General features: G+C 33.4%; 48 protein-coding genes, 1 tRNA gene, 2 pseudogenes and 2 other annotated features. Of the genes and pseudogenes, 42 read left to right on the top strand and 9 right to left on the bottom strand.

All coding sequences use genetic code 11. From position 1 onward, the window contains the following. Positions 1 to 406: 406 nt before the first annotated feature. Positions 407 to 1549: a non-hydrolyzing UDP-N-acetylglucosamine 2-epimerase gene (wecB, locus tag Q9R40_RS06815; protein ID WP_304676979.1), complete on the top strand. Its 1143-nt coding sequence runs from the start codon at positions 407 to 409 to the stop codon at positions 1547 to 1549. A 35-nt stretch (positions 1550 to 1584) separates the two neighbouring features. On the opposite strand, the gene Q9R40_RS06810 is transcribed toward wecB, so the two are convergent. Both Q9R40_RS06810 and Q9R40_RS06805 read right to left on the bottom strand, forming a co-directional pair. Then, a complete protein-coding gene (locus tag Q9R40_RS06810; protein ID WP_300594822.1) occupies positions 1585 to 2094 on the bottom strand; it encodes a GtrA family protein in 510 nt (169 codons plus the stop codon). Further along, entirely contained in the window at positions 2087 to 2533 is a 447-nt protein-coding gene (locus Q9R40_RS06805; RefSeq protein ID WP_297939363.1) for a flavodoxin, read from the bottom strand. Before Q9R40_RS06805 ends, Q9R40_RS06810 begins: the two co-directional genes overlap by 8 nt. A 184-nt stretch (positions 2534 to 2717) precedes the next feature. Here Q9R40_RS06805 and map point away from each other — a divergent pair, with 184 nt between their 5' ends. The 11 genes from map (at position 2718) to Q9R40_RS06750 (ending at position 13999) form a co-directional block, all read left to right on the top strand. After that, on the top strand, positions 2718 to 3542 hold the full coding sequence (gene map / locus Q9R40_RS06800; protein ID WP_297939366.1) for a type I methionyl aminopeptidase: 825 nt from the start codon (positions 2718 to 2720) through the stop codon (positions 3540 to 3542). A gap of 18 nt (positions 3543 to 3560) precedes the next feature. Beyond that, entirely contained in the window at positions 3561 to 4484 is a 924-nt protein-coding gene (locus Q9R40_RS06795) for a YihY/virulence factor BrkB family protein (RefSeq protein WP_297939370.1), read from the top strand. A gap of 57 nt (positions 4485 to 4541) precedes the next feature. Further along, positions 4542 to 5447, top strand: coding sequence for a UTP--glucose-1-phosphate uridylyltransferase GalU (gene galU / locus Q9R40_RS06790; protein ID WP_304676978.1), 906 nt, complete (start codon positions 4542 to 4544; stop codon positions 5445 to 5447). Positions 5448 to 5580: 133 nt separating this feature from the next. Continuing rightward, positions 5581 to 6540: an ABC transporter ATP-binding protein gene (locus Q9R40_RS06785; protein ID WP_297939375.1), complete on the top strand. Its 960-nt coding sequence runs from the start codon at positions 5581 to 5583 to the stop codon at positions 6538 to 6540. Beyond that, positions 6533 to 8080 carry an ABC transporter permease/substrate-binding protein gene (locus Q9R40_RS06780; protein ID WP_304676977.1) on the top strand — a complete coding sequence of 516 codons (1548 nt, stop codon included), beginning with the start codon at positions 6533 to 6535 and terminating at the stop codon, positions 8078 to 8080. The genes Q9R40_RS06785 and Q9R40_RS06780 overlap by 8 nt, the downstream gene beginning before the upstream one ends. 12 nt (positions 8081 to 8092) lie before the next feature. Further along, on the top strand, positions 8093 to 8503 hold the full coding sequence (locus Q9R40_RS06775) for an OsmC family protein (RefSeq protein WP_172475628.1): 411 nt from the start codon (positions 8093 to 8095) through the stop codon (positions 8501 to 8503). Between the two features lie 336 nt (positions 8504 to 8839). Beyond that, positions 8840 to 9451 (top strand): GTP pyrophosphokinase family protein, encoded by a 612-nt coding sequence (locus tag Q9R40_RS06770; RefSeq protein WP_304676976.1) that lies wholly within the window; start codon positions 8840 to 8842, stop codon positions 9449 to 9451. A 4-nt stretch (positions 9452 to 9455) separates the two neighbouring features. Then, complete coding sequence (locus tag Q9R40_RS06765) at positions 9456 to 10121, top strand: response regulator transcription factor (RefSeq protein ID WP_300593864.1); 666 nt, start codon at positions 9456 to 9458, stop codon at positions 10119 to 10121. Between the two features lie 10 nt (positions 10122 to 10131). Further along, complete coding sequence (locus tag Q9R40_RS06760) at positions 10132 to 11406, top strand: cell wall metabolism sensor histidine kinase WalK (RefSeq protein ID WP_304676975.1); 1275 nt, start codon at positions 10132 to 10134, stop codon at positions 11404 to 11406. 201 nt (positions 11407 to 11607) lie between these two features. Continuing rightward, positions 11608 to 13038: a zinc-ribbon domain-containing protein gene (locus tag Q9R40_RS06755; protein WP_304676974.1), complete on the top strand. Its 1431-nt coding sequence runs from the start codon at positions 11608 to 11610 to the stop codon at positions 13036 to 13038. 73 nt (positions 13039 to 13111) lie between these two features. Further along, entirely contained in the window at positions 13112 to 13999 is an 888-nt protein-coding gene (locus tag Q9R40_RS06750) for a zinc ribbon domain-containing protein (RefSeq protein WP_304676973.1), read from the top strand. A 207-nt stretch (positions 14000 to 14206) separates the two neighbouring features. Here Q9R40_RS06750 and Q9R40_RS06745 read toward each other — a convergent pair whose 3' ends face one another. From Q9R40_RS06745 to Q9R40_RS06735, 3 genes are all read right to left on the bottom strand, one after another. Continuing rightward, positions 14207 to 16591, bottom strand: coding sequence for a Xaa-Pro dipeptidyl-peptidase (locus Q9R40_RS06745; RefSeq protein WP_304676972.1), 2385 nt, complete (start codon positions 16589 to 16591; stop codon positions 14207 to 14209). Positions 16592 to 16695: 104 nt separating this feature from the next. Continuing rightward, the gene (locus tag Q9R40_RS06740; RefSeq protein WP_297584354.1) at positions 16696 to 17652 is read right to left on the bottom strand and encodes a hypothetical protein; all 957 of its coding nucleotides are present in this window, start codon (positions 17650 to 17652) and stop codon (positions 16696 to 16698) included. A 32-nt stretch (positions 17653 to 17684) separates the two neighbouring features. Continuing rightward, a complete protein-coding gene (locus Q9R40_RS06735) occupies positions 17685 to 18656 on the bottom strand; it encodes a hypothetical protein (protein WP_304676971.1) in 972 nt (323 codons plus the stop codon). Positions 18657 to 18805: 149 nt separating this feature from the next. On the opposite strand from Q9R40_RS06735, the gene Q9R40_RS06730 reads away from it, so the two are divergent. The 7 genes from Q9R40_RS06730 (at position 18806) to Q9R40_RS06700 (ending at position 26595) form a co-directional block, all read left to right on the top strand. Then, complete coding sequence (locus Q9R40_RS06730) at positions 18806 to 21340, top strand: M1 family metallopeptidase (protein WP_300593849.1); 2535 nt, start codon at positions 18806 to 18808, stop codon at positions 21338 to 21340. 86 nt (positions 21341 to 21426) lie between these two features. Further along, a complete protein-coding gene (locus Q9R40_RS06725) occupies positions 21427 to 22197 on the top strand; it encodes a Cof-type HAD-IIB family hydrolase (protein WP_304676970.1) in 771 nt (256 codons plus the stop codon). A gap of 155 nt (positions 22198 to 22352) precedes the next feature. Beyond that, positions 22353 to 22426, top strand: a tRNA-Arg gene (locus Q9R40_RS06720). Between the two features lie 179 nt (positions 22427 to 22605). After that, complete coding sequence (gene glmS / locus Q9R40_RS06715; protein WP_304676969.1) at positions 22606 to 24417, top strand: glutamine--fructose-6-phosphate transaminase (isomerizing); 1812 nt, start codon at positions 22606 to 22608, stop codon at positions 24415 to 24417. Between the two features lie 142 nt (positions 24418 to 24559). Next, positions 24560 to 24979, top strand: a complete 420-nt coding sequence (locus Q9R40_RS06710) for a helix-turn-helix domain-containing protein (protein ID WP_297939230.1) — start codon at positions 24560 to 24562, stop codon at positions 24977 to 24979. Continuing rightward, on the top strand, positions 24972 to 25559 hold the full coding sequence (locus Q9R40_RS06705) for a Fic family protein (protein WP_300593836.1): 588 nt from the start codon (positions 24972 to 24974) through the stop codon (positions 25557 to 25559). Before Q9R40_RS06710 ends, Q9R40_RS06705 begins: the two co-directional genes overlap by 8 nt. Positions 25560 to 25815: 256 nt before the next feature. Then, on the top strand, positions 25816 to 26595 hold the full coding sequence (locus Q9R40_RS06700; RefSeq protein ID WP_304676968.1) for a glycosyltransferase: 780 nt from the start codon (positions 25816 to 25818) through the stop codon (positions 26593 to 26595). A 47-nt stretch (positions 26596 to 26642) separates the two neighbouring features. On the opposite strand, the gene Q9R40_RS06695 is transcribed toward Q9R40_RS06700, so the two are convergent. Continuing rightward, entirely contained in the window at positions 26643 to 27203 is a 561-nt protein-coding gene (locus tag Q9R40_RS06695; RefSeq protein WP_300593830.1) for a DUF4811 domain-containing protein, read from the bottom strand. After that, positions 27200 to 28675 (bottom strand): MDR family MFS transporter, encoded by a 1476-nt coding sequence (locus Q9R40_RS06690; protein WP_304676967.1) that lies wholly within the window; start codon positions 28673 to 28675, stop codon positions 27200 to 27202. The genes Q9R40_RS06695 and Q9R40_RS06690 overlap by 4 nt, the downstream gene beginning before the upstream one ends. Before the next feature lie 176 nt (positions 28676 to 28851). Between Q9R40_RS06690 and Q9R40_RS06685 the strand changes: the two genes are divergently transcribed. Further along, positions 28852 to 29289: a MerR family transcriptional regulator gene (locus Q9R40_RS06685; RefSeq protein WP_300593824.1), complete on the top strand. Its 438-nt coding sequence runs from the start codon at positions 28852 to 28854 to the stop codon at positions 29287 to 29289. 87 nt (positions 29290 to 29376) lie between these two features. Here the strand turns inward: Q9R40_RS06685 and Q9R40_RS06680 are convergent, their stop codons facing one another. Continuing rightward, positions 29377 to 31131 carry an oligopeptide ABC transporter substrate-binding protein gene (locus Q9R40_RS06680; RefSeq protein ID WP_304676966.1) on the bottom strand — a complete coding sequence of 585 codons (1755 nt, stop codon included), beginning with the start codon at positions 31129 to 31131 and terminating at the stop codon, positions 29377 to 29379. A 79-nt stretch (positions 31132 to 31210) separates the two neighbouring features. Then, positions 31211 to 31450, bottom strand: a binding site (T-box leader). Positions 31451 to 31807: 357 nt separating this feature from the next. On the opposite strand from Q9R40_RS06680, the gene Q9R40_RS06675 reads away from it, so the two are divergent. From Q9R40_RS06675 to Q9R40_RS06585, 19 genes and pseudogenes are all read left to right on the top strand, one after another. Next, on the top strand, positions 31808 to 32173 hold the full coding sequence (locus tag Q9R40_RS06675; protein ID WP_004895383.1) for a pyridoxamine 5'-phosphate oxidase family protein: 366 nt from the start codon (positions 31808 to 31810) through the stop codon (positions 32171 to 32173). Between the two features lie 312 nt (positions 32174 to 32485). Next, positions 32486 to 34375: a 1,4-alpha-glucan branching protein GlgB gene (glgB, locus tag Q9R40_RS06670; protein WP_300593819.1), complete on the top strand. Its 1890-nt coding sequence runs from the start codon at positions 32486 to 32488 to the stop codon at positions 34373 to 34375. Positions 34376 to 34389: 14 nt separating this feature from the next. After that, a pseudogene (locus tag Q9R40_RS06665) lies at positions 34390 to 35503 on the top strand (glucose-1-phosphate adenylyltransferase). Next, positions 35493 to 36641: a glucose-1-phosphate adenylyltransferase subunit GlgD gene (glgD, locus tag Q9R40_RS06660; RefSeq protein WP_304676965.1), complete on the top strand. Its 1149-nt coding sequence runs from the start codon at positions 35493 to 35495 to the stop codon at positions 36639 to 36641. The pseudogene Q9R40_RS06665 and the gene glgD overlap by 11 nt, the downstream one beginning before the upstream one ends. A 2-nt stretch (positions 36642 to 36643) precedes the next feature. Then, positions 36644 to 38077, top strand: a complete 1434-nt coding sequence (gene glgA, locus Q9R40_RS06655; RefSeq protein WP_300593922.1) for a glycogen synthase GlgA — start codon at positions 36644 to 36646, stop codon at positions 38075 to 38077. Positions 38078 to 38093: 16 nt separating this feature from the next. Continuing rightward, complete coding sequence (locus tag Q9R40_RS06650; protein ID WP_300593919.1) at positions 38094 to 40499, top strand: glycogen/starch/alpha-glucan phosphorylase; 2406 nt, start codon at positions 38094 to 38096, stop codon at positions 40497 to 40499. Further along, on the top strand, positions 40499 to 42307 hold the full coding sequence (locus tag Q9R40_RS06645) for a glycoside hydrolase family 13 protein (protein ID WP_304676964.1): 1809 nt from the start codon (positions 40499 to 40501) through the stop codon (positions 42305 to 42307). Before Q9R40_RS06650 ends, Q9R40_RS06645 begins: the two co-directional genes overlap by 1 nt. Before the next feature lie 131 nt (positions 42308 to 42438). Further along, complete coding sequence (locus tag Q9R40_RS06640; RefSeq protein ID WP_304676963.1) at positions 42439 to 43755, top strand: C1 family peptidase; 1317 nt, start codon at positions 42439 to 42441, stop codon at positions 43753 to 43755. Between the two features lie 38 nt (positions 43756 to 43793). Then, complete coding sequence (locus Q9R40_RS06635) at positions 43794 to 43964, top strand: helix-turn-helix domain-containing protein (RefSeq protein ID WP_297939239.1); 171 nt, start codon at positions 43794 to 43796, stop codon at positions 43962 to 43964. Between the two features lie 94 nt (positions 43965 to 44058). Continuing rightward, a complete protein-coding gene (locus Q9R40_RS06630; protein WP_304676962.1) occupies positions 44059 to 44958 on the top strand; it encodes an alpha/beta hydrolase in 900 nt (299 codons plus the stop codon). Positions 44959 to 45155: 197 nt separating this feature from the next. Beyond that, the gene (locus tag Q9R40_RS06625) at positions 45156 to 46952 is read left to right on the top strand and encodes a DUF2207 domain-containing protein (RefSeq protein WP_304676961.1); all 1797 of its coding nucleotides are present in this window, start codon (positions 45156 to 45158) and stop codon (positions 46950 to 46952) included. Between the two features lie 22 nt (positions 46953 to 46974). After that, positions 46975 to 47628, top strand: a complete 654-nt coding sequence (locus Q9R40_RS06620) for a glucose-6-phosphate 1-dehydrogenase family protein (RefSeq protein ID WP_300593904.1) — start codon at positions 46975 to 46977, stop codon at positions 47626 to 47628. 20 nt (positions 47629 to 47648) lie between these two features. Further along, positions 47649 to 48110 carry a hypothetical protein gene (locus Q9R40_RS06615; RefSeq protein WP_192006484.1) on the top strand — a complete coding sequence of 154 codons (462 nt, stop codon included), beginning with the start codon at positions 47649 to 47651 and terminating at the stop codon, positions 48108 to 48110. Then, positions 48107 to 48937: pseudogene (locus tag Q9R40_RS06610) on the top strand (PfkB family carbohydrate kinase). Before Q9R40_RS06615 ends, Q9R40_RS06610 begins: the two are co-directional and overlap by 4 nt. Before the next feature lie 3 nt (positions 48938 to 48940). Next, entirely contained in the window at positions 48941 to 49498 is a 558-nt protein-coding gene (locus Q9R40_RS06605; RefSeq protein ID WP_304676960.1) for an ECF transporter S component, read from the top strand. Between the two features lie 52 nt (positions 49499 to 49550). Next, positions 49551 to 49730, top strand: a complete 180-nt coding sequence (locus Q9R40_RS06600; RefSeq protein ID WP_003647546.1) for a 2-hydroxymuconate tautomerase — start codon at positions 49551 to 49553, stop codon at positions 49728 to 49730. Between the two features lie 3 nt (positions 49731 to 49733). Continuing rightward, positions 49734 to 50135 (top strand): hypothetical protein, encoded by a 402-nt coding sequence (locus tag Q9R40_RS06595; protein ID WP_297939191.1) that lies wholly within the window; start codon positions 49734 to 49736, stop codon positions 50133 to 50135. 291 nt (positions 50136 to 50426) lie between these two features. Further along, positions 50427 to 51746 (top strand): DUF2325 domain-containing protein, encoded by a 1320-nt coding sequence (locus Q9R40_RS06590; RefSeq protein ID WP_304676959.1) that lies wholly within the window; start codon positions 50427 to 50429, stop codon positions 51744 to 51746. 77 nt (positions 51747 to 51823) lie between these two features. Further along, positions 51824 to 52663, top strand: a complete 840-nt coding sequence (locus tag Q9R40_RS06585; RefSeq protein WP_300593890.1) for a YitT family protein — start codon at positions 51824 to 51826, stop codon at positions 52661 to 52663. Here Q9R40_RS06585 and Q9R40_RS06580 read toward each other — a convergent pair. After that, the gene (locus Q9R40_RS06580; RefSeq protein ID WP_297939183.1) at positions 52658 to 53014 is read right to left on the bottom strand and encodes an arsenate reductase family protein; all 357 of its coding nucleotides are present in this window, start codon (positions 53012 to 53014) and stop codon (positions 52658 to 52660) included. The genes Q9R40_RS06585 and Q9R40_RS06580 overlap by 6 nt on opposite strands. A 119-nt stretch (positions 53015 to 53133) precedes the next feature. Further along, positions 53134 to 53214: a sequence feature (ribosomal protein L21 leader region), on the top strand. A gap of 14 nt (positions 53215 to 53228) precedes the next feature. On the opposite strand from Q9R40_RS06580, the gene rplU reads away from it, so the two are divergent. From rplU to Q9R40_RS06565, 3 genes are all read left to right on the top strand, one after another. Next, a complete protein-coding gene (gene rplU / locus Q9R40_RS06575) occupies positions 53229 to 53540 on the top strand; it encodes a 50S ribosomal protein L21 (protein WP_003647543.1) in 312 nt (103 codons plus the stop codon). A gap of 19 nt (positions 53541 to 53559) precedes the next feature. Beyond that, positions 53560 to 53859: a 50S ribosomal protein L27 gene (gene rpmA / locus Q9R40_RS06570; RefSeq protein WP_003647542.1), complete on the top strand. Its 300-nt coding sequence runs from the start codon at positions 53560 to 53562 to the stop codon at positions 53857 to 53859. Positions 53860 to 53929: 70 nt separating this feature from the next. Beyond that, positions 53930 to 55039: an aminopeptidase P family protein gene (locus Q9R40_RS06565; RefSeq protein WP_297939179.1), complete on the top strand. Its 1110-nt coding sequence runs from the start codon at positions 53930 to 53932 to the stop codon at positions 55037 to 55039. Positions 55040 to 55146: the final 107 nt, after the last annotated feature.

Here is a 55146-nt window from a genome sequence, read left to right as displayed (position 1 = left end):
TAGAACAATGGTCTCCTAAACCGTAGAGGTGAGTTCGAATCTCACCGGGGTCATACATGAAAAAAGCATTTCTTCAGTTAATGAGAAGAAATGCTTTTTTATTCATATTAAACATATTTTAATGGGTTAATAAAAATCTCTAAAACAATCCAGAGAAAAATAATTAGTAATATTGCAATAATTCCAATTAAAACATGCTTAGTTTTTTGTGGGTAAGAGTTTCCAAAGAGGAAAACTAAGCAAAAGACTATAATGGTAATTAAAATTGCAGCTAAAGATAAAAAACTAAACATAAATTGCTCACTTTCCTTATACTATATAAGTATAAAGTAGTTTAACAAATAGTACCAAAGAAAATTTAATTGGGGTATAGTATAAGATAAAAAATATAAGGTGGGGATGAGCTATGAATAAAATAAAAGTAATGACAGTTTTCGGTACTAGACCAGAAGCTATTAAAATGGCACCGTTAGTGTTGAAGTTAAAAAAAGATGATCGATTTGAAGAGGTAACAGTAGTAAGTGCTCAACACCGTGAAATGTTAGATCAAGTTTTAGATATTTTTAAAATTAAACCTGACTATGATTTTAATATCATGCATAAAAATCAAACATTAGAAGATATTACTTCAAAAGTAATGCTTGATATGGCTAAGGTAATAAAAAAAGAGCAGCCAGATATTGTTTTGGTTCATGGTGATACAACCACTAGCTTTGCAGCTGGCTTAGCAACTTTTTATGAACAAACAAAATTAGGCCATGTGGAGGCTGGCCTTAGAACCTGGAATAAGTATTCTCCGTTTCCAGAGGAGATGAACCGGCAAATGACAGATGATTTAACTGACATATATTTTGCACCAACTGAATTAAGTAAACAAAACTTAATTAAAGAAAATCATCCCGCTGATAATATCTATGTCACAGGTAATACTGCAATTGATGCTTTGGAGCAGACAGTTAAAGAAGAGTATCATCATGATGTTCTTGATGAAATTAACCCAAATAGTAAGATTATTTTAGTTACCATGCACCGCAGAGAGAACCAAGGCGAACCCATGCGACGTGTCTTTAAAGTTATGAAACAGGTAGTTGATAGTCATAAGGATGTTGAAATTATCTACCCCGTTCATCTGTCTCCACGTGTACAAAAGGTAGCTAAAGAAGTATTAAGTGACGATCCGCGAATTCACTTGATTAAACCACTAGATGTAGTTGATTTTCATAATTTAGCTAAAAAAAGCTACTTTATTATGACCGATTCAGGTGGAGTCCAAGAAGAAGCTCCTTCTCTAGGAAAACCAGTTTTAGTCTTACGTGATACAACTGAGCGTCCTGAAGGAGTGGCAGCTGGAACTTTAAAGCTTGTAGGAACCGAAGTAGATAAGGTTCGCATTGAAATGATACGTTTACTTGAGGATGAAACAGCATATACTGAAATGGCAAATGCTAAAAACCCATATGGGGATGGGAAAGCATCTGAACGGATTATGGATGCAATTGCTTATTATTTTGACAAGAAACATAATCAAAAACCAGCTGATTTTAACTAAAAAAGCTCCAGATTTTTTTCTGGAGCCTTTTTAGATCACTTTTTATTAAAGTAGTCTTTAAATTTTTTAGCGAATTTACCACTAGTATTAAGAAAAATTGATTTGGTAGTTAAATAGTTGAAAATACCTACTAAAATTTGATCGATTATTTTTACAAAAAATGCATTCCAATGAAGCCAAGAAATACCAACTAGCATAATTAAGTTATCCGGGACTAAACTAATGACTCGGTAAATAAAGAATAAACAAATTTGGTAAACTACTCCATGCTTTTTATCGACATTTTGAATGAATACACCATGTTTATTAAAAGAAAAAGAGGCTAAATTAGAAATAATAAATGCGATTGTGTTGGCATAAATCACAGGCATCTTCCAAATATTATGCAATAAAAGAAAGCAGGCAATATTGATAATGGCTGCTAGAAAACCGAAGATAACATAAACATAAAAATTTCGGTGTCTGGCAACGAGTTTACTCCCGAGTTTTCTTAACTGCTCTTGAGTAATCTTTTGTCCCTTTCTTTTATGATGACTTTTAGCCATTAAATGCCTCGACAATTTCTTCAGTAGCTTGGTCAATTAAGGCGATGTCATCATCATCGACAGCATTTTCTATCTTAACTGGCTTTGCTGCTTCAATAGCGCCACATTTAATAAATACTTTTTCAAAATCATCTACATTTTCACAATAGTGATCTTTATAGGTCTTGTCTCCTGAACCCATCACTGCAAATTTTTTGCCGGATAGGTCAAGTGTAACTAGTTGGTCATAAAAGTCTTTCAATTCATCAGTCATAACACCTTCGCCATATGTGTAGGTAACCATCACGCAAAGGTCAGCATCAAGATAAGAACTAGCATCTGCAAAACTGACATCAATATTTTCTACGTCGAAACCTGCATCTTGTAAGTTCTCTTCTAAAATTTCTGCCATATCTTCATCATTACCAGTCATGCTGGCAAAGACAATTTGTGCTTTCATGCAAAAAACTTCTTTCTATAACGTTTTCTCTTATTATACTAAAGAAGTATAGAAGTTTGTAAATCGTAAGAGAAATTATTTAAGAAAAGCTTTATAATGAATGGTTGAGACTTTCTTAATAACTACAAAATCATACCCATTTAAGGTATGCTAAGAGTATATAAATTAAAAGGGAGATTTTTTAATGATAACAATTAAATCAAAGCGCGAGTTACAAGGTATGCAAAAATCTGGTCGCGTTTTAGCAGCAATGTTTGAAGGTTTACGCGAAGTTATTAAACCTGGAATTTCCACTTGGGAAATTGAAGAATTTGCTCAAGATTTTATGAGAAAACATGGTGGACGTCTTTCAGAACAAGGTTTTGAAGGATATAAGTACGGCACTTGTATCAGTGTAAATGATGAAATTGCTCATGCGATTCCTAGAAAAGATAAGATCTTAAAAGAGGGCGACTTGGTCAGCGTTGACGTTACTTGCAATGTTGATGGCTATGAAACTGATTCATGTACTACTTATGGTGTTGGTAAAATTTCTGCCGAAGATCAAAAATTAATGGACGTTACTAAGAAAGCAATGTACATGGGAATTGATCAAGCCGTTGTTGGAAATCGTATTGGTGATATCGGTAGCGTTATTCAAAATTATGTTGAAGATGAAAATGGCTACGGTGATGTACGTGAACTTGTAGGTCATGGTATTCAACCATCTATTCACGAAGATCCAGAAGTTCCTCACTGGGGCAAAGCAGGTCATGGTTTACGTTTGCGTGAAGGAATGACTATTACAGTTGAACCAATGGTTGAAGCTGGTGGAGACTGGAGAATTGAACAAAAGACTGTATCAGATCCTAATGATGATTGGGTTTACTACGCAACTCCAGACGGTTCAAAGGCAGCTCAATTTGAACATACTTTTGCAATTACTCCAGATGGACCAAAGATTTTAACTTTACAAAAGCCATATGATGGCTACGAAAAATATCTTCCTCACTTTTTAGATGAAGATTAAAAGCAGATAGTAAAATTTATGAATTCTTTTCTCAATCAGACTAAAAGCCGTATAACAGAATTTTTTCAATTATTATCTAAATATATTAGCCAAGGCGAGATCAATCAGACTTCAATTATTATTGCGTATTATGTGCTATTAAGTATTTTTCCAATCATCATTATTATTGGAAATGTCTTACCTCTATTTAGTATTGATACAAAGCCAATTGCTCGCTATCTTGAATTAATTTTTCCATCTCAAGTTTCTAGTCTAATTATGCCAATTATTAATGCTTTATTGAAAAAGCATTCAAGTGGTTTTATTTCTCTTGGTATTGTAATTGCTATTTGGTCTTTAAGTTGTTTAGTTAATTCAATTCGCTTAGCAGCAAATAAGATTTATGGTGTTGATAAAAAAGAAAAAGGTAAGTCATGGTGGAACTATCTACTTGCCCGAACCTTTAGTTTTGCCCTTTCAGTAATTTTAGTAGTTGGCTTTTCAATAATGATTTTTGTTTTTACCTTTGGTAGACAAATCATGGAGTTTTTAGCTCCAATTTTTAATTTATCATTATGGTGGGTATATAAATTGGAAAATTATCGCTGGCCGATTATAATCTTAATGACGGTTATTATAAATTTATATATTAACTATGTCATTCCTAATATTACTGTCCAGAAACGAATTGTTTGGCCAGGAGTATGGTTTACTGTAGTAAGCTGGAGCGCCTTGTCTTATTTCTTTGGTTTATATTTAAGACAATTTGGTACGCGTTGGCAAAACTATGGAATTGTTGGTTCTTTCATAATCTTTATGTTATGGCTAAATGTTGGTTCATTCTTACTCTTATTAGGCATTTGTATTAATGCGACAGGGGATGAATTAAAAGGTAGAAAAATTGAATACAGTCGTAGCCCGATTTTGAGAATTTTTAGAAAAAATAGTAAATTGGCTAAATAAGTTTCTAGAAGTTTGGTAAAATACACTAAGGAAAGCTTATTTTGTGAGGAGAATAAAATGAAAGTAAGAAAAGCAGTTATTCCAGCAGCCGGATTAGGTACTAGATTTTTACCTGCCACTAAGGCTATGCCTAAGGAAATGGTGCCTATTGTTGATAAGCCAACAATTCAATTTATTGTAGAAGAAGCTAAAAAGTCTGGAATTGAGGATATCTTGATTGTTACTGGTAAAAACAAGCGTTCTATCGAAGATCACTTTGATGCTAATCCAGAACTAGAACAAGATTTGGAAGAAAAGGGTAAGACTGATCTTTTACACTTAACCCAATCAATTACTAACTTAGGTGTTAACCTTTACTACACTCGTCAACCACACCCAGCTGGTTTAGGGGATGCGATTTTAAGAGCTCGTAGCTTCGTTGGGGATGAACCATTTGCTGTTATGCTTGGTGACGACTTGATGGAAGATAATGTGCCACTAACTAAACAATTGATTGATCGTTATGATAAGACTCATGCATCAACTATTGCTGTTATGCCCGTACCACATGAAGAAGTTTCTAAGTATGGTGTTATTGATCCAGATAGTGAAATTGAACCTGATTTAATTAACGTTAAGGCCTTTGTTGAAAAGCCAGACGTTGAAAAGGCACCTAGTGACTACGCAATTATTGGTCGTTACTTGTTAACTCCAGAAATTTTTGATATTTTAGCACATCAAAAACCTGGTCGTGGTGGCGAAATTCAATTAACTGACGCAATTGATACTATGAACAAGACTCAACGAGTATTTGCTCATGTATTTAATGGTGAACGTCATGATGTTGGTAACAAGGAAGGTTACCTTGAAACATCAATTGAATACGGTTTATCTCACCCTCAAATTAAAGATGATTTACGTGAGTACATTATTAACATGGCTCAAAAGTTACAAAAAGAAGATAAAAACTCTAAGAAGAAATAATGAGACTTCTTTGAAACTATAAGACTGACTATTTTGTCAGTCTTATTTTTTTGCTTAAAAATATGTAATCTTTTTGCCAAGTTCTTATAAATAGTGAGAAAATATAAATAACTATTTTTATAAGGGTAAAATAATGATTGAATATAAAAATATTTCAAAAAAATACGATGGACAAGAAATTTTAAAAGATGTTTCTTTCACAGTGAAAAAAGGAGATATTTTTGTTTTAGTTGGACCAAGTGGAAGCGGGAAGACAACTTTGCTAAAGATGTTTAACCGGCTTATTGAACCAACTAAGGGACAAATTCTTCTAAATAATAAATCAATAAAAGAATATAATTTACGTAAACTAAGGGAAAAGACTGGTTATGTATTACAAACTGCTAGTTTGTTTCCAAATTTAACTGTTGGTGAAAATATTACAATTGTGTTAGAGCAAGAGGGTGTTGATCGCAAAGAACGGCGGAAAAAGCAGGAGGAACTGTTAAAATCAGTTGATTTAGATCCAAAATTATATTGTGATCGCATGCCAAGTGAATTATCAGGGGGAGAACAACAACGAGTAGGTATTATTCGAGCTTTGGCAGCTGATCCTGAGGTTGTTTTAATGGATGAACCTTTTTCTGCTCTTGATCCCGTCGTAAAAAAACAACTACAAGACTTACTTATTAATTTACATGAACAATTTAATAAGACAGTAATGTTTGTAACACATGACATGCAAGAAGCCATTCGTTTAGGAAACACAATTGGAGTTTTGCATAAGGGCGTTTTAGAGCAAGTTGGCAAACCTAGAGAAATTTTAAGACATCCTGCTACAAAATTTGTACAGCAATTTTTTGCAGGAAATCGAATTAATCAAAAGCTTGATCTTGAAACTTTATTGAAGAGCGAATTGGGCGTAGATCCACGATTCTATCCTAAAGTGGATACACTTGTTCGATATCATGTCGATAGCGTAGAGGATTTAATTAAAGATTGTTCTAACCATCCTGATACTCTGTTTGTTGCAGAGACCAGGTTTGGAGAATTTTTAATTGAGCCAAAAAGAGTTTGGAATTTCTTTTTAAAGTGGGTGGCTGGACATGATTAAATCACTATGGCAGATGTTATTAACTGAACATGAACAAATTTGGGCTACCACGCTTGTTCATATTAAGATTTCTCTGATTGCGTTGCTGATTGCAATGGCAATTGCAATTCCGCTGGCTTTTATTTTGAAAGGTCACAAAAAAGCTGCTGAATTTACACTTCAAATAGCGGGAATTATTCAAACAATTCCTAGTTTGGCAGTTTTAGGTTTACTGCTGCCATTTGTCGGAATAGGAACCGTGCCAGCAGTCATTGCATTAGTTTTATATGCAATTATGCCGATATTTCAAAATACTTATTCAGGATTAACGGAAATACCCGAAAATCTAGAAGAAGCCGCTACTGCTTTTGGGTTAACTAAATGGAAAAAATTGCAGCGACTAGAAATTCCAATGGCCATGCCGATGATAGTAGCCGGAATTCGGATCGCTCTAGTTATGATTATTGGTACAGCTACTTTAGCTGCTTTAATTGGTGGCGGAGGCTTAGGAACTTATATCTACGTTGGGATTAATTCAAACAATAATACTGAAGTCTTAATGGGAGCAATTTTATCTGCATTGCTTGCTCTAATATTTAGTGGCGTTTTAAAATTCATTTCAAAAAGTAATAAACGTCTAAAAGTAGGAAGTGCATTAATTGCCTTAGCCTTAGTAATTTGGGGTGGAAGTAGTCTGTATAACCATTATGCTAATACTTCTAAAAATGTTGCTGAACCGAAACAGACGATTACCATTGCTGGAAAAATGGGATCCGAACCGGCTATTTTGATTAATATGTATAAGGACCTAATCGAAAAGAATGATCCTAATACTAAGGTGGTTTTAAAACCTAACTTTGGTGGAACCACATTTTTATTCAAAGCTCTTCAAACGGATAAGATTGATATTTACCCTGAATTTACAGGTACAGTTTTACAAACTTTAGTCAAAACTGGTAAAAAGACCGGGAATGATCCAAATCAGGTCTATGTAGAAGCTAGAAGCGATTTAAAGAAACAATTTGATATGGAATATCTGAAGCCGATGGCTTACCAGAATGGTTATGCTTTAGCTACAACACAAAAATTTGCTAAAGACAATCACTTGACCAAGATGAGTGACTTAAATCGTGTAAATAAAAAAGTACATGCAGCCTTTGATCCGGACTTCACTTCATTAAAAGATGGTTATCCAGGTCTAAAGAAAATTTATAAATTAGATTTTGCTTCAATTAAGAGTACTGAATCGAGCATTCGCTATCATGCTATTGCTAATAATCAAGCTAATGTTGTTGATGGCTATACAACAGATGCAGAAATTAAGAAGTATAATTTAGTGATGCTAGATGATGATAAGAAATTCTTCCCACCATATCAGGGAGCTCCCTTAATGAGGGCAAAATTTGCAGAGAGAAATCCTCAAATTGTAAAGGCTTTAAATGAATTGGCCGGTAAAATTACTACTGAAGAGATGCAGCAAATGAATTATCAAGTTAATGTTAAGCATGAGAAACCTGCTAAAGTAGCTCATGATTATTTGGTAAAACATGGATTAGTTTAGAAAAGAGAAAAAATGACAAAATATACAGTAAAAAGTGAATTAACTGACACTCCTTGGCAAATTGAAAATCGAACAAAGAAAAATAAATTCATGGCTGATGAATCAGCAAGTGGTAAAAATGTTGCCCCGAATCCAGTAGAATATTTAGCTGGTGCTGTTAACTCTTGTATTTCAATTTCTGCAGGGATGATTGCAAATGTACATCATTTAGATGTAAAGAACTTTAAAGTGACAAATCAGGCAATTACTACTAAACTCGGTCATGGAAAGTCAGTTGTGAGTGAAATGTTAATTACGATTTCTTTTGAAAGTTCTATGTCTCAAGAAGAAAAACAAGACTTTTTAGCTCATACTCTACACGTTTCAACTGTTTATCAAACAGTATCACAGAGTGTGAAAACATACGTAGAATTAGAAAATTAAGTTATCAATTTGCTCTTAGTCGCATAACGACTAAGGGCATTTTTGATTTTTTTATGAATAAGGCAAGATAGAAACTAGTTAAGTTTGAGAGAGATTCAATTGAATAAAATAGTTCATATGAGTTAATTTTATTTACTATTGCACTTTATTATTGGATCTTTAATTTTATGGTTAGTTAAAAATTCTATTTTAGGAGTTATGATCTGCTTATTAATATGGAATCTTACTTTTTTAGTTTTTCTAATAAAAAGCAAAAATTCTTTAAATTAACAGTATTATAGTTATTAAAAAATCTCTCCTGCTATAATATTAGTAAATCAATAAAGAGGGATTAGTATGGATATTTATGGTGGTTATAGTCCAGTTTTAGATAGTTTACTTAACCAAATGTTGGAGTACTTTAGGAAAGAAAATCAACTTCATCAGGAAAAGACCGGCGATAGCCTATATGAACACTTGATTGGCCGAGTTAAGCGGCCAGAAAGTATGATTGAAAAATGTCAACGAAAAGAATTGCCAGTGACTCCAGAATCAGCTCTAAAAGAAAATCGAGATAGTGTAGGAATTCGTGTGGTTTGCAATTTTATTGATGACATTTATACCTGTATCGATTTAATTAAGGAATGGGACGACGTAGAAATCGTCAAGCAAAAAGATTACATTACAAATGCTAAACCAAATGGGTATCGTTCTTATCATATGATTTTAGATGTTAAAAGACCCGAAGAAGATATTGTAGGAAACACCCCGGGCCACTACTATGTTGAAGTACAACTTAGAACGATAGCGATGGATACTTGGGCTAGTTTAGAGCATGAAATGAAGTATAAGCATAAGATAAAGAATCCCGAAATGATTGGTAAAGAGTTGAAGCGAGTGGCTGATGAATTAGCTTCTTGTGATGTAAGTATGCAGACTTTGCGCCATTTAATTAGAGAGGAAGATTAACTTAATGAAAATTTTGCTTGCAGAAGATGAAGAACAACTGTCTCGTGTTTTAGTAGCAGCAATGCAGAGTGTCAATTATGAGGTCGACCCTGTTTTTAATGGTCGGGATGCAGTTGAACTTGCTAAAAAAAATTCATATGACGTTATCATATTAGATATTATGATGCCGGTCATGGATGGAATTACTGCCCTCAAAGAGATTCGCAAGAGTGGGGATAAGACTTATGTTTTAATGTTAACTGCAAAAGCAGAAGTTGATGATCGAGTAACTGGTTTAGATAGCGGAGCAGATGACTATTTAACTAAGCCATTCTCACTAAAAGAGCTGCTAGCACGTTTACGTTCAAAAGAGCGACGTGACGATCAATATACACCTAATGAGGTTGAAGTCGGAGATCTCGCTTTAAATGTTGCTGAACAAGAGTTAGTCAGTCATAATTCTATTCGTTTAGGAAGTAAAGAAACACAACTTTTGAATTACTTGATGCTTAATGAAGGAAAAGAATTTTCAACTTCAGATTTACTAGCACATGTTTGGAAAGAGGATGAGGAAGCTAGTGAGGATGTAGTCTGGATTTATATTTCTTACTTAAGACAAAAGTTGCAGTCGATTCAAAGCTCAGTTCAGATTGTCGGTGAAAAAGGTGGTAGTTTTTCCTTAATTAGGTAGGTGAGCTAAAATGATCCAAAACTTTCGGTGGAAATTTATTGGAATGTCGATTACGGCCTTGTTTATAGTACTCATAATTACCTTAGGTGCTTTATTAGGAGTTAGCTATACGCAAAGTCATAATGAAGTGGATCGAGTTTTAACAGCCTTGGTGAACAATCAAGGACAATTAACCCCGCGGAATGTTAAGCCAGTCTTTGGTAATCAAAAAGATCCAATTAATAAGAATTTTTTGGCAGGTGAATATAATCCAGAGGCAGTTTTTCAATATCGTTATTTCACTGTTGCCGAGACTCCGCAGAGTAATCCACGGATAGTCAATGATGATAATGTTTATGATGTTGGACCATCTGAAATTCTTAGTACAAGTAAGAGAATTTTTAAGGATAAGACAACAGATGGAGTAGTGACAATTGGGAATAATCAGTATGCTTACCGTGTTGGAAAAAATCAGACTGGTCGTAAGTTTATTGTTTATTTAAATGAATCGCTGATTTATCATCGTTTTTCTCTCCTAGTTAGGGTATCGATTGTTTTAGGAATTGGGGCTTTGATTGTTTTTGCCTTGGTATTAATTTTGGTTTCTAAAAAGGCGATCGGTCCAATTATTACAACATATCATAAACAACGTGAGTTTATTACCAATGCTGGCCATGAATTAAAAACTCCTTTGGCAATTATTTCTGCTAATACCGAAATGGAAGAAATGCTAGGTAATAATTCGGAATGGAATAAAAGTACCAAAGAACAAGTTGACCGACTAACAAGGTTAATTAATCGCTTAATTGCACTAGCTCGGACTGGCGAAACCGGTGAAGTAGTCCTAAATAAAGTGAATTTTTCTAAAATTGTTAAAAAGAATGTCAATAGCTTTAAGTCCGTAATGCAAAAAAATCATCTTAAATATAGCGGAATGATTATGCCAGATCTATATGTTAAAGCAGAGACAAATGTTTTAAGTGAATTAATTAATATCTTACTAGATAATGCACGTAAATATTGTGATAAAGATGGAAAAGTGCTCGTAACTTTAACTAAAGGGAAGTTAGGAACAAATGCTATCTTAAAGGTTGCTAATACTTATAAGGATGGAAAAGGAAAAGATTATTCGCATTTCTTTGAGCGATTCTATCGTGAAGATGAATCACATAATTCAAAGCAATCAGGATTTGGAATTGGATTAGCAATGGCACAAGAGATTGTTCACACATTTCATGGGAAAATTCATGTTAGTCATAAAGATGATATGATTATCTTTACAGTAATTTTTAAATTAGCAAAATAAGAAAAAGCAGTTAGTTTTCGTTTTTTGAAGACTAGCTGCTTTTTTGTAGTTTTTAATTTAGGAGTGGTAAATATGCAGATAAAGTATGTACATTTTTTTATTCTTATGTTTTATTAGAAGAGTATGTTTTAAATTTTAGTAAAAATACTATTGGGAATAATCAAGTTTACTTTGATTAAGTATTTTTAAGAGGGGGAAGACATGAAAAAATTTTGTCCAAATTGTGGTAAAGAAATAAAAAAAGATGTAGATTTTTGTCCAAATTGTGGCCATAAACTAAAAAAGTCAAGTAATGCATCATCCAATAATATTTCTTCATCATATGCTACATCGCAGCATGTTAAGGAAACACGTGCTCAAGTTCAAAAAAAGAAAAAAAAGCCAATAAGTAAAAAAAAGAAAATAATTTTTAGTTTTATAGGAATACTTGTAATCTTTTTTGGCGGCTTTTATATATGGGGCTCTAATTACTATGCTGAAAGTAATCAACTAAGGAGAATTGTATTAGCTATAAAGAATCCAGATAAAAATGCTGGAAAATATATTAGTTCTACGGATCCAGATATTAAGATAACCGATCAGAGTGTTAAACCACTTCAAAGCTACTACAATGAACATAAAACTGCTGCTAATAATTTAATATTACAATTTGAACATCAGACAGATATGTATGGAGTGAATTTTGTTCAATCAGGACGGTATTTCTTGATTTTCCCTAAGTATACTCTTAGAGTTCCATCCTTTACACCGACTGTGCGAACGAACCATTCAAATTCAGTAGTAAGGATGAATAACGAAAGTATAGGTAAACTTCATCGTAGTGGTAATGATTACGTGAAGAAATTACAGCCCATCTTACCTGGTAAGTATAATTTTTCTATAAATTCAACTGTTCAAGGAAGAAAATTATCTACTATATCACAGAATGATATTTGGTCTGACAGCAGCATTAATTTAAATATTAAAACAGCTACTTTAGAAATTCATAGTCTTCCAAATAGTGTTGTATATATTAATAATAAAAAAATTGGAACGTTGGATAATAAAGGGAGATTACAATTAAAAGAATACCCAATTACAGAGAGTATGAATCTTTTTGTTCGGAACGAAGTTAACGGTAAAACTATTCAATCAGAAAAAATAAAAGATTTATCTCAAGAGTTAGATTACGCTGGTAATAATACCGATATTGTCAGCTATAAAGACGGACAATATGTCATTGAACCAGAGTGGAAGGGATTAGTAAGTAAAGATGAGGCCGAGAGTATTTTAGACTCAGCTTTTGATAGTCCCGATGAAGATCAATTTGTTGATGGAGCTGGTAACGATAGTTATCAAGAAATGAAGAAAATGATTGATAGTTATAAAGACCAAGATGATATAACGAATATTGGATCGAAAGTAAACGTTCAGTCAATAGTTCCATATAGTAACAATTTGTCAAAAATTAGATATACAGTAACATGGACTTTTGAACATGACGATTATAAACGATTCCAAGTGATGCGATATACCGATGCTCTTTTGACTCAAGATGATTCAGCAACAAAGATTAAGTACATTGGAACAGGAAAATTAGTCAAAGATCGCAAAATTTCAACAACTGATAGTGAAAGTAGTGACGATGACTAAATAAGTAATATGCATAAAATATAATGTATTATTTTGGAAATCAGATTAAAAACTAAGAAAGTGTGGAGTTATTATGAAAAAATGTCCAAATTGCGGTTCTCAAATGGAAAATGATGTAAATTTTTGTACTGTTTGTGGAACTGATATCCGAAATGTTTCTCCAGAAAGTAATCAAGTTGATCTAGAAGCAAAAAATAAAAACGTTGGAGCTCAAAAAGTAGGAGAAAAAACTACAACAGAACCAAATACAAGACAGCAAAATCAAACAATATCCAAAGTTACAGAAGCTGTTAAAAATTTTGATAAAGATTCCTTATGGAATTGGTTCGTAAGTTCTTGGAAAACTCCAAGTAAAGGTCAAAAAGGTGAAAAATGGTATGGAGTTGTCACCTTATTATTAGAGATGATACTTTTTGCATGGGCAACTGGTTTTGGAATTAAGAAAATGATTGTTCAACTCTCAGGTATAAATCTTTCTTCAAACAACGAACAATTTTCAAATAATTTTAATAGCATTTTTCATGCTGTTACTATGGATTTATTTTTAGCTGTTTTAATTTTAGGAGCAGGAATAGTTATTGGTTCCTATTTTGCTCATAAGTTTATATACGAAAGTAATTACAATATTTCATTTTTTGAATATATAAATAAGATTGTTCAATTAAGCAATATTAATGCAATTATTGTGCTAGCTCTTTCCCTGCTTAGTTTTATTGATTATAAAGGTTTAATTTCTGTTATTAGTATTTTATGTACCTTTGTTGCAGTTGTATTTTTACTAGCGGGAGCAGCTGCTATTCATGAAAATGGAAAAAGTAATCGAGATTATTTTTGGGGCGAAATTATTTATGTAATTATTGTATTAGTTGCAGTTGGTCTAGCTTGGTTAATTGTTAAAAATCAAGTAATGAGTCAGTTTCAATCCATTGCAGGAAATATAGGAAAGCTGTTTTTTAACTAATTAATACTAGTTAGTAATTTGAGTTATTAAATTAGCTAATAATAAAAGCAGTTAGTTTTCTTTTTAGAAGACTAGCTGCTTTTTGCATACTGTAAATTTTAAAATATTATTATTTAAAATAATATCCAATACATTGTTGAGCTTGAAGTTTCCATATTGTCTCTCTCCTTTCTTTAAGTGGAGGCTCAGTATTAGTATCAATAGTCATTACATCTCATGAAAAATCAATTGTGTCTTATCTAAATCAATAGTATAAGTTTCTTCTTCTAGTGGACGCTTGGTCATTCCTTGATCAGTTGAGTAAATAATTAAACCTAATCGTGCACCCGCTGGCAAGCGATAGAAGGTAGGCTGCAATTCAAACTCCAAGTCATAGAATTTACCAGGTTCAACTTTTTCTGCATGTTTCATATCTGCATAGTTTTGAACATTCATATGACCTTTAGTAATTAATTTAGCCTTAGTTTCTTTATCAGGAACGAATTCCTTCATTACTTCAGTCCCGAAACGATAGCCCAATTCTTGAATTTGATCATTAAATGACTTAGGAATTGGAGTGAGACGTTTTCTAGTACCTAAATCAACTAGAGCTACAGAAATTTGTCCTTTAGGAAGAGATGTAGAGACACTCATTTTAATCTTAGGACGACCAACCACTGTAACGGTATGAATGAATTCGTCAGTTACAAAGCGCAATTGTTGATCAAGCCATTTTTCTTCTCCGGAAATGAAGTCGTACTGCCATTTTTCTTCAGAAATCTTAGCTTCTTTAAAGATCTTTCCGCCTTGGTCGGTAAATGAAACTTTATCATTGTCTTCTCCGCCATCTTTTAAGAGGCTGCCACTCTTATCTGGGAAGTAAATTTCTTTTTTACCTAATTCATTATTCCAAGTTGGTTCTTCATGCCAGATATCTGGTTGTAAATTATCTTGAATCATTACATCTTTCCATTGTTTGTAAGCATTATTTTTAATGCCTAACAATTCATGACAGAACCAGAGGTTCATTAAATCCGAAAAGTCAATGGAAAGAAGGTTATTCATGTTGTAGTGAGGACCTTGGTGTAAGAATAGTTTATGTGCGATTGGTAATTTAGAAACTTTTTGCCAAATTTTATAAACATTCTTAGGCTTAACATTCCAGTCATTAAGACCATGAACTGAAATCCAAGAACATTTAATATTATCAGTGTGGTGACGATAATTTCTAGCCTCCCAAAAGTCAGAATATTGGCCAGTTTCACGGTCTGATTTTTCTAAAAGACGCTTTTGCATTGCATCATATTTAGGTTTGATTTTTAGATAGTCACCTGCATCCCAAAGATTAGACTGGCAAGTTTCAGCCAGCATATCTAAGTCTTCCCCTTGGCAAGCTTCTGGAGCAATGACTAAGCCATGTTCGCGGTAGTAATCATACCAAGAAGAAATTGCAGCTTCAGAAACTACAGTTTTAAGTCCTTTTACCCCTGTAGTAGCAATTGCAATTTGAAGAGTGCCAAGGTATGAACGACCAGTCATTCCGATATTTCCATTACACCATGAAGCCTTTGTTTCATGTTTTCTAGTTCTGTCAGTATATGCAATTCGGTCACCATGAAGCCATTCAATGATTTCTTTAGCACTTTCAGTTTCTTCTGGTGCGCCAGTAATTCTTAAACCGTCGGAACCACGTGTCCCAATTGCACCAGCATAAACATTGGCAAATCCACGTGCTAATAAGTATTCATTTAGCGAATAGGCTGCTTTGTGTACTGCTCCTTCTGTAGCAGCTTGATCTTCACTAGCTGGCTTTTGAGCTTTAGCCTTAGGCATTGCCTCATACTTAGGGTAAGGGCTCTTAGTAGCATCTTCTAGATTGATATCTACATTGTGGTTTCGCTTTTCATTAGCAATAATTCCTCCGAAGTATGGATCTGCTGTATAGAGAGCAGGGAACTTAAAGTTGTTTGATTGATAAGGACGAAAGACAGTGACTTGAAGTAAATCAGGTTTGCCATCTTCATCAGTATCAAGATCACTTTCAACATAAACCACTTCACGAATAACCTTACTCATATCAAAAACTGGGAGTGACTTACCATTAAAGTACATAAATTTATTATTACCATAAAACTGGGTGAAGTAACCTTTACCAGCCATATTATCAATGAAAGTTTGGCCATTTTTAGCTCGAGTGTTAAGTAGGCGGTAGAAAACTTTAACTAATTCATTACGATCAATTTCTTCTTGATCAGTATAAGGAAGGGCATTAGACCTCATTCGTGCTAGTGGATCATTTAAGTCATAGTCATAGCCAACATGATAGCCGAGTAATTGCAAAGCAATATTATAAAATTGGTTACGTGAAATTGAATTAGGATTTTCAGCTAAAAAATCTTTTAAATTTTTATGATCACTAACTGCAAACTCTGCTAATTTAGCTTCTTTTGCACCATAAGTTTTGGCTTCGGCAACGGAGTTTTTAATTAGCGTTGCTAAAAGGCCAGAAAAACTATTTTCTTTCCAATCATTAGGTAAGAAGTTAATAGATTGTAGTTCTTTAACCATTTGGTCGAAATTTGTTTTTAGGTAACCATATTGATTATATTTCATTTAATAGAACACTCCTTTTTTACATTTTCTCTTAATTTTTATTTTACTAGTTTTAATTGAATAAAAGAAGAATTAAAAACGCTGCAAAAAATTGCAGCGCTTAATTAGATTTTCTTTTCTTTATAGGTATCTTTATTTAAGCCTTCTTGATGATTAAAGTCTGTTCCATTTAAGTGGAAATGTTCACCATAAACTAAGGCCAAAATTTTATATTGGTCATCAGTATTTTTACCAAAAATTACATAATCACTCCATTTATTACGAGAAAAACTATCTTCAAAGTCTTTGTTAAACTGAATTTCTTTATCTTGACCACGGACATCTAATTTAACAAGAATTAAGTTTTTATCTAGTTTTGCATATTTTGAAATTTTGGCTTCGTCAACAACGGTTTCATCAATTGTTCCTTGAGAAACTTTAAATTTAATTTCTCTAACCATAGTTTTATAGTAAGAATCATCTAAATACTGTTTCAAGCTATCTAATTTATAATTTTTATTAACATATTTTTCTCTTAGAAGTTGACTATAAAGATATTGAGCTCGAATATAAATATCAATGAAACTTTTATCCAGTGTATCTATGTTATCCGAAGATAGTTTTATCTGTAACCTATTTAACAAAGATTGAAATTCTTTAATTGTTAGGTTAGGACTAAATAGCTTTAATCCAACATCGGCCGGAGAATCATGATTGTAGCTAACAGAGCCTAGCTTTACTAAAAATAGTGAATCATAGTCTTTATAAAGATGTTTAGCGAGTTTATTATAATCTCTTTGATAGCTAAGTAAGTTTCCTAATGATACTAATAAATATATGCCACCAATGATAATAAAAACGTAGAGAGAAAGTGGACCAGGACTATCAGTATCCGGCCCACTAGAAGAAGACGAGCTGCTGCCGCCACCCGATGAAGATCCTCCACCGCCGGAAGATCCGCCTCCACCAGTAGAACCCATAGAAGCATATGTTACTTTAGGCAGATCAGTATGATTAGATATGAAATTAGTTCCAGAAAACAAAAGAAGAACTAGTATCCCAATTTTTATTATTTTTTTCACGTATATTTTTCCCCTTTTCAAATTAAAACTTTTTAAACTTTATTTTGAGTAAATTTCTTTCGAGAATTTTTATTTGAAGAAGAAGTCTGATCATAAACTAGGTTAATAATTTGATAATGACCAGATTTATTCTTTCCAAAAATTACATAATCAGTCCATTTATTACGAATAAAGCTATTTTGAAAATTTTCCTTAACCTGAACTTTTTTAACGTGACCAATGATATCTAGTTGGGCAAGAATCAACTCATTGTCAAATTTGACGTATTTTGATATTTTTACCTGTTCGATAATGGTTTCACCAATTGTGTTTTTAGAAACTTTAAGCTTTATTTTCTTTTTCAGGGCTTTATAGAATCGGTGATCCAAATACTTCTTTAGAGCTCTAAGAGAATAGTAATGGTTGACAGAGCGATTTCTTAAAATTTGATTGTAAAGATAATGGGTTTGGCGATAAACTTCGATCAAATTATCGTCTAATCCAGTAATTGTACTAGACGTGTAGTTGAGCTTAGGAAGACTTAAATGCCACCTAAATTTGCTTAATTTAATATTAGGATTGAATAGAGGAAAAATATGATCACTTATTGAAGTGCGATGCTTTGTTGTATGAAAACCTAGCTTAAATAGATATTTAGTATTGTATTGATACTTTAAATGACAAGCTAGAAAAAATCTACTTAAAAAGCAATCCACACGGTTATAGACAGTAGAGAGGAGAAACATAAACAAGACATATACTGGTACTAGAATAAATGCTATTAGTAGACTAGTAAAAGTAAAGGGAGAATAGGAACGGTGCCATCTGTGACCAGTACTTGAAGAAGAATGATGATTTCTTGATTCTTCGCCTCCCGAAAAAGAATGATGCCTTCTTCTTGATTCTCCGCCAGTAGAACCTATTGAAGCAAAAGTTGGCTGATCAAAATTAACTGTATGAGTATAAATGAAAACTGCGTTTATGGCTAATATAAGTGCAACTAGAAGCTTATAGACGTTTTTCACAACTTTTCTCCTGAAATGAATTATATGTGTTATTTATTATTTAGATTTTAATAAAGAGAACTAAATTGTTTTTAATTCAAAAACTGGTAAGTAGGATTTTAATTTCTTATAATAAATAGTTGAGAAGTTAAAATATTGGAGGTCCAAATATGGCAGAAGTTAAACGCTTTTATGAAACTTTCCATCCGGAACATTATGATATCTATTTAGATATTAGTCGTGAAAAGAAGAGATTTCATGGTAAGACTGTTGTAATCGGTGAAGCACAAGAAGAATTAGTTAAACTAAATCAAAAGTACTTAAAGATTACCTCTGTTAGAGTAGATCAAAAGAAGGCTGATTTTAATTACAACGATAAAGATGAAGTAATTAATATTGAAGCTGGAAAAGTAGGTAAGATGAAAATTGAAGTTGACTTCGAAGGTAAGTTGACTGATACAATGATGGGAATTTATCCTTCTTACTACGAAGTTGATGGTGAAAAGAAGCAATTAATTGGTACACAATTTGAAACCACCTTTGCTCGTCAAGCCTTCCCATGTGTTGATGAACCAGAAGCAAAAGCTACTTTTGCACTTGCAATTAAGTTTGATGAAAAACCCGGTGAAAGTATTATTTCTAACCAACCAGAAGAGAAGCTTAAAGATGGTGTTCACTACTTTAAACCAACTCTACGTATGTCTAGTTATTTGGTTGCTTTTGTCTTCGGTGATATGCAAAGAAAATTGACTAAGACAAAATCTGGCGTTGAAATTGGTGTTTTTGCTACAAGAGCTCACCAAGCAAAAGAATTAGATTTTGCCTTAGACATTGCAAAGCGTTCAATTGAATTCTTTGAAGATTTCTATGAAACTCCATATCCATTAGAGCATTCATATCAAGTAGCACTTCCCGACTTTTCAGCTGGTGCGATGGAAAACTGGGGTTGTGTAACTTATCGTGAAGCATACTTATTACTTGATCCTGACAATACTTCATTAGAAATGAAGCAATTAGTTGCTACAGTTATTGCCCATGAATTAGCTCACCAATGGTTTGGAGACTTAGTAACTATGAAGTGGTGGGATAATCTATGGCTTAACGAAAGTTTTGCTAATATGATGGAATATGTGGCTATTGATGCCTTAGAACCAAATTGGAAAATTTGGGAAATGTTCCAAACTTCAGAAGTTCCAGCAGCTCTCCAAAGGGATGCAACAGACGGTGTTCAATCTGTTCATGTTATGGTTAATGATCCAGCTGAAATTGATGCCTTATTTGACTCAGCTATTGTTTATGCAAAGGGATCAAGAATGTTAGTAATGGTTCGTGCCTTACTTGGAGATGAAGCTCTTCGTGAAGGCTTGAAGAACTACTTTGCTGCTCATAAATATGGCAATGCAACTGGGGATGACTTATGGAAGGCTCTTGGAGAAGCAAGTGGCTTAGACATTGGTGCGATTATGCATTCTTGGCTTGAACAACCAGGTTACCCAGTAGTAAACGCAAAAGTTGAAGATGGTAAGTTAGTTTTAACCCAAAAACAATTCTTTATCGGTGAAGGTAAGGAAGTAGGACGTAAGTGGCAAATTCCACTAAATTCAAACTATGCCGCTGTTCCAAAGATTATGAAGGATGAAAAATTAGTTGTTGGTGACTATGCTGATTTAATTGCTGACAACGGTGTTCCATTCCGTTTAAATGTAGGCAACAATTCAGACTTCATTGTTAAATATGATAAGACCTTACTTGATGATATTTTGAGCCACATTGATGAATTAGATGCGGTTGATAAATTACAATTATTACAAGACTTCAGATTATTAGCTGAAGGCGGTCAAATGTCTTATGCAGACATTGTTCCACTTCTTCCTAAGTTTGCAGATTCTACTTCACCAATTGTAAACAATGCTTTATACAGAATTATGACTACTTTACGTAATTTTGTAACTCCAGATTCTAAGGAAGAAAAAGACCTAAAGAAGCTTTATAATTTACTTTCTGAAAAACAAGTTAAGCGTCTAGGATTACTTCCAAAAGCTGGTGAATCTAATGACGATAACTTAACTAGACCATATGTTGTTGCAGCTTCCCTATATGCTGATAATGATGAGACAATTAATGGTCTACATACTATTTATTCAGAAAATTCTGATAATCTAGAAGGTATTTCAGCTGATATTAGAAGTGCTGTTTTGGTTAACGAAGTTAAGAACTTTGGTAACATGACTCTATTTGATAAACTTCTTAAGAAGTATCAAGAAACTTCTGACGCAAGTTTGAAGCAAGACTTATGTGCCGGTATCACTTCAACTAAAATGCCTGAAATCATTGATGCAATTGTTGATGACTTTGAAAATTCTGAAATTATTAAGCCACAAGACTTACGTGCATGGTACCGTAATGTTTTAGCTAATCCATTTGGTCAAGAACAAGCTTGGAACTGGATTAGATTAGAATGGCCATGGCTTGAAGCAACTGTAGGTGGAGATATGGAATTTGCAACCTTTATTACTGTAACTGCAAATATTTTCCATACTGAAGAAAGATTGAATCAATTCAAAGACTTCTTTGAACCAAAGATCAATACTCCAGGCTTAACTCGTGAAATTAAGATGGATACTAAGGTAATTGAAACTAAAGTTAACTTAGTTAAGAAAGAACAGGCTGCTGTTAATACTGCAATTGCTAAAGCTGTTGACTAAAATTTGAAAAATAAATAATTAAAAGATGCGCTTTCAGTTTTGAAAGCGCATTTTTGATATAATTTAAAGGATAGAGGTGACAAAATTTGGTAAAAACAATATTTTTTGATGTGGATGGGACATTAGTTTCTCATAAAACTGACAGCGTTCCAGAAAGTACTAGGAAGGCACTTAAACTTTTACATGAAAATGGCTATAAATTAGTACTAGCTACGGGTCGTGATATGAGTCAATTGAAAAAATTGCCAGTCAAAGATTTGAAATTTGACGGTTATTTAACGATGAATGGTCAACTTTGTTTAGATGAAAATGGAAAAGAAATTTTTGGTAATCCAATTGATGAGAAGAATACTGAAAAAATGGTCCACCTAATCAAGGAAAAAACTGTTCCAATTACTACGATCGGTAAAGAGGGCCCGTATATTAATTTTGTAACTGATGAGGTGGTAGCTGCTCAAAAAGCTGTTTCAAGTAAAGTTGCACCTATTGGTGAATATCACGGAGAAAAAGTCTATCAATTTATTGCATATGGAGATCGAGAAAAATTAAAGAATTTAGTGGATGATTTACCTAATTGTAAATTAAGTTGGTGGAATGAATATGCAGTAGATATCATTTCAAAAGATGGTGGTAAATTAGCTGGTATTGAAAAGTATCTAGAACTACAAGGTCAAACTTTAGCAGACTCAATGGCTTTTGGTGATGGGGAAAACGATCTAGAAATGTTAAAAGCTGTTAAAATTGGAGTTGCAATGGGAAACAGCGAAGAGCAAGTAAAGGCTATTGCTGACTATGTAACTACTGATATTGATGCAGAAGGCATCTTTAATGCCTGTAAGCACTATAAGTTGATTTAGAGGAATAGGAATGGCAAATATCACTCGCTATTCCTTATTTTTATATCCCCAAAGGAGGATAGATAAAAATTTAAATTAAAATCAAAAAAATTCAAAAAAGTAATTGACATATCAGTCCCTTTTCCCTATACTAGAATATGTTCTGTTAAGGAATTGGTTTGGTAGCTCAGCTGGATAGAGCAACGGTCTTCTAAACCGTGGGTCGTGAGTTCGAATCTCACCCAAATCACTGATATGACGCCCCGTATGGGGCGTCTTTTTTTGTGCAATTTTTTATTTTTTGATATAGACCAATTATAAACAAAATATCTTGACCAATTTATTTAATAGGGTTATTATTGCTAATATAACAGCAAAATAACTATAGTCCATTTTAATTAAAGGAACTATACCAAAAGGAGAAAACTTATGTGTGGAATTGTTGGTGTTGTTGGAAAACCTGCAAGAGATATTATTTTAAATGGCTTAACTAACTTAGAATATCGTGGTTACGATTCTGCAGGTATTTATTTAAATGACTTAAATGGAAACGAATACCTAACTAAAGCAGTAGGTAGAATTTCTAACCTAAAAGAAAAATTAACTCCTGATGAACAAGGATTAGTAGGAATTGGTCATACTCGTTGGGCTACACATGGTAAGCCAACAGTTGATAATGCTCACCCTCACTTTGACGAAACTAAGCGTTTTTACCTAGTTCATAATGGGGTTATTGAAAATTATGCCGAATTAAAAGAAAAATACTTACAAGGAGTAAAATTCCACTCTAATACTGATACTGAAGTGGTTGTCCAATTAATTAGTAAGATTGCTCGTGAGAAGAATTTAGATGGCTTTTCTGCATTTAAAGAAGCTTTGAAATTAGTTAAGGGTTCATATGCCTTCCTTTTAGTTGATAATACTGAACCAGAGCATGTTTTTATTGCTAAAAATAAGTCACCAATGATGTTAGGTCTTGGTGATGGTTTCAATATTATTGCTTCTGATGCAATTTCTGTTTTAGATCAAACCAAAACTTTTGTTGATTTACAAGATGGTGATGTTGGTGACATTACTAAAGATTCTTACATAATCGAAACTGTTGATGGTGAAAAAGTTGAACGTAAGTCCCATGTATTAGATATTGATCCTAATGCAGCTTCAAAGGGAACTTACGAATTTTACATGCTTAAAGAAATTGATGAACAACCAAGCGTAATGCGTAAAATTTCTCAAACTTATTTTGATGAAAGCGATGATGTTAAGGTTGATCCAAAAATTATTGATTCTATTTCAAAAGCAGATCGTATTTATATTTATGCTGCCGGAACAAGCTATCATGCTGGTTTAGTTGGTAAGACAATGTTAGAACACTATACTGGAATTCCAACTGAAGTTGGCTTGGCTTCAGAAGCCGGCTACCACTTCCCAATGATGAGTAAGAACCCATTCTTTATTTTCTTAACTCAATCAGGAGAAACAGCTGATTCTCGTGTTGTTTTGAAAGAAGTTAATAAGCGTAATATTCCAAGTTTAACAATTACTAATGTAGAAGGTTCAACCTTATCAAGAGAAGCAGACTACACTATGCTTTTAGAAGCTGGTCCTGAAATTGCAGTTGCATCTACTAAGGCATATACTGCCCAAATTGCTGTTCAAGCAGTCCTAGCTAAGGCATTGGGTGAAGCACTTAATAAAGCAGAAGCTAAAGATTGGAATTTAAAGCATGATTTAGCTATTGCAGCAGAAGGGATGCAGCAACTTGTTGATAGTAAAGAAAGTCTGAAAGACATTGCTGATAAATACTTAATTAAGTCTAGAAATGCTTTCTATATTGGACGTGGAATTGATTATGCAGTAGCTTTAGAAGGCGCATTAAAGCTTAAAGAAGTTTCATATATTCAAACTGAAGGCTTTGCAGCAGCGGAATTAAAACATGGTACTATTTCTCTTATCGAAAAAGATACCCCAGTAATTGCCTTAATTAATGATCCGGCAACGGCTGATTTAACTCGGGGAAATATTCAAGAAGTTGTCTCTAGAGGTGCTAACGTTGTTACTATTGCTGGTAAAGACTTTGCTAGAGAAGGCGACAATGTAGTTTTACCAGAAATTAATTACTATATGTCTGCCTTATTAACTGTTGTACCAGCTCAACTTCTTGCATATTATGCATCTAAAGATAAGGGTCTTGATGTAGATAAACCACGTAACTTGGCCAAGAGTGTTACAGTTGAATAATAGATTTTAGATTAATTATTAAAATAGAGAATTAGTGATTTTAAGGTGCTAATTCTCTATTTTTTATGTAATTCTTTAGTGAAAAGCCTAATTTTGATTTAAAATATATAGGTATAGTAAGGTGAAATGAGCGAGGGCAATTATGTTATCAAAAATATCAATTTTACTTACAAATCATCATTTAACCTTAAAGGATATTTCACAAAGTAATTCTTTAATGGAAAAAGATTTAGAAGATGCACTTAATGAGAATCCCGATAATTGGTCAAGTGCAATTTTATCGGCATTGTCATCCTCTTTAAATATGCGACCAGGGGATTTATTAGAATTACTTGATCCAGTTTATTCTTTGAAAATTAATGATACTAATCAAATGATTCAAGGTATTTATATTGAAGATCCAGAAATGTATGAACAAATTAGATTTGTTGTAGAAAGTGAAAACTTAGAGGGTTGGCAACCAGATGAAGAGGATATTTTAATGCTTCTTGATGAGGCAATTAATCCATCTAAGGAAATTAAAACTGAAATTGATCGAATTTGGGGTGAAGAAAATGAATGAGGCCGTAAAGGATTCGGAATGGTATCGTCAAAAATTTCTTTATCCAAATGGTACGCTTAAAAATAAGCTAAATATTACTGATGCGGCGGAATTAGCACAAAAAGAATACTTAGGCTCAGGAATTCGGGCAGTTGCTTTTTTGAGAAAGAATAAAAAAATTACTAGTGTTGAAGATTTGAAAAAAATTCATAAAATTATGTTTGGTTGGCTTTACGATTGGGCTGGTCAGATTAGAGATTATGAATTAATTAAAGGGGAGACGGAGTTTTTAGAGTATTCTCGGATTAATTTTGGAATCGAAGAAATAGACGAAAAGATACAACAATTATCATCTAAAAAAGAACTTGCAAATGTTGACTATGCCTTTTTACTTGATAGATTAAATTATCTTCATCCCTTTAGAGAAGGAAATGGACGAAGCAGTAAATTATTTTTACAAGCTTTTGCTGCAAATCATGGTCAAGTGATTGATTATCCACGTTCAAACAAAGAGCTAATTATTGCCCAAAATAATGCAGATATTGATCAAATTGCAAGCTTAATTAAAGTCAGTGCTAAAGCGAAGAATTCTACTAATTAAATGTTTTAATTTAACAATAGAAGAAAAATGAACTAAGATATAAATGACTGATCCGAAAACTTCTCCTTTAAGAAGTGTAACAATTTATTTTTCTTCATTAAGATCATGTTGAGCTACAATCAGAAATGATTGTAGCTTTTTTGTTTTGTTTATAAATTTGGTCTTAAAAATAGTAAATGATGAGCATATTAATTTATTATAAAGCGCTATCAAGAGATAATTATTAATAATATTAAACTGAAAAGGGATGACTATTATGAAAAATCCTAGGTTAATTGTTTCTTTGACAAGTTATGGTGATAGGTTAGGTACATTATCTATCTGTCTTAAAAGTTTACTCAATCAGACTAGAAAAGCTGATAAAATTTTGGTTTATCTAACGGATGATATTAAAGAACGTCATCTTCCAACATCTCTTCGTGAATTACGGGGTAAAGGTGTTGAATATCGATTTATTCCCTTAGATTTAAAGCCGCATAAAAAATACTACTATGCTATGCAAGAGTTTCCTGACGATATTATTGTTACAGTAGATGATGATGTTATTTACTATAAAGAAATGCTTTCAGAATTATACAAAACGTACTTAAAATTTCCAAAATGTATTGTTACGGGAAGAGCACATGAAATAACTTTTAATGATGATGGATCAATTAGGGCATATGATGATTGGAATTGGTGTAGTCAAAAGTGTGAAAAACCATCGATGAAATTATTAGCTACAGGAGCCGGCAGTGTTTTATATCCTCCTCATCTATTAGATAAAAAGCTATTGTTTAATCTAGATTATATTAAGCACTACATTACAGTAGATGATTTATGGTTAAAATTAGTCGAAGTATTATCGAATGTACCAACGGTAGTATGTAGTTTAAAGATAGAAAAAATGCGTGAGGGAATTCCTGATACACAAGCACAGGGCTTATTTAATAAAAATGTTGGTAAGAATGAAAATGATCTTTATCTAAAAGACTTAGACAGGGAATTTTCCTTAGCAAGTAAAATTCTCGCCTATGAAAAAAGTAAAGAAGAGTAAAAAAGAAACGTCTGCTTGGACGTTTCTTTTTAGGATATAAATATAAATTAATGAATAGAGGCTGTTTTTTGAGCTTGAATTTTTTCTTGCATTTGCTTTTGTAATTTTTGCATCTCTTTAGTTGAAATTACTTTCCAGCTTGATGGAATAGTAAAAATATATTTTCTTTGTTTGAGTTCATTATCATGGGCAAATACACCAAACATAATTCGGCTAAAATTATCTCGGTAAACATACCGAGTGGTTTCTATTTGAAGATTGGCTTGCGCACTATGCTTAATTTCAGTTGATACCTTATCAAGTTTAATAGCCTTTGGCTTCTTTTGTTCATTGTTAGTCTTATATAAGTATACTTTTTCTGTGCCGTTACCTAGGGGTTGATAGAGTAGAAGGGAAAGATTAGGGTTAGCACTTGAGACTAGACTTTGTTTATTTATCTCTGTTTCAGTTTTCATTCCCCAATGATTATAATCATGTGCAACGATTCCCAAAATACAAAGTGATGTAACAATCAAGGAAAGCCACGAAATTAGAGTATGTCCTTTACCAGGGATAACGTTGAAGTAAATAAATAAAATTGCTGCTAAGATTAAAATTACGATTATCATTGTCCATTCACCTCTTCTTGATTTTCACGGGCACGATTACCTTTCTTGAGAAAGAAGGCAAGAACCAAAGCAATTAAAGCAAAGACAATACTCATGGCAAAGGAAGCATGGAATCCATCTAAAGTAGCATTAATAACTTGATTTTTATATTGAAGTGGTAAAGTTTTCAGTAATTCTTTACTTGGCATATTTTTGTTAGTCGTAGTAGTTAAGATAGAGACTAAAATGGCAGTACCAATTGAACTTAAAACTTGTCTAAAGGTATTGTTTACTGCAGTTCCGTGTGAAATCTTGTCTAAAGGCAATGAGTTCATCCCAGAAGTAGTAACATTCATCATAACTAAGGCAACTCCGACCATTCTGATTGCATATAAAACAATAATCATGGTATATGAACTTTGCTCGGTCAAAAAGACAAATGGGATTGTACCTAAAGTTAAAAGAGTCATCCCTGTAATGGCCATCTTGCGGGCACCGTATTTATCAAACAAACGTCCTGTAATTGGTGACATAATTCCAATCATTAAGGCACCTGGTAAAAGCATTAGACCTGAGTGAAATGCAGATACTCCCCGTAAGTTTTGGATGTATAAAGGTAGCACCATCTCTATACCAACCATGGCCAAATTTGTAATACCACTTAGGGCTGCTGCTAAAGAAAATTCAAAATGTTTGAACACAGTAATATCTAAGAAAGGATCTGACATCTTCAATTGACGAAGGTCGAAGAGGATGACAAACACAATGCCTACCCCAATAAACATTAAAATTTCTGGATTAGTCCAACCTTTATTACCAGCTTCGGAGAAACCATAAAGTAAGCTACCAAATCCAACAGTCGAAGTTGTTACAGATAAAATATCAATTTTTTCTTTTTTAGTAGGGAGTACATCTTTAATTAAGAAGAAGGCTAGTAGGATAACTATACCGGCAATTGGAGCAATAATACTAAATAAGTAGCGCCAAGAAAGATTATCAACAATCCAACCAGATAAAGTTGGGCCGATGGCAGGAGCTAAGCCAATAACAATACCAACAGTTCCCATTGCGGCTCCACGTTTATTAGCCGGAAAGATAGAAAGCATAATTGTTTGAAGAAGAGGCATCGTTACTCCAACACCTAATCCTTGAATAATTCTACCAGCAAGTAAGGTTCCAAAATTTGGCGCAATCGCTGCAATGACTGTTCCAATAAAGAAAACAGACATTGCACTCAAGTACATTTTTCTTGATCCAAAGCGGTTGATTAGCCATGCGGAAATTGGGATCATTACTCCGTTAACTAGCAAAAATGCTGTTGAAAGCCATTCAGCAGTTGCAGTGCTGATATGAAAGGAACGCATTATTGAAGGTAGAGCAGTAGCAAGCAATGTCCCGTTTAAGACAGTACAGAAAGAACCGATAATTAAAACTAGTACCAGTAAGTTTCGATTATAGGACTTTCCATGAATATCGGTGGGTTGTTTATCCATTTTGAAGATCCTTTCTAAATTATTAATATTAAAATTTAACTATAAAAACTATAGTCTTAAAGAAAATTATTGTCAAATAATCTTACAAATATGTAACTATTTTTGACATATTTGTTGCTAAAACTGTCATAAGATTTTAAACTAGAGTTGAGATTATGATATTTAAGGATAAAAAAATGGAAGCAAAAAAAATATTTCATGACGTGTTTCAAAATATTGAAGTCGGAATTGGTGAAGTAAGCAAAACCGTTGGTGTTTCGCAAAGACAATTACGTTATTGGGAGGAAAAAGGATATATTAAGCCAGTTGCTGATAATCAAAGTGGAGTTAGAAGATATACTCTTTCAACTTTATATTTAATTATTTTTATTAAGACCCAACTTGATCGTGGATTTACTTTAGCAGCAGCTTTTGAACGTTCAAAAGATATTAAAATAAAAAGTAAAATTGTGAGAAACTTTTTTGAACATACTTTTAATGATGTAACGATTACAGATGCAGAAAAGGCTTACGGTGAAATAGATTTAGGAGAATTTCGAGCACAAGATGAAAAGATGTATCATTTTAAAGGCATAGTTGATGAGCATGGTCGATATGTAAAAATTGATAAATAAAAAATGAAGTATCCGTTTATAGATACTTCATTTTTAGGACAAGTCGATATTAAAGTTATATATAATTAATTAGTTATGATCTATGAATTATTTGCTAAAGCCGGCTTCATACCAAACATTAGCGGATGGTTTTAATGACCATCCCGTAACCTTACTGTTAACTGCAGTAACAGAGTAAGCTCCACTAGTTGGAACGACGTAAGCTTTATTGTACATCCATCTTTGCCATTCATAGAACTTTTGTACTCGATAATTTTTATCAAAAGATTTGGCAGAATCAATTTCATCTAAAAGTTTAGTATTAGTCGGGGACACAAAGCGGGCAAAGTTATATGGCATTTTTTCACCATAAAATACACTTGGAGAAGGGTCACCGGCAGCGCCCCAACTTCCTTCAAGCACATCAATTTTAGGATCACTGGATTTAACTGCGGCAACCCAGCGATTGAATTCCATTGGGCGGCCACCGAGAAACTTAACGTTTAGACCAACTTTCTTCCATTGCTGGATATAGTTGCGCCAGATGGCCTCGCTGTTTTCTCCTGATCCACGCACAGCAATATTAATTACTAGAGGTTTACCATTAGGCTGACGTCTGTAAAGAGCACCAGGAGCTTTTTTGTAGCCAGCTTTATCTAATAATTCATTAGCTTTATTTAAATTATAAGAATAAGTTGGAATGTTTTTATCGTAATATGGCGTAAATTGCGCAGGAATTAATGAGTTGATTCTGAATTTTAAGCCATGATAAAAACGATTATTAATAACATCTACGTTCATAGCATAAGCCATGGCTTTTCTTAAAGCTGGATTATTCATTTTAGCATGAGGATTTTCTACATTTTTTCCTAGTTTTTGATCCCATTTACCAACTTTAAAAGCTAGGTAGTTGTAGCTGAGAGTCTTTTTGCCAACAAAATTAACTCCCTTGGTATTTTTTACTTGTAGCCATTGAGAGTCTAAAACGCCGGCTACATCAAATTTGTGGCTTTTGATTGCTTGGGAAACATTTGAATTAGTAATATTTGACATGTAAATATGAGCAAAATTAGGTTTCCCACGCCAGTAATATGGATTTCTAGACCAGCTAGTTGATTGACCTTGAACTGTCTTATCCATCTTGTAAGGACCAAAGTAGAGGGGATGCTTTCTAACCTGATCACTAGATACTAATTTTTCGAATGGTACTTTTTTCAAATAGTGATAAGGAGCAGCATGTTCCCAGTAAAAACCACTGGCAGCATTTAGCATTGCTGGTTTTAATTCCTTGAAATGAAGAATTAAGGTCTTCCCATTAGGACCATCTGGCATTTCAATTCCAGAAATTTCTTTGGCTTTTCCCTGATGATATTCAGCCATCCCTTTAATATTTTCCAAGGAAGAAGTATATTGAGTAGTTTGAACTTTAGGATTGGCAAGAATTTCATAAGAATATTCTAGATCTTTAGCAACTACCGGTTTACCATCTGACCAACGAACTTTGTCCTTCACCTTGATTTTGGCTGTATTATCGCGATGATTTAATTTTAATGTGGCAGCTCCTTTATCAGTAATTTGATAATGATCATTGATTGAAAACAGCGACTCATCTCCCGGAGCAGCAGCTTCTACATCTGGACTGGTATCAGCAATTTCTGAGAGAAAAATTCCAGTAAAGGGTGATTCGTTTTCTAGTGCATAGGTCAGAGTGCCACCTTTTTTAATGGCTTTCTTGGGGACATTCTGAGAAAACTTGATTGTCTGATTACTGGAATCAGTTTTCTTAGCACCACAAGCAGTTGCGAATATCGTAAGAGAGCTTGCGAGAGTTACATACAGCACTTTGGACTTTGACATCTTCATATAAAATCTCCTTTCGTCAAAAATCCACTAACAGCATGATTAAGAAAACAAAAAGACGCCCTATTAGATCGAATTGATCCAATAGGGCGTCTTGTCGCTGTACCACCTATTTTTACTAGAAAACTAGTCTTTAATTAGCGTACGGTTCAATATAAAAGAACGATACGCCGTCGCTATAAAGGGCTGTCCCTTAAACCACTCTAAATCGTAGTTTACGCTCAAAGGTGATTTTCATTAAGAATCTATCTATTTCTTCACACCAACCAGAAATTCTCTGAAAGACGATCTCTTAATTACTTTTCCTTATCAAAGCTGTTTGATAATAATGTTTGTGACCATAATATTACGCCGCTTTGAAAATAAGTCAATAGTAAATTATATTTTTCTTATTTTAAATATAAGCTATATTTTATATAATTATGAAAAATAGTTAACTCATTAGTTATAAAAAAATTATTTTTGAGATTTAAGAGAGAATAATAAGTTTGTGGTAGTGAAATTGTTATTAATCAAAAAAGCATGAGATAATATATAAGAAAAGTAAAGCGCTTAGATTAAAATAAATGATAGATAAGACAGTTATTTAATTTGATAAAAATTTGAGCAAAAAAGAAGACTTTTTTATTAAATAGGCCTATACTTATAATTGATAAGTAGTAGAAAGGAACTATATACTATGAAAAAATTGAACACAAACAAATTAACTGATAAACAAGCTGACCTTTTTAAGAACAATTTAGTTTACATTGCTACTGTTGATGAAAATGGTAATCCACAAGTTGGTCCTAAAGGCTCGATGACAGTATTGGATCCTTCACATATGCAATATCTTGAAAAAACTAAGGGTGCAGCTTTTGAAAATATTAAAAATGGTTCAAAAGTAGCATTAGTAGCAGCTGATGTACCATCACATACTGCTGTTCAAGTTTTGGCTACGCCACATGTTCATGAAGATGATGAATATGCAAAGAAGATTGTTTCAGGTACTGATACACCAAACGCATTTGTAGTAGTGCTTGATATTGATGAAATTTTTGAATAATTAATTTTTTATGATTTGCCAAATGAAATAAACACATTTATTTTATTTAATTATTATTGTATATGGAAAAGACTAAGTATACTTAACTGTTGTATAAAGCTAAGTAACTTAGTCTTTTTTTATTGCATTCTGCATAATAGTTCGCACAAAATAGAAAATATATTTTGTTATTTATATATGATATTGTAAGTGTTTTCATATAAGTGTATACTTAATTATGATTTTATAAGTAAGCGTTTAATTAAATATATAAGTATATAAAGAAAAGTAGTTGGGGGAGGAATTTTTTAAAGTTAAAGGAGTATTGGCAAAATGCACACGGAGTTGAAAGATTTTCATGCGGGTACAGAATATCACTTGCAGCAAAAGCTAGGCTGTCATAAGGAAAATGATATTTATACTTTTCAAGTCTGGGCCCCGAAAGCTAAAGAAGTATGGTTAGTGGGAGACTTTAATAATTGGGATAAAAGCCTACCTATGAAAAAAGATGAGGGCGGAGTTTGGAAAATTTCCACTTCATTGCCAAATTCAGGGCAGTTTTACAAGTATTTAGTTAAACAAGCATCTGGAACTGAAATTATGAAGATAGATCCGGTTGCTACTAAATTTGAAAAGCGGCCAGGAAATGCTGCGGTAGTAGGCGAGTTTCCTAAAAAGAAGTGGCATGATGGAGCTTGGATTGGTAGAAATAAACGAACCAATCACTTTGCGCGCCCAATAAATATTTATGAAGTTCATCTAGACTCTTGGAAACGTCATGATGATGGACGACCATTTAGTATTAAAGAGTTAAGTAAAGAGCTAATTTCATATGTTAAGAAACAAGGATTTAACTATATTGAATTTTTGCCCTTAACTGAACATCCTCTTCCCGCTTCATGGGGATATCAAAGTATTGGATATTTTGCGTTAACAAGTGATTACGGAAGTCCAGAGGATTTTCAGGATTTTGTCGAAGAATGTCATAGACAAAATATCGGTGTAATTGCTGACTGGGTACCAGGACATTTTTGCATTAATGATGATGCTTTGGCATATTACGACGGAACTCCATGTTATGAATATACGGAAAGATGGCGAGCTGAAAATAAGGGCTGGGGTGCACTTAATTTTGATTTAGGTAAAAAAGAAGTTCAATCATTTTTGCTATCAAGTGCTTTATTTTGGATTGAAGAATACCATTTAGACGGTTTACGAGTAGATGCAGTTTCAAACATGCTATATCGTGACTACGATCGCGGTCCTGGTCAGTGGGAGCCAGATCAGTATGGAGGAAACAGAAACATTGAAGGAATCGAATTTTTACATAGCTTAAATAGGATTGTAAAGGGACTCCATCCTCAGGTATTAATGATTGCCGAAGAAAGTTCGGCTCAAGTAAAGATTACTGGGCGTATTGAAAATGGCGGTTTAGGATTTGACTTTAAGTGGAATATGGGCTGGATGAATGACATCTTACGTTTTTACGAAATGGACCCATTATTCCGAAACTATAATTATAATTTGGCGACATTTTCTTTTATGTATCGGATGAGTGAAAACTTTATGCTACCACTTTCTCATGATGAAGTAGTTCATGGTAAAAGAAGTTTAATGGACAAAATGTGGGGAGATAATCGCGAAAATGAATTTGCTCAATTAAGAAATTTACTTACAGCACAGATTACCTATCCTGGGAAAAAATTATTGTTCATGGGAAGTGAATTTGGGCAATATTTGGAATGGCGGTTTGATGAGGGCTTAGATTGGACTGAGCTTAATGATCCATTAAATGCAAAGATGCAAAAATTCGATCAAAAATTAAATGAGTTATATTTAAATGAACCGGCTTTATGGCAACGAGAACAAAAAGAAGATTCAATAACTATTATTGATGCGGATAATCATGAAGAATCAATTTTATCCTTCTTGAGACAGGGAAATAAGAGACATGATTTTGTAATTGTTATTTTGAATTTTACACCAGTAACTCGAAAAAACTTTACAGTTGGTGTTCCTTATGAAGGATCATATCAAGAATTTTTTAATAGTGAGTTAGTGGAATATGGTGGTAAATGGAATAAAAAACCACAAATTTGTAAAACAAAAAAAGCTAAATTTAAAGAATTAAATTATCAAATTCAATTAGATGTGCCTGGTTTTAGCGCAATGATATTAAAACCTAAAGATGTAACTATTCCAAGACATTATCATACGAAGTAGAAGAGGAACAAAAAATGAAAACAGAAATGCTAGGTCTAATTTTAGCTGGTGGTAAAGGCACGCGTTTAGGAAAATTGACTCAAAATCAAGCAAAACCTGCTGTCCCTTTTGGTGGGAGATATAGAATTATTGATTTTACGTTAAGTAATTGTGTAAATTCGGGTGTTCGTAATGTAGGTGTAATTACGCAATATCAACCATTAGTTTTGAATAATCATATCGGTAGCGGTCAAAGTTGGGGATTAGACGGGTTGGACTATAAGGTAACAATCTTACAGCCCTATACTGATAATCGTGGTAGTAAATGGTTCCAAGGCACGGCTCACGCAATTTATCAAAATATTGATTTTATTAATCAAGAAGATCCTGAGTATGTCCTGATACTTTCCGGTGATCATATTTATAAAATGGATTATCAGGAAATGTTAGAAGAACATATTAGAAATAATGCTTCTTTAACAGTAGCTGTAATCGATGTTCCCTGGGAAGAAGCGCATCGTTTTGGAATTATGAATTCTGATATAAGTGGACGAATTACAGAATTTATTGAAAAACCTAATCTATATTTTTAATTGGAAGAGATTAAAAAAGGTTTTAGAGGATGCTTTTGCTACAAATGATACAATGGTTGATTTTGGTAAAAATGTTATTCCTTATTACCTGGATAGTGATGAAAGAGTATTTGCTTATCAGTTTTCTGGTTACTGGAAAGACGTTGGTACTGTTGACTCTTTATGGGCAGCTAATATGGAAATTTTGGACCATAAGGATGTTTTAGATTTAAACGACCGGTCGTGGAGAATATACTCAAAGAATCTAATTGCTCCTCCTGAACTTATTACTGATAATGCCTATATCGAAAGGTCAATGATTGTTGATGGATGCTATGTAGACGGAAAAGTGATCCATTCCATTTTATCGACAAAGGTAGATGTTCAAAAAGATGCAACTGTCATTGATTCAATTATTATGCCAGGAGTTCATATCGGAAAGGGTGCTGTTATCAAGCATGCGATTATTGGTGAGAATGCAGAAATTGGAGATAATGCAGTGATAGAACCCGAGAAAGATGAAGTAGTTTTAGTAGGAAATCATGAAAGAATAGGAGTGTTAGCAAATGAAGAATAGTAAGATGAGTGCTATTTTTAGCAATCAATATGAGTACAATGAACTATTTCCGTTAACAAATGACCGCTCCTTATCTACCCTGGCTTTCGCTGGAAAATATCGCGTTATGGACTTTCCTTTATCGAGTATTGTGAATGCTGGAATCAATAATGTCTACACCTTAATCAACGAAGGTAAAGTTCGTTCCTATTTTGATCATTTAGGTGGTGGAAAGGAATGGGGACTTGATACTATCAATTCTTATGAATATATTGATTTTTATCAAAAGTTGATGGAAAAGAAGTCAAATGGTAGAGAATATTTCTCAGATATTATTGAATTTCTAGAAACGACTGCTTATCCATATACTGTTTTTATTGGAAATAAGATGCTTGGAAATTTTGATTTAAGATCAATATTGCATTACCACAAAGAAAACAATAATAAAGTTACGGCTGTTTTTGCACAGACCGATATTCATAATTTAGCTCCTGATGATGAGATGTTTATCTTAGATTCGGATAACAATGTTTTAGGCGTACAACAACTTATTGATATGCAGATACAAAATAAGTATAACTTGAGTGTAAATATTTATATTGCGGATACTGACTGGGTAATTGAAGAATTAAAGAAGGCACAGTTGAGCCGAGAAGAAATCGATCTAAATCGCTACCTGGCAAAATTAGCAGTTAAGTATCGGACTACTGCATATGAATATACAGGCTATCTGAGAAATATTTTTACGATTAAAAATTACTATGATGCAAATATGGATATGCTTGATAGTAAATTAATGAGTTCTTTACTCAGTTCCAATCATAGAATTATCACAAGAATTAGAAATGAAGTAGGAACGTATTTTGCTGATGGATCAAATGTAACTGATTCCTTATTGGCAACTGGGAGCAGAATTTATGGAAAGATTAATCACAGTATTCTTTCTAGAAGAATTATAGTTGAAAAAGATGCTGAGATTAGTGGATCCATCTTAATGTCGCAAGATCATATTCAAGAAGGTGCAGTTATCAAGAATGCAATCTTGGATAAGGGTGTCAAGGTTATGCCACATATTAAAATTATTGGTACGCCAGAAAAACCAATCGTAATTGAGAAGAATAGTGTAATTGATGTTGATATGATTAGGAAAGCGCGGTAAAAATGACAAAAGTATTATTTGCAGCAGCAGAATGTGCGCCATTTTATAAGACTGGTGGCTTAGGAGATGTAGTAGCCGCTTTACCCAAATATTTGGCTAAGAAAAACGATGAAGTAGCAGTAGTGTTGCCTCTATATCAAGATTTAGATAATAAATATCGCAATAAACTTGAATATCAAGGTAATTTCTATGTTCCAGTTGGTTGGAGAAACCAATATTGTGGTGTATTTACGTACAAAAAAAATGGAGTCCTATATTTCTTTTTAGACAACGAATACTATTTTAAACGCCCAGGAATTTATGGTTACTATGATGATGGTGAACGATTTGCTTTCTTCCAGCAGGCTTTGATTATGATGATGGAAAGATTTAATTATATACCCGAAATTCTTCATTGTAATGACTACCATACTTCGTTTGTTCCTTTTCTACTTAAAGAAAAATGGGGATTTGTTAGTGCGTATCAATCAATTAAAACTGTTCTTACGATTCACAATATGGAATTCCAAGGAAAATATGATCCAAAAACCTTACCGGACTTTTTTAATTTGAATTATGAAAGATATGATGATGGTACGGTAAGACAGGACAATGATGTTAACTGGCTTAAAACAGGAATCCTATATGCTGATCAGGTTACAACAGTTAGCCCAAGCTATGCGGCTGAAATTCAAACGCCGGAATTTGGATGGGGATTAGATGGAGTACTGAGACTAGTTTCTTATAAACTTAGAGGAATTATAAACGGGATTGATTACGAAGAGTTCAACCCTGAAACAGATCGTGACTTAAAAGTAAACTATGACATTCATCATTTAAATAAAAAGGTTAAAAATAAACTATACCTCCAAAAAAAATTAGGCTTAAAAGTTGATAGTAGCATCCCGATGCTTGGGATGGTTACCCGGCTGACAGCTCAAAAGGGATGCCAACTAGTAATTGATGAGATAGAGAATATTTTAAAACTTGGAGTACAAGTAGTAATCTTAGGTAATGGGGATCCATATTTTGAACAGAGACTAAAGGCGGCAGCGGCTGCCCATGGAGATAATATGAGTTTAACGTTAGCGTTCGACCCTAAATTAGCTCAACAAATTTATGCTGGTGTAGATAGTTTCTTGATGCCATCAGCTTTTGAGCCTTGTGGTTTATCACAAATGATTTCTCTTCATTACGGCACTTTACCAATTGTTCACCAAATTGGTGGATTAAATGATACCGTTTGGGTATATGATAAAACCAAAAATGAAGGTACGGGATTTGGCTTTAAAGAATTTAATGGTTTCCAGATGGTAGAAGCCATTAAACGGATGTTAGATATTTATTATCAAAAAGATAAATGGTTTAAGATGCAACGTACGGCTATGAAATCGAATTTTTCTTGGGGAAATTCGGCCGATAAATATCAATGGATGTATGGAGAATTATTAGGATAAGGAGGATAAATTAGTTTTGAAATCGATAACTAAAAAAGAGTTTAAAGATAAATTATTAGAAGAACTTGATGATCAATTTGAAGTTGATATTTCCCATGCTAGCAATTTAGAAATTTACCGAGCTTTAGCTACAGTGGTCCAAGATGGATATGCTAAACTCTGGCGTCAAACCAGAATTGAAGAAGCGCATAGTGGTAAAAAACAAGTATACTATTTTTCAATTGAATTTTTACCAGGTACGCGTTTAAGAAGTACGTTGCTAAATTTAGGTTGGATGGATGTAGTAAAGTCCGGCCTAGAAGATCTAGGAGTTGATCTAGATGAAATTGCTGCTCAAGAACCAGATATGGCACTAGGAAATGGTGGATTAGGGCGATTAGCAGCGGCATTTATGGACTCACTTGCTTCAACTGGTTATATTGGTAATGGTAATGGAATTAGGTATAAGTATGGCCTATTTAAACAAAAATTTGTTAACGGTTATCAAGTAGAATTACCTAATGATTGGTTACAAACATCCAAGAGTTGGGGAGTTAGACGCGATAATAAATCTGAAATTGTGAGATTTGGCGGAAAAGTAGAATTAGTTAATGACGATAATTGGCTTGTACCAAAATATAGTGGTACAAATGATGTCGCCGCTGTTCCTTATGATGTTGCAATGGTTGGTTATCATCAAGATGTTGTCAATACTTTACGTCTTTGGGATGCAGAAGTGCCAGCAGGGGCTGAACTACAATATCCTACAATAGCTGATCGACGCAAGGTAGAAGATTTAACATCGGTATTATATCCAGATGATTCTAGCTATGAAGGAAGACTTTTAAGATTAAAGCAAGAGTATTTCTTTGTTTCTGCCGGTTTGCAAAGTATCTTGCACTATTTCAGAAACTCTCTTAAACAAACAGATCCAGAAAAATTACCTGAACATATTGCTGTTCATATTAATGATACTCATCCAGCTATGGCTATTGCTGAGTTAATGCGCTTATTAGTTGATGAATGGCGTCTTGATTGGGATAAGGCCTGGGATATAACTCAGAAAGTAATGAGTTATACTAACCATACAATTATGGCTGAAGCAATGGAGAAGTGGGACATAAATATGATGCAAGAGGTTGTTCCACGAATTTTACAAATTATTACTGAAATTGATCGTCGTTATGTGATTTCTTTGAGTAATAAAGTATCTGCTGAAAAGATAAATAGTACTAAAATTATTAAAGATGGAAAAGTCCAAATGGCTCATTTGGCTATTATTGGATCCCATTCTGTTAACGGAGTTGCACCACTTCATACTCGGCTCTTAGAAACTGTTGTCTTGAAAGACTTTTATGATTTATTCCCAGAAAAATTCAATAATAAGACTAATGGAATCACTTTAAGACGCTGGCTTCAAATTGCAAATCCTCGTTTGTCTGACTTGCTCGATAAAACTGTAGGAGAAGAGTGGCGGAGCAATAGTACTAAGATGCTAGAATTGCAAGATCAATATGATAATAGCAATGTTTTAACAAAAATTAATCAGATAAAATTTGAAAATAAAAAGGATTTATCTGACTTTATTAAAGTTAAGACTGGGATAAAAGTTGATCCAACAGCTATTTTTGATGTACAAATTAAACGTTTGCACGCATATAAACGGCAAACTTTAAAGTTACTTCATATTATTAAGTTATATCAAGATTTAAAGAATGGAATAGATCATCCAAAGAGGGTAGTAATCTTTGGTGCCAAAGCGGCTCCTAGCTATACTTTTGCTAAACAAGTCATTAAAGTGATTAATGAAGTTGCTGCTGTTATTAATAGTGATACAAGCATTCATGACAAGTTAAAAGTAGTATTTTTAGAAAACTATGATGTAACACTTGCTGAAAGAATTATTCCAGCGGCTGATTTAAGTGAGCAAATTTCTACTACTACTAAAGAAGCTAGTGGAACTAGTAACATGAAATTAATGGCCAATGGTGCTTTAACGATTGCAACAATGGATGGAGCAAACGTAGATATTGCTAAAGCAGTTGGAAAAGATAATATCTTTATTTTTGGACTAGAGAAGGATCAAGTTTACAGCTATTACAATAACCATAACTATCATCCGGGTGAAATTTATCATCAAGATAAGGAAGTAGCCGCAATTTTAGACAGTTTAATTAACGGTACTTTCCCTAAAGCAGCCACTGAAGGAAGAGTTCTTTATAATAATTTCTTGCAAGATAATGAAGAATTTTTTGTTGTTAAAGATTTAAAAGATTATCTTGCAAAGCAAGCCGACGTTGAGAAATTATGGAAAGATAAGAAATCTTGGTCACAAAAGTGTTTAGTAAATATTGCTCATTCAGAAGAATTTGATGCTGATTCTACTGTTAATCAATATGCAACTAAAATTTGGCACTTGAAGAAATTGAATAGTGGTAAATAATGCAAGTAAACTTTAATTCATGGGATGAGAACTGCAAACGCCCCTTTGGAGCGATTAAAACTAACCAAAAATGTGGTTTTCGGGTAACTGTAAGTGAACCAGCAGACCAGGTGATTTTATGGTTAACAAAAGATAGAGAAAGTCCAGTTCCCTATAAGATGGAATCAAGTAATCAGCTTAACTATCAAAATCAAATAGTTATTGATAGTCCCGGATTATATTGGTATTACTTTGAAGTAACATCTAAAGGAAAAAATTTTTTAGTAGGAAAAGATAAATTAGGTGCTAATAAAGTAGTAGATGATTTTAATAAGGTAAAGCAATATCAATTAACTTGCTATGCTGAAGATGTGCCAGAAGTAGATTGGTACACTAAGGGATTAGTTTATCAGATTTTTCCTGATTCTTTCAGTAATGGTAATCCACATCGAATTGTATATGGAGAAAAAAGAAATAGTTTTATTTATGCCACTCATGAAGATACCCCATATTACATTCGTGACAACAAGGGAAATATAGTTCGGTGGAGTTTTTATGGAGGAAATCTAGCCGGAATTACAAATGAGATTCCTTACTTAAAGAAGTTAGGTGTAACTACGGTTTATTTAAATCCAATTTTTTCTGCAACTAGTAACCATCGGTATGATACAAATGATTTCTTTAAAATTGATTCTATGTTAGGAACAGAAAAAGATTTTGTTAAATTGGCAAATAAATTGCATAAGAATGGTATTCATCTGATCTTAGACGGAGTCTTTAATCATGTTGGGGTACACAGTAAGTATTTTCAAAAGGCCATTAAGGATCCGAAAAGTTCCTATCGAGATTGGTTTAACTTTCAAAACTATCCTACTGAATATGCCAGTTGGTGGGGAATAAAAGATTTACCTGAAGTCAATAAAGATAATAAAGAGTATCAGAAAATGATCCTTGGTGATCAAGGAGTTTTGAAGAAATGGTTAGATTTAGGTGCAGATGGCTGGCGTATTGATGTCGCAGATGAATTACCGATGGATTTTTTAGAAAAAGTTCGTAATCGACTAGATCAAGAAAATTCTAAAATTTTAATTGGGGAAGTTTGGGAAGATGCTTCTAAAAAATATGTTAATAATGTCCGCAGACCATATACGAGTGGTAAGAATTTAACTGGTGTCATGAACTATCCAGCTCGTTCATTTGTTCTAAATCTTTTAAAGAACCAAGGGCTTGAAGAAGAAAGAGATATTATTAATGATTTTCTAGAATTGGTTGAAAATTATCCCGCTAGTTTTTTACATAATTGCTTAAATAATATTGGGACCCATGATACTGAACGAATTAAGACAGTAGTAAATAATGACGAAAATTTAGTTGCACTTGCATTTGGGATCTTATTTATGTTACCAGGCGTACCATGTATTTATTATGGTGATGAGGCTGGATTAGTAGGTGGAAAGGATCCTGATAATCGTCGCTTCTTTCCTTGGCAAAAAGAAAGTAAGTTTTTACAAAGGCAAAAAGAAAGTAAGTTTTTACAAAAAAGAGTACAAATTTTATCGAAAATTAGGCAGACCAACTCTGCAATCGTAGCTGGAAAGATAGGAATAATTAATTTTCAAAATGGACTCTATTCTATAGTGAGATATGATGATAGTAAAATTGCAGTATATACCTTTAATAAGAGTACAGTTGATAAAAAGATATCACTAGCCAATATAGAAAAATACCATATTAATAAGGATGTTTGGTTAATTATTAAAGATAATTGGGAACCAGCTAGCATAAGAGCAGAAAGCGATAATTTCCAATTCTTTAAGATTAAGGAATAAGAAGGGAAGAGAAGATTGTGTCAAAGCAATCTTCTCTTTTTTAGAAAATTAAACTTGATATTTCTTAAAATTAATGTAAGATTAAAATAATTAAGTAAATCTAATAGTGTAGTGATTAAAAGGAAGAAAAAATGAGCACTTTATCTGAACAAGAATTAGCAGCTTTTTCTGCAGATTTTAATAAAAACGATAAAAATAAAGTAGCTTCTAGAGCTGCTCGTCAAAATGGATTATTTGAAGCTTCATTTAATGATGAAGTTTCCAAGCGATTAAACCACACTTTTTCAACTGAACTTGATATCGGTGGAGTTACGGATCAAAAGCATTCGGGGCGTTGTTGGGAATTTGCCACTTTAAATGTTTTACGTCATCATTTTGGCAAAAAGTATCATGTCAAAGATTTTACTTTTTCCCAAGCTTATAACTTCTTTTGGGATAAAATTGAAAGAGCAAATGCTTTTTACGACAGCATGATTCGTTTAGCGGACAAACCAATTGATGATCGCGAAGTTGAAACTTGGTTTAACTTTGCAGGTCAAGATGGTGGATTATGGCAAATGGCTATTAATCTAGTTAAAAAATATGGTGTTGTTCCATCATATGCGATGCCAGAAAATGCAACTTCAAATAATACTAGTGCTCTAATTGATTCCTTAGCGCGTAAAGAAAGAAAAGATGCTTTGGTACTGCGTAAATTAGTTCAAGAAGGTAAGCCGGAAGAAGCTAAAAAAGCCAAGAAAGAATTTTTAAATGAAGTTTACCGCATGGCAGCAGTTGCTTTGGGTGAGCCACCTAAGAAATTTGATTTAGAGTACCGAGACGATGACAAGAAATATCATTTAGAAAAAGATTTAACTCCACGCCAATTTGCTGAAAAATATTTAAAAGACTTTAATTGGGATGATTACGTTGTTTTATTAAATTCACCTAATTATGATTACAATAAACGCTATCACCAAGGTTTATACGATAATGTGGCTGGTGGAACTCCGATTACGGGGCTAAATGTACCAATTGAAGTGTTAGCAAGAGCAGCTGCAGCACAATTAAAAGATGGAAAAGCAGTTATTTTTGGAAATGACGTTTTAAAGCAGATGGAACGTAAGACTGGTTTTCTTGATACTGAATTATATAAAACTGATGACTTATTCAGTGTTGATACGCAAATGAGTAAGGCAGATCGTCTAGCTACTGGTGAAGGAGCCGCAACCCACGATATGACCTTAGTCGGTGTAGACGAAGATAATGGAGAAATTCGTAAATGGAAAGTGGAAAATTCTTGGGGCGATAAGTATGGTCACAAGGGATTCTACGAAATGAGTCAAAAGTGGTTTGAAGAATATGTGTATGATGTAGTTGTTGATAAGAAGTATTTATCTGAGGATCTAGTTAAACTCTGGGAAGCTCCAGCTATTGACTTAAAACCTTGGGAACATATTGGATTATAATAAATTGAACTTATCTTTGGTTTGATTAACAAAACTATATTAATAATGTCAGGGCTGAGCATGCGTATCATGAGTTAAAACATTCAAAGAATAATCTGACCCAAATTGTAATTAATAATGGATTTTCGAGTATTAGAACGATGAATCGAGCCTTTAATAAATTGTATGGTGAAAGTGCATCTAAAATAAAAAAGAAACGATCAAAATAGGTCAATTTACGCCAGTTAATGGTTAATATTGACCTATTTTTTATATTTATTTTCTATTGTTATGAAAACGACTTCATTACCAGAGGGACCAATTATGAAAGAACAAGATATTTTAGAAGCTGTTGAAAAAATGCGTATTGATTGGAAGAAGAATGATGATAAAAGAGATAGTGGGTTACCTCACGATCTTCCAGAGGTAAAGCGTGTAGATGATATTCAATATGGTAACGATCCTAAATGGAATCTATTAGATATATATTTACCAAAAAATATTGAAGGAAAAATTCCCGTTATCATTAATATTCATGGAGGTGGTTGGGTTTACGGTACTAAAGAAACCTATCAATTTTATGGACTAGGAATGGCTAAACGAGGCTTTGCTTTTATAAATCCCAACTATAAGTTAGGACCAGAAGTAAAGTTTCCAGAAGAACTAAATCAAGTCAATGAATATATTCACTGGGTAGCAAAACATGCAGATGAATATAATCTTGATAAAAACAATGTTTTCTTAGTTGGGGATTCTGCTGGTGGTCAAATGGCTGAACAATACACGTCGATTCTGACTAATCCGGTATATCGAGAAAAATTTGGCTATACCTTCCCTGATTTGAAGTTCAGAGCAGTTGCCTTAAACTCACCAGCTACTTTTATGAAAGATCCAGGGATGATGATGGGAGCTCCCTTGGCTTACTTTGATCCAGAAGTAATGAAGAGTGCTAAGAATCAGGACTTAATTGATGTTGAAAAATATATTACCGAGGACTTTTTGCCTACCTTTATTTCAACAGCTAATGAAGACTTTATTCATGATTGTGCAGTACGATTAGATGGATTTTTAAGGGCTAAAGGCGTAGAAGTTATTCAAAAATCTTGGGGTGATGAAAAGCATCCCGAACCACATGTTTTTCTAATTAATCAAAAGGATGAGTTAGCGAGGGAAGCTAATGATGAAGAAGCAGCATTTTTTAGAGGACATATTGTAAAAGAGTAGTAGAAAAGGCTATAGTTGAGATGTTATCGATAATTTCAAATATTGGAATTGTTGTTGCCCTATTAATACATTCATAAAAAACAAAGAGTTACTGCTTAAATTGAATTGCTATTAAAGTGCTAGAATAAAATCTAGCGCTTTTTTTGTGCATTAAGTTATAATTAAGCAAAAACTCACTTTTTTTGTTAGAGGATTGTATGAAGAAAATTTTTTATGTAATGACTGAAATAATTCTTTTTTTAATTTCAGTTATAGCCTTTACCAAACCAGCCTTGGCTGATGTGAATTATGATATTACCAATGTTGATGTTACAGCACGCGTTAATTCAAATGGCTCTTTATCTATGGAGAGAAGGATCACCTATAAATTTGATGATGACGCTCATGGTATTTTTTATCAGCAAAATTTAGCCAATAATCAAGAATTAAAAAATCCGCAGGTTAGAATTTTGGCTGACAAAAATTCACAAATGGTAGTACCAAGTGCGACTCATGAAAATAATACTTATGAATTAAGTCATAGTGATCATGGCTATCGTTTTAAAGTTTGGCATAGTGTAAGAGATGGAGATAAGTGTACAGTAATTTATACTTATGAAATTACAAATGCAATTACGAATTGGAAAGATACAGCTGAACTTAATTTTAAGATTATTGGAGATGGCTGGGATACAGATTTAGACAATGTACGAGTAGGCATTTTCTTCCCAGGACCGGTTAAAGACTTAAAAGCCTGGGCACATGGAGATCTATCTGGCCAAATTACAGTTAATCCGCAAAAAGGCAATATTATTATGACCGCCTCTAACGTAGGTGGAGATGAAGGGATTGAAGTCCATAGTCTTTTTCCTGTGGAGGTAACTAATCAAAATAAGAATGTTAAAGATCAAGATCATAAAAAATATGTTTTAGATCAAGAGGCCAGATTTGCACAGCAAGCTAACGAGCGACGGCAAAGAAGCAAGCTTCTTGGCATAGGTGCGCTTGTAATCTCTGGATTACTTTCTTTATTAGCAATTATTAGAAGTGTTACTTTAAAAAAGTCTGGAGTTAAGCCAAAAAAAGAAAAGCAACTAGCTAGAAATTATGAAATTCCGTCAGTTTCACCGGTAATGGCTGAAATTTTAGATACAGGAGATGAGCCAAGTTCTAGGGCTTTAACTGCGTCTCTAATGGAATTAGCTGTCCAAAAAAAGATTAAAATCGATCCTATCAAGATAAGAAAAAGAACGTACTACAAAATTTCTTTAATTGATGAAAATATAATGCCAAACAATTCTTTATTGAATTACTTATTTGATAAAGTAGGCGATGACAAGAGTTTTACAACATACGAACTTAAAAAACACCACTCCTCTAAGTTGGGAAAGAAGTTCAATAAGTGGCAAGAACAAGAAATGCAGAAAGCAACTAGAGCAGGATTTTTTGATGAAAAGCTTGAACATAAACAGCACGCTAATTCGATTTTGATGGTGACTTTACTAATCTTGAGTGGTATTGCAATGTTCAGCGCATTCTTTTCGAATGAGGAAAATATCGCTTTGTTTATATGTGCTGCAATTTTATTAGTACTGGCAATTTTGGCAGTTGTTTCTAATAAGAAGAAATTATCAGCTTATACAGCAAGAGGAGCAGAAGTAACTAATCAAGTTCGCGGATTTAAGAAAATGCTAGATGAAATTGGTAATTTCAAGATGCGTGATATTGGAGAACTGATCTTGTGGGAAGAAATAATGCCATATGCCGTTGCTCTTGGTGTATCTAAAAAAGTATTAAAACAATTGAAACTAGAATTTGCAGATGAAATTGACGATACAAATCTATTATTCTGGGGTACTTTTTACAGTGATGGAAAGAATGGATTTGCAAATAATTTTAACTCTAGTTTTGAGTCGGCAACTAACATAAATTCATCTCCTTCTGGTGGATCTGGTGGATTTTCTGGTGGTTCATCCGGTGGCTTTGGTGGTGGCAGCGGAGGCGGTGCCTTTTAAAGATTGATTATAGGAGAAAAGAATGACAGTTTTAACTAATAAAATGTATGAGATATTTGACCAAGAAGAATTTTCTTTTAAAAAATTAAAAGTTAATAAAACACCAGAAGAAATAGATACAATTAAACAAGAATTTAAAGGTGTCTGGCAAATTTGGAAAACAGTTCAATTAAATGTGGCAGAACAACTACTGACAGGAAAATTTGCAAAAGTTCATGTTGAAAGCTGGACTAATGGATGGAATTTAAGAGATCATTTTTGGGCCAGTTATCGCTTAGCTTCCTTAGCAGACTATAATCCTTGTATTGGCGTCATGCTTGATAAGAAGCAATTACAAGTTTATTTGATGTTTCAATATTATAAGAGTGATAAGCGTCAGGGAACTGTGAGTGAATACAATACGCTTTTAACTGATATTTCAAAGTGGGGTTCTAGTTTAGATATTTCAAACTGGTATTTGTGGGATAAAAATGAAATGGAATTCAGCAATCATTTAGCTTTAGCAGAATATTTGAGCAATTATGAAAAGAAAACTCAATTTGATCAGGAGGCTATCAAAAGTAGCTTTTTACTAGGAAAGTTTGCCTTTCGTGATCATGATAATGTTGATAATATGGAGAAATTTATTATAGAAGGAATCAATGATTTAATTCCTTTATATGAAAAATTAAGTTAAGTAAAAAAGTTGGAGAAAATTTGCAAAAAAGACATGAATATATTTGGTGTTTAATCGAACTCTCAAATGGTAATAAAGAATGGTATTGTCTAAGTAAAGTATTAAGACGAGCTCTTTTTATCGAAAAGAAACATAATCAATTCTGGAAAAAAACGATGATTGGTAATTATATTACTGTAGCTCGGAGTAAGTATATTAGGGGACGAGCAAGATTAACGGTTGGCCGGATTGAAAAAATTAGAATTCGAAAAAATGGTGCAGCCGATTGGCATTGGAGCCGAAATCAATTTGTTACAGCAGCGCACTTACTGGATCTTAAAGATTCATTTAATTATTTAAAGCATGATTATTGTTGGTATAATCGTTTAGCGATTAAAGTAGCCTTAATTTATTGGCATAATAAGTTATTACAAGCTGAGTTGAATTCAAAGCGATATGCTATTAAGAAAAAACGACTTAAGTTAGAAAGAAAAATAAAATGAAGGAAAAACTTTTAATTAGTCAAGATTTGTCTTGCCTGGGTCATGTCTCCCTAAGCGTTGCTTTACCAATTTTAGGAGCATGTGGGTATCAGCCAGATATTTTACCAACAGCGATTTTATCTACTCATACTGGTGGATTTGGCAATAACACCTTTTTGGCGCTAAATAATGAAATGAGCAGAATTGTTGCTCACTGGCAAGAAGAAAAAATTACTTTTAAAAATTTATACTTAGGCTATTTGGGAAGAAATGCCATTGATTTTTGAATTGAGCATATTTCTGATTTTAGAAATACTAACGTAATACTGCTCGATCCAGCAATGGCAGATTCAGGAAAGTTATATAGCGGCTTAGATATAGAATATGTGGTAAAAATGCGCGAACTTGCAAGGCAAGCAACTATTTTAACTCCGAATTTAACTGAAGCATGTCTGTTACTGAATAAGGAATATAGAAATTTTTCAATAAATGAAATTAAAGAAATTGCTGTCGAGTTAAAAGAAAAGTTTAAGTTAGATGGTCTGGTAATTACTGGCATTTTCTTAGAAAATAAAGTGAAGATGGTTGGATTAGTAAATGATAGTAAAATTTTCGTAATCGAAAATGGAAAAATTGCTCGTTCATTTTTTGGTACGGGAGATATGTTTGCAAGTAGCTTATTGGCAGGAATTTTAGCCGGATATTCATTAAAAGAAAGTGCACAAATAGCAGGTGATTTTGTCAAATTGGCGATTAAAAAGACTGATTTAAGACAAGATAAACGGTTAGGACCGAACTATGCGGGTGCGCTATCCTGGTTAATGAACAAGGTGGAAGGAAAGAGATAATAAATGCGAACAAGAGAAAATTCATTAGTTTCAATAATTATGACTGGATTATTTGCGACAATAATTTATTTGGGTGTTTGGGTTTTAAGAATTCCAGTTCCTGCTTTAGTGGGGCGTCCATTTATTCATTTTGGTAATACGTTAACGGCTGTTGCAATTTTATATTTAGGTTATCGTAATGGAATGCTAGCTGGGATTATCGGATTGGGCGGCTTTGATCTGCTTAATGGTTACGCTGCAACATCGTGGTTAACAATGCTAGAAGTTGTAGTGGTCGCAAGTGTTTTAACAGCAGTATATAAGGGGATGCACTATCAAGATAGTAAGAAAAATATTATTATTTTGGGAATTATTGCTGGAATTACGAAAATTTTTACTACCTACTGTGTCTCAATCGTAGAAGCTTTAATGGTGGGAACTAGTTTAAATGTGGCTTTAGTTAGCTCTTTTGTTAGTTTGCCGGCAACGGTCATCAATTCGATTTCGACAGCAATTTGTACCCCAATCTTATACTTTGCAGTCCGTGATGGTGCAAGAAGAATTTTAAGAAGGACTGCTTAATTAAAATAGATTTGTTATAATTTTGATTAAAGATAAAAAGGAGGAATTTTAAATGCCATTTGTACATGTAGAGCTAATTAAGGGTAGAAGCGATGAGCAACTTACTCAAATGATGAAAGATATCACCGAAGCTGTTCATAAGAATACTGGTGCTCCAAAAGAACATATTCATGTAATTATTAATGAACTTGATAAACATACTTATGGTCAAGGCGGCGAATGGAGGGCTTAAAAATTGAAAAGGTTTTCTATTAATCGCTTAATAAAACTGGGATTAATTTTTAGTACAGTATGGTTTGTTTATCTTTTATTTTTTAGCTTTAAAAGTCCAACTGATTTTTCAAACTTACGCACCTTACCAACTGCTAGAGTAATTAGTCTGTTTGTAATTCTTATTGTTATAAGCTTATTTTTAGGTTTTATTTTAGCCGGTGTTTGGCTGAGTATAGATCAACCAAAAGTTAAGTTTAAGTGGGAGTATCTATATAAAGGAATTCTTGTTGGAATAGTGTGGGCAGCTTTTGATATGTTTATGGTTAATTCAGGAAAGTTTATGATTATTCCAGTAATTATTGATTTAATTATAGGTACTTTAATTGGAATGTTGCTTTTTAATCGAAGAGCGTCCAAAAAATAAATAAAAAATCGTGATTAGCAATTAACTAATCACGATTTTTTTGTTTAGTCTAATCTTCTTTTTTTGCTTCTTCTAAAGCCTTCATGATTGAAGGATTCTTTGAATGACAATCTTTTAACATTTGGTAATCTTCTTCAGATAATGTAACAGTGTACTTAGTCATGATTTTTCCTCACTTTTTATTTTTTACCTTTAATATATCACTTTATTGATAGAATTGATAAAGAAATTTTGAATTGAATATTGTTAAATAGCTATAATAGATAAAAAGTAAGTAAGAAAGTGGTTAAAATGTTTGACTATCGAAATAATTTAAAAAGAATACTAAATAATACAGAAGGCGACGAAAAAAGCCTGAAAAATAGCTTGAATGCAATTAAGTTGGTATTAGGAATGACCGGAGAGAGTAATGAAAATGGAGCTGATGGTGAACTTGATCCCAAAGTTATTGCCCAAATAAATACTTTTTTGCAAGGAATAACTAAATTAATTGAGCATCCTGGTAATAAAGATGCTAAAAAGACAGCTTTAGGCGCACTGCATAAATTAACTTTTGATCAAAATATTACTGCCAATTTTGGAAAACAATTAGGACAGCTAGATCAAGCAATTCAATCATCTGAGGAAACAAGTAGTGCAGTAAATAGAAAAATTTTTGAAGAGGCATTAAAGCCTAAAAAAGAAAAAGTACGTGACTATCGAAAGGGGAGACGTTATACAGTTATTCGTGCATTGAAGGGTGCAGATCTAATCAATGATAATGGAGAAGTGGTTTTTGAAGTTAATGAAAGTCAAATCCATGACTTAAACTTAAAGAGTGGTGATATTGTTGAAGCTATACCGTTATCCGATGGATTAAATGAAGCTGAAGTTTTACGAGTTGTCGGCTATAAAAAATTGCGCAGTCGTGATTATGACAAAATAGAAGATTTTAAGTATGGTGTAGTACAAGGAACCCCTGGAAATCTAAGCGTTTCGCGTAATATTCACGGAGAAAGGCTAACAATAAATCATAAGCCGGTGATTGTTGCCCTTGATTCTAGTTATTATCAAAATGGAAGTGTACATCTAGAAGATGGGTCGATTGTTGACTTAGCTTGGTATACCGGTGATGTAAGACTTAAGAAAGATCCAGCTAGTGCCGTTCAAATTCGATGGATTTATGAAACTGAGCAACCAAAACGGACTTCTAAAACTAAAAAAGAAAAGTCAAGTCGGGAAAACACGCAGAAACTGGCACAATTAGATATGAATTTGCATTATCAAAGAGTGGGAATTGGAGTTGGTGATAATCAAAATGAAGCCGTTCTAGAAGGTATTGTTAATCGCTACAATGGTATTGCAATTCCAATCGATGCTTTTGAAGGAAAGAAAAAGGTAATTGAAAATCAAATTAAAGATTTAGATATTGTAATTTTAGTGATAGCTTTTGCAGCTCATGATAGTACTTGGAATATTAGAGAATTTGCCAGCAAATATCATGTAAAATTTGCTGTTAGTTCCAGCAAAGGATATCAGGCTTTTGAGCGTGCTTTATATCGGGCAGAAAATGGCATGCCAGCTTATGAAGGAAACCAGCAATTAGAATATAAAATGTTAAAAAATAATTAGGAATAAAGGATGAAACTGACAAGCTGGATAGAAATTAGATAAAATATTAATAACTTATTTTTAGGAAGGATGATGAAATGACAAAAAACATTAAAAAGAAATCTTGGATGCGCTGGGTAGTATTTTTAGCCGGCCTAGAAATTATCGCCATTTCTATTAATTTCTTCTATGGTCCAATTAATATTGCTGCGGGAGGATCAACTGGTATTTCAATTTTAGTTGACGCAGTATGGGGAATTAACCGTTCAATAACGGTTTTAGTTGTTAATATTTTAATGTTGATTTTAGCAGCCATCTTTTTAGGAAAAAAGACAACGAAGAACGTTGCCTTAGGTAGTTTATTATTACCAATACTAATGGAGATTACCCCAAGTTTTAAAATTACTAATAATCAATTACTTGCTGTAATTTACGGTGGAGTATTAATGGGATTAGGAGTGTCTCTTCTTTATCGTGTAAATGCATCAAGTGGGGGTACAACAATCCCACCAATGATTTTGAAAAAATATTTTTATATTAATCCAGCAGTTGGCTTACTTGGAATTGATATGATAATTATTTTCCTAAATATATTTGTTGATGGATGGAATGCCTTTTTACTAGCTGCTTTGTCTCAGGTAGTTACATCGATGACGATGAACTATGCAGAAGCAGGCTTTGATCGAAAATATCAAGTTCGTATTATGAGTAATAAACATTTTACCGAATTGAAAACTATGTTACTAGATAATTATAATGGGTTAACAATTTATGATGTTGTTGGTGGCTATAGCGATGATGACAAAAAACAATTACTTTTAGTAGTTGATACACGTGAGTACGGTCCTTTGATTAGTAAAATTCATGAAATTGACCCTGACGCATTTATTATTACTGATACAGTAGCTCGGGTTCATGGAGGCCAATGGGGACTATAGCCAGACTTTTTCGTACGTGTTTTCTTTGAAGCCACAAGTTAATTTCTTACCGTCAGTTACTAACGGTCTCTTAATTAATTTTCCGTTCTGTGAAAGTAATGTGGCAGCTTCCTTAATTGACATGGAATTAATTTGATCTTTTAAATGCATCTGACGGTAGACTTGTCCCGATGTATTAAAGAAGTATCTTAAACCTCTATCTTGAAACTTATTTAGCCACTTAAGCAAGTCTTCTTGTTTAGGTGGCTTTTCTACTAAATCTTGATACTCATATGCAATATGGTGGTCATCCAGCCATTTTTGTGCTTTTTTAGAGGTAGAACAACGTTTGTATCCGTAAAATTTGATCATACTGTACTCCTTTTAAAAAAATATCTACTAAATATTCTATTATTTTTTGGAAATTTTGATATTGAATTGCTTTAAAAGAGGGATGAGAGTATACTGTAAGAGTTGTATTTGTGGAAACCTCACATCTGCAACCGCACGTTTATGAGGTTAGAAGAGAATTAACGGTAATTCCACCTCATGCGGCGAGTCTAAGTATTTTTTCGGAGGTGTACAAATGTACGCAGTTATTAAAACCGGTGGTAAGCAATACAAGGTTGCTAAGGGCGACAGCGTTTTTGTTGAAAAACTTGAAGTTAAGCCTGGTGACGAAGTAACTTTTGATGAAGTTATTCTTGTAAACGATGGTAAATCAACTAAGATTGGTACTCCAGTAGTCGAAGGTGCTAAAGTTGTTGCTAAAGTTGAAAAGCAAGGCAAAGAAAAGAAAGTTGTTACTTTCAAGTACAAGCCTAAGAAGCACTCACATACTAAGTATGGTCACCGTCAACCTTACACTAAGGTAACTATCGAAAGCATTGAAGCTTAATTAAGGGGTGAAACAAATTATGATGATTAATAATCTTGAAGCACTTAAATTATTTGCCCACCACAAGGGTGGTGGTTCAACTGCTAACGGTCGTAACTCAGCTGGTCGTCGTTTAGGCGCAAAGCGTGCTGATGGTCAAAAGATCAATGCAGGTTCAATCATTTTCCGTCAACGCGGTACTAAGATCCACCCAGGTAAGAACGTTGGTATTGGTGGCGACGACACTTTGTTTGCTTTAACTAGTGGCGTTGTTAAATTCGAACGTTTGGGCAGAGATCGTAAACAAGTTTCTGTTTACCCAGTTGAAGAAGCAAAATAATTTTCTTTTGCAGGCTGGACGTCCCTAAGGAACGTTCAGTCTTTTTTTCTACTCAGGAGGATACAAGCCTATGTCTTCAGATCAAGAGTTACTAACTTTACTTAATAATCGAATTAGTAAAACTACTAAATTAATTAAAGATAAGCAAGCAGATGCGCTAGTCATTTTTAATCAAGCTAATTATCGCTTTTTAACCAATTTTTCTGGTGAAGAAGCGGAACTTATTTTAACTGCAAATGGAGATCGTGTTTTATTGTCTGATTCACGTTTCAAAGATCAAATTCGTCACCAGGCACCTGGTGAAATGAAAGTAGTTATGCAAACTATGGACGTGATAAAAGAAATTGCCAGACAACTAAAGCAGCTAGATGTGAAAAATGTTTTAGTTGAAGGAGAATTTATTTCTGCAACTCAATTTGAAGCTCTTAAGCAGGCTTGTCCTGATCTTAATTTTATTTTAAGTGCTGAATTAGTAGAAACAGTTCGTAATATAAAAGATGAGCTCGAATTAGCAACTTTGCAAAAGGCAATTGATATATCAGCCCAAAGTTTTAAAGAAATCTTGCCTTTAATTAAGCCTGGTGTTAGTGAGCGTGCGATTGGAGCAAAATTAGACTATTTGTTCAAAATGAATGGTGGAGACGGTCCTTCGTTTGAGACAATAATTGCTTCCGGATATCGTGGCAGTTGGGCTCATGGAGTTGCGAGTGATAAAAAGATTCAAAAAGGTGAATTAATTGTAATTGACTTTGGAAGTTTTTATCATGGTTATACTGCAGATATTACTAGAACAGTTGCTTTAGGCCAAGTAGAGCCTGAACTAGAAAAAATATATTATATTGTACTAGAAGCACAAAAACGGGGAATTGCGGCTGCAATTGCTGGAAATACTGGTAACGACATCGACCAAGCTGGTAGAAACTACATTAAAGAGCAAGGATATGGGGAGTACTTTGGTCACGGTATTGGTCATGGAATTGGCTTAGAAGTACATGAGCTCTGTACGCCAGCAATGCCATATAGTAAAGAAATTATGAAAAATAATATGGCAATCACGGTTGAGCCGGGAATTTATTTGCCAGACCTTGGCGGTGTCAGAATTGAAGATGATGTTTTAATTAAAGATAGTCATCCTTATGTAATGTCACAGTTGCCAAAAGATGAACTTTTAATCTTATAATTTTGTATATTTATGCGGTTAATGTTGCGAAACAACAGATAAGATTGGTAATATAAGTAAGTGTAGAAATGAGGTAATTTTACTATGACAATGATCTCAGTTAATGA

The sequence above is a fragment of the uncultured Lactobacillus sp. genome, from assembly GCF_948948975.1.
Taxonomy (GTDB): domain Bacteria; phylum Bacillota; class Bacilli; order Lactobacillales; family Lactobacillaceae; genus Lactobacillus.
Note: the sequence above shows the minus strand (reverse complement) of the source record. Positions and strands in the feature narration are given on the sequence as shown.

Coding starts and splice junctions, on each gene's coding strand:
- Q9R40_RS06640 (WP_304676963.1), top strand. CDS start 42,439: ATGAGCACTTTATCTGAACAAGAATTAGCAGCTTTTTCTGCAGATTTT.
- glgD (WP_304676965.1), top strand. CDS start 35,493: ATGAAGAATAGTAAGATGAGTGCTATTTTTAGCAATCAATATGAGTAC.
- Q9R40_RS06730 (WP_300593849.1), top strand. CDS start 18,806: ATGGCAGAAGTTAAACGCTTTTATGAAACTTTCCATCCGGAACATTAT.
- Q9R40_RS06685 (WP_300593824.1), top strand. CDS start 28,852: ATGGAAGCAAAAAAAATATTTCATGACGTGTTTCAAAATATTGAAGTC.
- Q9R40_RS06770 (WP_304676976.1), top strand. CDS start 8,840: ATGGATATTTATGGTGGTTATAGTCCAGTTTTAGATAGTTTACTTAAC.
- glmS (WP_304676969.1), top strand. CDS start 22,606: ATGTGTGGAATTGTTGGTGTTGTTGGAAAACCTGCAAGAGATATTATT.
- Q9R40_RS06680 (WP_304676966.1), bottom strand. CDS start 31,131: ATGAAGATGTCAAAGTCCAAAGTGCTGTATGTAACTCTCGCAAGCTCT.
- Q9R40_RS06675 (WP_004895383.1), top strand. CDS start 31,808: ATGAAAAAATTGAACACAAACAAATTAACTGATAAACAAGCTGACCTT.
- glgA (WP_300593922.1), top strand. CDS start 36,644: ATGACAAAAGTATTATTTGCAGCAGCAGAATGTGCGCCATTTTATAAG.
- Q9R40_RS06590 (WP_304676959.1), top strand. CDS start 50,427: ATGTTTGACTATCGAAATAATTTAAAAAGAATACTAAATAATACAGAA.
- Q9R40_RS06750 (WP_304676973.1), top strand. CDS start 13,112: ATGAAAAAATGTCCAAATTGCGGTTCTCAAATGGAAAATGATGTAAAT.
- Q9R40_RS06580 (WP_297939183.1), bottom strand. CDS start 53,014: ATGATCAAATTTTACGGATACAAACGTTGTTCTACCTCTAAAAAAGCA.
- map (WP_297939366.1), top strand. CDS start 2,718: ATGATAACAATTAAATCAAAGCGCGAGTTACAAGGTATGCAAAAATCT.
- rpmA (WP_003647542.1), top strand. CDS start 53,560: ATGATGATTAATAATCTTGAAGCACTTAAATTATTTGCCCACCACAAG.
- Q9R40_RS06645 (WP_304676964.1), top strand. CDS start 40,499: ATGCAAGTAAACTTTAATTCATGGGATGAGAACTGCAAACGCCCCTTT.
- Q9R40_RS06785 (WP_297939375.1), top strand. CDS start 5,581: ATGATTGAATATAAAAATATTTCAAAAAAATACGATGGACAAGAAATT.
- Q9R40_RS06565 (WP_297939179.1), top strand. CDS start 53,930: ATGTCTTCAGATCAAGAGTTACTAACTTTACTTAATAATCGAATTAGT.
- Q9R40_RS06795 (WP_297939370.1), top strand. CDS start 3,561: ATGAATTCTTTTCTCAATCAGACTAAAAGCCGTATAACAGAATTTTTT.
- Q9R40_RS06775 (WP_172475628.1), top strand. CDS start 8,093: ATGACAAAATATACAGTAAAAAGTGAATTAACTGACACTCCTTGGCAA.
- Q9R40_RS06710 (WP_297939230.1), top strand. CDS start 24,560: ATGTTATCAAAAATATCAATTTTACTTACAAATCATCATTTAACCTTA.
- Q9R40_RS06620 (WP_300593904.1), top strand. CDS start 46,975: ATGACAGTTTTAACTAATAAAATGTATGAGATATTTGACCAAGAAGAA.
- Q9R40_RS06690 (WP_304676967.1), bottom strand. CDS start 28,675: ATGGATAAACAACCCACCGATATTCATGGAAAGTCCTATAATCGAAAC.
- Q9R40_RS06585 (WP_300593890.1), top strand. CDS start 51,824: ATGACAAAAAACATTAAAAAGAAATCTTGGATGCGCTGGGTAGTATTT.
- Q9R40_RS06745 (WP_304676972.1), bottom strand. CDS start 16,591: ATGAAATATAATCAATATGGTTACCTAAAAACAAATTTCGACCAAATG.
- rplU (WP_003647543.1), top strand. CDS start 53,229: ATGTACGCAGTTATTAAAACCGGTGGTAAGCAATACAAGGTTGCTAAG.
- Q9R40_RS06705 (WP_300593836.1), top strand. CDS start 24,972: ATGAATGAGGCCGTAAAGGATTCGGAATGGTATCGTCAAAAATTTCTT.
- Q9R40_RS06600 (WP_003647546.1), top strand. CDS start 49,551: ATGCCATTTGTACATGTAGAGCTAATTAAGGGTAGAAGCGATGAGCAA.
- glgB (WP_300593819.1), top strand. CDS start 32,486: ATGCACACGGAGTTGAAAGATTTTCATGCGGGTACAGAATATCACTTG.
- Q9R40_RS06810 (WP_300594822.1), bottom strand. CDS start 2,094: ATGGCTAAAAGTCATCATAAAAGAAAGGGACAAAAGATTACTCAAGAG.
- Q9R40_RS06765 (WP_300593864.1), top strand. CDS start 9,456: ATGAAAATTTTGCTTGCAGAAGATGAAGAACAACTGTCTCGTGTTTTA.
- Q9R40_RS06605 (WP_304676960.1), top strand. CDS start 48,941: ATGCGAACAAGAGAAAATTCATTAGTTTCAATAATTATGACTGGATTA.
- galU (WP_304676978.1), top strand. CDS start 4,542: ATGAAAGTAAGAAAAGCAGTTATTCCAGCAGCCGGATTAGGTACTAGA.
- Q9R40_RS06700 (WP_304676968.1), top strand. CDS start 25,816: ATGAAAAATCCTAGGTTAATTGTTTCTTTGACAAGTTATGGTGATAGG.
- Q9R40_RS06805 (WP_297939363.1), bottom strand. CDS start 2,533: ATGAAAGCACAAATTGTCTTTGCCAGCATGACTGGTAATGATGAAGAT.
- Q9R40_RS06760 (WP_304676975.1), top strand. CDS start 10,132: ATGATCCAAAACTTTCGGTGGAAATTTATTGGAATGTCGATTACGGCC.
- Q9R40_RS06630 (WP_304676962.1), top strand. CDS start 44,059: ATGAAAGAACAAGATATTTTAGAAGCTGTTGAAAAAATGCGTATTGAT.
- Q9R40_RS06780 (WP_304676977.1), top strand. CDS start 6,533: ATGATTAAATCACTATGGCAGATGTTATTAACTGAACATGAACAAATT.
- Q9R40_RS06625 (WP_304676961.1), top strand. CDS start 45,156: ATGAAGAAAATTTTTTATGTAATGACTGAAATAATTCTTTTTTTAATT.
- wecB (WP_304676979.1), top strand. CDS start 407: ATGAATAAAATAAAAGTAATGACAGTTTTCGGTACTAGACCAGAAGCT.
- Q9R40_RS06695 (WP_300593830.1), bottom strand. CDS start 27,203: ATGATAATCGTAATTTTAATCTTAGCAGCAATTTTATTTATTTACTTC.
- Q9R40_RS06755 (WP_304676974.1), top strand. CDS start 11,608: ATGAAAAAATTTTGTCCAAATTGTGGTAAAGAAATAAAAAAAGATGTA.